This window comes from Veillonella sp. CAG:933 (assembly GCF_000431435.1).
In the GTDB taxonomy this organism is placed as follows: Bacteria; Bacillota; Negativicutes; order Veillonellales; family Veillonellaceae; genus Veillonella_A.
The window spans coordinates 54,349-99,682 of record NZ_HF986217.1 but is presented as its reverse complement, the minus strand read 5'-3'; the positions used below and the strand labels follow the sequence as shown (position 1 = coordinate 99,682).

The following is a 45,334-nucleotide window of genomic DNA, read 5'->3' as shown; positions in this document are numbered from 1 at the left end:
TAAAAAACTCAATTTCGTTACAGCCCCTTTTTCATACAAAAATAGGCGCTTATAGGGTAAATAGGGTCTTATAGAGCTCAGTGGGTGAGGACCTATAGGACAAAAAAAGAGTGCCGAGCCAATGCTCGACACTCTATGTGAGTTAATTAAGTTAATCCTTAGATTAATTTTTTAACAGCATCAACAGCTGCGTCAAAGTTAACGGAGCTTGTTACTTCCGGAACATATTCAACATAAGCAACTTTGTCGTCTTTACCGATAACAACGATACCGCGAGTTAACAAACGAAGTTCTTCAATCAAGAAACCGTATGCTTCACCGAAGCTTGCATCTTTGTGGTCGGAAAGGGTGATTACGTTATCAACGCCGGCAGCACCGCACCAACGTTTCTGAGCGAATGGAAGGTCCATGGAGATAGTCAAGATAACTACGTCGTCGGAAAGTTCAGTAGCTTCTTTGTTGAACCAACGAGTCTGTGCGTCACAAACGCCGGTATCAAGGGAAGGAACTACGGAAATAATTTTTACTTTGCCTTCGTAGTCTTTCAAAGTTTTAGCGCCTAAGCCGTTATCTAAAACAGTAAAGTTAGGAGCTGCGTCGCCAACTTTTACTTCTTTACCTAATAATGTCATTGGATTGCCTGCGAATGTAATTACACCGGTACGTTTTTCCATAATGAATAACCTCCTAAGATTAATTCAAAATTTAATGTTTAATTTATCTGACAGAGAACAATTTTCACTGCCTCGTAAAGTGGAGACGGTTATTTTTATAAATGCCGTACAACTCCGCTTACCATATTAAGTATAGCATGATAGAATTTATAAGTAAAATAAAAATTGATGATTTTCGATGTGATATAAACTATGTTACAATATAGAAGTAAAATATATCATTTTATTTTTATAGATAAAATAAAAAATCTAACTATTCTTGGAGACGATAATGAAAAAACTGACTATTTTTTCACAATTTTTTAAAGGTTATGGGCCCGTCTATTTGCTGGGCGTTTTGATTCTGATTACGATTAACATTCTGTTTTTATATGTTCCGCGCCTCATCGGGGAAGCCATTAACACCTTATATTACGGTAAGGAAGGCCTTACTACATATATAGGGTACTTTTTTATGTTAGCTATTGTTATCACTGTGCTAAAATTTTCATCCCGACATTTGCTGTTGGGGTCCATTCGTCGCTTTGAATTTTTACTGCGTCGTCGTTTATTTGATCACGCATTATATATTCCTACTGCCTATTATGAAAAAAACGGCCCCGGTAAGGTTATGGCCTTAATGACCAATGACGTAACATCCTTGCGCGTTTCCTTAGGCCTGGGGGTAATGATTTTAGTAGATGCCATCTTTTTCGGTATTTTTTCATTCTTCTTGATGGCTAAAGAAATCAGCGTTTCCTTGACGGTACTTACCTTACTACCGATGCCGTTTATTCTGACCGGTATGCTCACCGTGAGTCGCCGCATGCGTAAGCGTCAAAAAGAAGCGCAGAATACGTATAGCGACTTAACGGAGTTCGCTCAAGAGCTATTCCTCGGCATGCCGGTGATTCGTGCCTTTAACCGTGAAATGCGCAGTTTATGGCGTTTTAATAACATTAACAAGGTGAATTATGACAAGAACATGCGTGTTGCCTTCCTTGATTCAATCTTGGCACCGCTCACTTTCGTAGCTCCTTTTATGTGTCACGCCATCGCCATTTTTATCTGCGGTCGCTTAATCATTGCCAATGAAATTACCGTAGGCGATTTCGTAGCAGTCAACGGCTATTTGAGCTTAATTATCGGCCCAATTATGGGTATTGGCTCCTTGTTATCGGTTCTTCAAAAAGGGTTGGCCTCTTTGGATCGTATTTACGATTTCCTCATGATTGAAGAAGAAAAACCAACCGACGAGGAACGGGAGTTACCATTGACCACACTTACCGTTAAAGATTTAACCTTTACCTATCCGGAAACAAAAGTACCTATGCTTCACGACGTAAACTTAACGATTAAACCGGGTGAATTTATCGGCATCGTCGGTGGACCGGGGTCCGGTAAATCTACGCTATTTAAATTGCTATTGCGCTTACACGATACGCCGCAAGGCAGTATTTATGTGGGGGACGAAGATATTACGTCCATGCCGCTTCAAGTGCTGCGTCGCAGCATTGCCTATGTACCGCCGGAACCATATTTGTTAGGCACTACTATCGGTGAAAATATCGCCTTTGGGGAAGCGTCAGATCATACGCTGGAACTTTCCCAAGCGGCTGAACGAGCGGCTTTAACTCGTGATTTAAGCGAGCGCCTGGCGCCGGCGGCTAAACGTCTAAAAGAAGGGGGCACCGATTTATCGGGCGGTCAAAAACAGCGTGTTAATATTGCTCGCGGTCTTTATAAAAATGCACCGTACTTGCTCCTGGATGATAGTTTTTCCGCTTTGGATACCATCAGTGCCGGTACGATTATAAACACCTTACGCCAAGGTCGTAATCAAAGTTTATTATTCATTTCCCAACGTTTGGAAGCACTCCGCGAAGCGGATCGCATTATTGTTTTTAAAGAAGGTACCATTGTCGAAGAAGGTACTCATGAAGCGCTTATGGCCAAAGAAGGCGAGTATTATCGCTTATATGCCCAGCAGCTTGATGAACCGCTTATCGGTGTAGCTGAGGAAGGAGGGGCCCAATGAGCAAGCAACATACCAGTTCCTATACGGTACAGGAAGAAGCGCAGTTAACGAAGCATCAAGATATCTTGCTACTAAGCCGTTTAGGACAATATATAAAACCGCATTCCTTCCTGCTTTTGTGGGCAGCGCTGTTTTTATTGATTGCCATGGGCCTCGACTTACTGCGCCCGCTTTTGATGAAAACCGTAATCGATACGGCTTTTCCGCAACGAGACATCGGCATTATTACAGAGTATGCCGGTATCTACTTTATGACGATATGCTTCAGTATTATTGCTTTGTTTGTACAAAATTATACATTACAAAAATTCGGTCAAAGCATTATTTTTGAAATTCGAAATATAGTATTTTCCAAGATTTTAGCGCGCACACCGGCTCATTTCGGGCAATTGCCAATCGGTAACTTGGTTACCCGGGTAACCAATGATACGGAATCACTGCGCACTTTGTATACCGACGTAGTGTTAAAATTGGGCAGCAGTGTGCTCATGATTATCGGTATTTTAATATCCATGTTTGCCATCGACGTAAAATTGGCGTCCTTAGTCTCCTTACTGGTGCCGATTATGGCGGTTATTATTTTTATTTATCAAAAATACAGCCGTAAAGCGTTCCGCGGTGTCCGTACCAAATTGGCGGCTTCCAATACGTCGGTGCAGGAGATGCTCAACTTCATCGTCATTATTAAATCCTATGTGGGTGAAAAGATTATGGCGAAGCAGTATGACCGCATCAGTCGTGAATTTTTAGAAGCCGGTTTATTCGAGGTTAAAACCTTCGCCATCTTCCGTCCGATTGTGGACGGCTTACTGTTCGTCATTTTTATCGCTATTTTCAGTTTTACCAATTGGTTCGATTCGGTGACGGAAGCAGGTACAGTATTTGCCTTCATCCAATATATGGATAAATTTTTCCAGCCGATTAAAGAAATCGCCGAAAAATATAATAACTTGCAAAGTGCCTTAGCCGGTGCGGAGCGTTTGGTGCCGATTATTAATGAAGAGTCCGACACGACCATTGAAGCAGTGTCGATTCCGGAAGAGTTTAAAACGATTAACACCATTGAATTTGACCATGTGTGGTTTTCCTATGATGATTCCGATAATTATGCCTTAAAAGATATTTCCATTGCCATCGACGGTGGGCAATTTGTAGGCATCGTAGGACCGTCCGGGGGCGGTAAATCTACCTTGATGAGCTTATTAATGGGCTTTTACCGTCCTACTAAAGGTACGATTCGCATCAACGGCTATGATACAGCCGATTATGCACCGGCTGTCTTGCGAGAAGTCATGGGCTATGTATTCCAAGACAGTCATTTGTTCAAAGGGACTATTCGTGAAAATCTCTCCCTCTACGATGACACAATTCCGGAAGAGAATCTCATAAAAGCGGCTAAAAAGGCCCATTTGCACGCTATGATTGAACGATTGCCGCAAGGCTATAATACGCCGGTTGGTTATTTAGGTTCTTTATTATCCACCGGTCAGAAGCAGTTGTTAGCGTTAGCTCGCGTCTTGGTGCGCGATCGCAAGGTTCTTATCTTTGACGAAGCAACCGCTCATATTGACAGTCATACGGAACAATTGATTCAAGAATCCATTGAAACGATTCGCGGTGAAAAAACGATTATCAGCATTGCCCATCGTTTATCGACTATTCGTTCGGCTAATTGTATTTATATGATTAAGCACGGACAAATTGTAGAGCAGGGGGATTATGAATCATTAATTGCACAAAAGGGTGAATTCTTTGCACTTTGGGAGGCGAAATAAGGTTGGAGCTCATTACGTCAAAAGATAATAAAACATTAAAATATGCACAATCTTTGCAGCGCAAAAAATACCGCAAATTACATGGTGAATATTTAGCGGAAGGTCTTCGTACCGTAAGTGATATGATGGCCACGGGATTGGTAACTACGATTTTTGTAAAAGAAGACAGTAACTGTGAATCAATAATATCGGAGGCGGAACAACGAGGTATCAAGTTATGGTCGGTGAGCAGTGATTTGATGCATACCATCGAATCTACCGTTAACGGCCAAGGCATCGTTGCCATTGTGAAGAAGCAACATCATGATATTAACGATTTAGTTATTACCGATGGTTTATATGTATTACTTGATGAAGTGCAAGATCCCGGTAATTTGGGGACTATTATTCGTACTGCATTAGCGGCCGGTGCGAAGGGGCTTTTTTTAACCAAAGGCAGTGTAGACCCTTATAATGAAAAGACCGTTCGCAGCACCATGAGTGCCATCACTAAAATACCGATTTTTGAGAATGTTACCATGGAAAATGTGGTGGGTCTAATGAAAAACAGTCAGTTAACGGCCTATGCCACCGCCTTAGATAATGCTGAGGCTATTCAAGATGTAACATTTGCGAAGCAAACCTTATTACTTTTAGGCAATGAAGCGAATGGGCTCAGTGAAGCGTGGTTCAACATGGCCGATAATCGGATAACTATACCTATGTACGGACCTATTGAGTCCCTTAATTTATCGGTAGCGGCCGCTTTATGCATGTATGCAGTGAGAGAGAGTTGGTTATAATGAATGAACAGGACATCAGCCAAATTTTAAAAGCTTATAAAAATGGTTCCCTTGAGTTAGAAGAATGTAAGTCATCGATTACTGAATTGATTAGTCAAGCGGTTCAAAAAGAAGAACGGTCGCGCAATTTACAAGATGCCGTACTCGATTTGGATCGTGACAAACGACAGGGGTTTCCCGAAGTGGTCTATTGTGAAGGTAAAACCGATGAACAGTGTATTACGATTCTAAAAGAACTGAATTTACACTACAGTACGTATATGGGCACCAGAGCGAGACAGAGCATTTATGATGCGTTAAAAACTGTGATTCCTGAAATTGAATACGATGAAACGAGTCGCATTATTTATCGTCATAGTGATAAAGTCATACACAATGAGGGTCGTACTATTGCGGTAGTAACAGCGGGGACAAGTGATATTCCAATCGCCGAAGAAGCAGCGGTAACCGCAGAGCTTATGGGGAATGAAGTGACTCGCATTTATGACGTTGGCGTAGCAGGGATTCATCGTCTGTTTCACCGTTTAGATGATATTACATCCGCCAATGTCGTTATTGTAGTAGCAGGCATGGAAGGTGCTCTGGCCAGTGTAATCGGTGGGCTTGTGACGAAACCGATTATAGCCGTGCCCACCAGTGTTGGTTATGGCGCTAATTTTAAAGGTTTAGCCGCCTTGTTATCCATGTTAAATTCTTGTGCCGCCGGAGTCGGTGTAGTGAACATCGATAACGGATTCGGCGCCGGCCGTTTGGCTCATATGATTAACAGTCAGAGGTGAATGTATGAACTCACAATTAATTCAAATTGAAGCCAATATCGATAACATGAATCCGGAACTATATGGTCCTTTACTGGATACCTTGCTGAAGGGCGGCGCCAATGATGCGTGGTTAACCCCTATTATTATGAAAAAGGGAAGACCGGCTATTATGCTCAGTGTGTTGGCACCGAAAGAGCAATTAAAGGATATCAGTGAATTGATTTTTGAAAATACCACCACTATCGGTTTTCGATATTTTGAGGTAGACCGTGTAATCTGTGAACGAGAGTTTGAAGAGATTTTTTACAAAAATCAAAAGATACATGTAAAAAAGGCATTTCACGACGGAAAACTGGTGAATATTTCCCTTGAATACGAAGATTTAGCTAACGCGGCACTTGCATTAAATATTCCTATAAAAATTTTAGAAAAAGAAGTGTGGGCCACCTTAACAAGTCCCGTATTTTAGTGTAAAATATAGTCTCTCGCACTAATTATTTAAAATTCAAGATGAAAAGTATCATCTGTCGTGATTTGAGACATCATGACGGTAAATTTTACAGTCATATTATCAGCAGTTCATTAATTGATTATATTTTTTTCCTAAAATTAGTGTGTAATAGTAAAATTCCACTATACACTACCAATAGACATATGTTAAAATAACATATATCCTCTTTAAATGATTAAGTATTAAAAAAGTAGAAGGTGCATATGATACGATTAATTGTTAATGCCGACGATTTCGGCTTACATCAAGCCGTTAACGAAGGTATCATTAAAGGGCACAAAGAGGGGATTATCACAAGCACATCGTTATTGGCCAATGGCGATGCTTTTGACGAAGCAGTTGCTATGGCCAAGGAAAATCCTCGTTTGGGGATTGGCGTCCACACAGCCCTTGTGGGTGGTCTTAAACCACTAAGCGGTGCCGACAAAGTACCGAGCCTCGTTGACGAGCACGGTCGATTTTTTACCTCCTATCCGCAATTCATTAAGAAAGCGGTATCGGGAGATATTAATTTTGAAGAAGTATATCAAGAATTGGATTTACAATTCGAAAAAGTGGTATCCTCCGGACTTGCCATTACACATGCGGACGGACATCAGCACTTGCATGTATTGCCGCAAATTACACCGATTATGACTTCCTTATTGAAAAAATACGGCATTAAAAAGATGCGCATTCCTGCGGAAGATCGTTTTTTCCGCAACGGAATTAATCAATGGGGACGTTTTGCCGGTAAGGTAGGTTTGGCGGAAGTGGCCGATAAAGCATACACCTTTTCAAGTCGTATGGGTATTTGGTCACCACGTTATTTCTGGGGTATGATGAGTGGCGGCCAGCTTACGGAAGAACGATTAATGGAAATTCTTCATCGTGTAGCCGGTACTCGTGGCAGTCATGAAATTATGACTCATCCCGGTAATAATGATCGGGTTCTCAACGCTTTATTCCCTTGGGATTATCACTGGGAAAGTGAGTTAGCCGCTATGTGCGCGGAACCGGTAAAAGAGTTTATCAAGTTCCATCAGATTCAGCTTCTCAATTATGGTGAATGTGAATGAATAAGATGCTCAAGCGAGGCCTATTGTTAGGGCTTTTGCTACTGGTTATTTCAGGGCTCACTATTTATTTCACCATTGATTTAAAAGCGTTACAAACTCTGGAAACCTTTAATATTACATCCCTGTTGTTGGCTTTGATTGCATTGGCTGTGGGTATGTATTTTGACGGTTTACGTTTACAGCGGTTAGTACAAATGGGCGGCTATAAATTACCGATTAAAGCTATTTTACGCGTTATATTCGGTAACTATTTTATGGCCATGCTGACACCTGGTGCCAGCGGCGGCGCGGTGGCTCAGGTTTTAATCCTTAAGAGTTACGGTGTACCCGTTATGAAAGGGGCGCCGATTGTACTGATTCGAACCGTATTTTCTATTTTGTTCTTAATTGCTATGTTACCGGTTATATTTTTACACGGCTCCATAACAATTCCTTACATCAGCAACGAAGCTTTGATTCAGGTATCATTTATTATGGTACTTTGTACAATTTTTGGCTTATATCTGTTGCAGACCAATTTAATGAAACGATTTGTTTACATTGTAGCCGAACGGTTACAAAGTGGTCATCCTAAAAGTTGGTTAGCCAAATTAGCTGAGTTAAATGAAGGGTTTAGCTTAATCTATGCCAGACCATTTCAGTCCATAGTGGTTTTCATTGAGTCCGGTTTAAGTCTTATCGCTTTATATACGATAGCACCGGCACTTATGATGGCCTTTACATGGGATATACCGATTGTGGAAGTCCTCAATCGCATGATTTTATTAAATCTTATTTTGTATTTTGCCCCTACACCGGGTGGTACAGGTGTAGCCGAAGGTTTGTTCGTTTATTTGTTTGAGTCATTTTTGCCGTTAGGGACTGTCGGAATTGTCGCAGTTGGCTGGCGTGTAGTGGCTGAGTATTTGCCGTTTTTCATTGGCATGTATTCCGTATTTACCCTCTACGGTCGTCAATTTGTAGCCGGCGCGGCAATGACTGATGAACAGGAAAAAGATGGAGGTAATAACATTGGCTAAGTTAAAGAAAGACAAATTTTATTTGGTTCAAGAAGACATTCTTCCTGAAGCCATTAAAAAGACGATTAAAGTAAAAGAAATTTTAAAATTAGGCGAAGCTAAAACGATTAACGAAGCTGTTGAACGCATGGATTTAAGTCGTTCCGCCTACTATAAATATAAGGACTATGTATTCCCGTTTTACGAAATTGCCCAAGGTAAAATCGTATCTATTACGGTTTCCATGTCTAATGATCCGGGCATGTTATCCAGCATCTTACGGGCTATTGCCAAAAGTAACGGCAGTATTTTGACAATTAACCAGGATATTCCGCTTCAAGGCATTGCTAACGTAACGATTGCCTTTGAAACCAAGGATTTGTCCACTACATTAGAAGAATGTTTGGATAATATCCGTAGTATCCGCGGTATCTTAAAAGTTGAAATTTTAGGTCAGGCTTAATCGAAACAGATTGATCACTCATTTCAACATTAAAGAATATGGCTAATAAAAAAGAAAAATAGGCTTAGCCCCGACTTATTTAATAGGCCGGGGCACTCTTATAAGAGAGAGGGAGAAGAAGATGGAACAAGTTAAGGTCGCTTTACTGGGATTTGGGACCGTAGGGCAAGGAACATTTGAATTATTAGTTAAAAACCGTGATTTAATCACTAATCGCACCGGTGTATCGATTCAAGTCAGCAAAATTTTCGTGCGTAATGCTGAAAAATACAGCCACATTACGTTGCCGGAAGGTACACAGTTTACGAATGATGTAGACTCGATTTTTGAAGATTCGTCCATTCAAATTATTGTGGAAGTTATGGGCGGTGTGACTTTCGCCCGGGATTGTGTTGAAAAAGCTCTAAAAGCTAAGAAAAGTGTAGTTACAGCCAATAAGGATTTACTGGCTGAAGCAGGTCCTTATTTATTGGATTTAGCCGGTAAAAACGGCGTTGATTTGCGTTACGAAGCCAGCGTATTAGGCGGTATTCCGATTATCCGCACCCTCTATGAATCCTTAGGGGGGAATAAAATTACGGAAATCGTTGGTATTTTGAACGGTACAACTAACTTTATTTTGTCCAACATGACTGAAAAAGGCGCCGGCTATGCCGAAGTATTGGCGGAAGCACAGGCTTTAGGCTACGCCGAAGCAGATCCGACAGCCGACGTGGAAGGGCTCGACGCGGCTCGTAAATTGGCTATTTTATCATCTATTGCCTTTAACCGTCGTATATTCTTTGAAGACGTATCCGTAGAAGGGATTACTAAAATCGACGCTACGGATATTGCCTTTGGTAAAGAATTCGGTTACACCATTAAATTGTTGGGTATTGCCAAAGAAACGAAAAAAGGTTTGTCGCTTAATGTGCATCCGTCCTTTATTTCCAGCAATCATCCGCTCGCGTCGGTACGCGGTTCCTATAATGCATTATATGTTAAGGGCAACGGCATCGATGACGCCATGTTCTATGGCCGCGGCGCCGGCAGCTTGCCAACGGGCAGCTCCGTCGTAAGTGACATCATGGAAATTGCCAAAAATATCCAAACTAACCACCTTGGTCAGTTAAAACCATTCTATTTCTCCGAAAAGAATCTATATGCGTCCGGTAAGATTGAATCGTCCTACTACATTCGCATCTTAGTAGACAACTCCACCGGTGTTTTGGCAAAAGTAGCATCAAAACTGGCGGAGCAGCGTATTTCCGTACAAGCCGTAACGCAGCGTAATGAAAGTGAAACGACCTCTACGTTAGCTATTGTTACATCGTCCTGCCCTCGTTCGTATATTTCAAATGTAATCGATGCGTTCAATAATCTTCGCGTCGTTCGTGAAATCGGCAGCGTTATTCCTATTATGACTGATTAGGAGGCAATGCAGATGGATACAATTACAGTTAAAGTACCGGCTACCAGTGCCAATTGCGGCCCCGGATTTGACTCTCTGGGGCTCGCCTTGGAGCTTTATAATACATTTACCTTCACGCCCGATAAAACGGCCAGCGCCAACACATATACCTTTTCCGGCTTTGATGCCGATACGTTGGCCAAAGAAGATCAAACTTATAATTTAGTGGGGCAGGCCATGCAAGCTGTATTTCAACAAGCAAGCTCCGAACCTATATATGGTAACGTTCACAGTGAAACGGTAATTCCACCGTCCCGTGGGCTCGGTAGCAGCTCCACGGCCATCGTAGCGGGTTTACTCTTAGCGAATCGCTTGTTGGCAAAACCACTTACAACGCATGAACTCTTAGTCTTAGCCAACGACATCGAAGGACATCCGGATAATGTGGCGCCTGCTTTATTGGGTAATCTTGTGTGTGCCGTCAATGATCCGAAAGAACTTTTATATACAACCGTGGCCTTACCGGAAGAGTTACTTTTCGCCGTAGTGGTACCGGAAGTGTCTGTTTCAACGGAATATGCCCGGAGCGTTTTGCCAAAGACTATTGCTCATAAAGAAGCGGTGGCTAATGTAAGTCATGCCACTTTATTTGTTACGGCCTTATTGCAACATAAACTGGATTACTTGCGCATCGCTTTGGAAGATTATCTTCATGTGCCATACCGCAAAACGCTCATTCCTCATTGTGAGGACGTGTTTGAGGCCTCTCGCAAAGCAGGTGCCTATGGCGCCACTATCAGCGGCTCCGGCTCTACCTTAATTGCCTATTGCCCGCGCTCAACAGCACAAACCGTAGCCACGCGTATGGGTGATGTGTTTAATAACAATAATATTCCATGCCGTACTTATGTGCTGAAAGCCGATACGGTAGGGGCTCGATACATATGATAAATGTTTATAAAATTGCCAAATGAAAGCAATTACTATATAATTATACTGTGAATAGAATGTTACTAAAATCAGGAAACAAGTCTATTCATCAGGACGTAGCTTACTGAGTAGCAAGCTACACATTTATCTTAAGAAAGAGGCAAAACAAATATGAATAATGTTAAGACTGCTGTTTTACTGGCATTGATGACGGGGTTATTGATGGTGATCGGACAGTTGGTCGCCGGACGGGCCGGTCTCATGACAATGTTCCTTATCTCCATGGCTATGAACTTCTTCAGCTATTGGAATAGCGATAAGATTGTACTTAAAATGTACAATGCACAGCAAGTTTCGGGCACGGACAATCCGGAATTATACAATATGGTAGCCGGTTTGGCCAAACGCGGTAATTTGCCGATGCCAAAGGTGTATATCATCAACTCCGATGTGCCGAATGCATTTGCCACAGGTCGTAATCCTGAGCATGCAGCGGTAGCAGTTACGACAGGGATTATGAATCTCTTGACGGATGATGAAATCGAAGGTGTACTGGGTCACGAATTAACTCACGTTAAACATCGCGATACCTTAATCAGTACTGTGGCTGCCAGTCTGGCCGGTGTAATTACAATGATTGCCAATATGATGCAAATGTTTGCTATCTTCGGTAGCAGTGATGACCGTGAAAGAGGCAATCCAATCGCAATGTTGGCTACCATTATTTTGGCACCGATTGCGGCTGCCTTAATTCAGATGGCGATTTCACGTTCCCGTGAATACCTCGCCGATGAAGGGGGCGCCGAAATGAGCGGCAAACCATTAGCTTTAGCTTCGGCCTTAGCTAAAATCGATTATTACGCTAAACATGGCATGTTGCCGGGCGGCGAAGCTCAGCTTGGGCCAACAGCTCACATGTTCATCATTAACCCGTTGGGAAGTGTGAAAGATTTAGCAAGCTCACTTTTCAGCACACATCCAAGTACAGCATCTCGTATTGAAAAATTAAAAGAATTAGCAAGTCGTATGCGTTAGGAGGCAGTCTTATGGAACACACGTTAGTACTCGTAAAACCGGACGGAGTGAAAAAGAAAATTTGCGGTGAAATCTTGGCTCGTTATGAGCGCAAAGGTTTGACAATCAGCGCTTTAAAATTATTGCAAGTACCGCGTGAGTTAGCCGCTGCCCATTACGACGAACATAAAGATAAGCCGTTCTTCCAAGAATTGATTGATTTTATTACGTCCGGCCCGGTTTTGGCTATGGTACTTAGCGGTGATAATGCAGTTGCTGCCGTTCGCCAGTTAAATGGCGCCACAGATCCGTTAAAAGCTAATGCCGGTACTATTCGCGGCGATTACGGTTTGGCTATTAATGAAAATGTTGTTCACGCATCGGATGCGGTAGCAACGGCAGAACGTGAAGTTGCCCTTTGGTTCCCTGAATTCAAAGCGTAATATATCTTTCTTTTTACAAATGAGGTGATTAGTATGAGTGGTAAAGTATATACTAAGACTGGCGATAAAGGTTCTACATCTCTTTACACGGGTGAGCGTCTTTCCAAAGCATCCCTTCGCGTAGAAGCGTATGGTACGGTTGATGAACTTCAATCTGTATTAGGTGTTGCGCGTGCTTTTTCTGAACATGAAGATATTCAGCAGGTTATCTATGATATTGAAAAGGAATTGTGGCAGCTTATGGCGGATGTGGCCAGTCTCGGCCAAGAACCGAATATCACGGATGCTCATATTGAAAATTTAGAAAAGATTATTGACAGCTATGATGCTAAAATGGAACCGCTCACTAAATTTATCGTACCGGGCGACAAAAAAAGTTCCGCCTTATTGCATCAATGCCGTACGGTAACTCGTCGTGCCGAACGCGCTTTATGGCGTCTTGCCGAGTCCGGTGAAACCGTTCACGATGTGGATATTCGCTATTTAAATCGTTTGTCCGATTGCTGCTATATGTTAGCACGTGCCGAATTTGAACTATAAGTTGGTGGCAGTAACTTCATAAAATTTGACACGTGAATACGGTCACCAATATAAAAAAGCTATGTTACCGAATTATTCGCGTAACATAGCTTTTTCTTTTGTTATATAGATAGTTTTAAACTAAGCGATTTAGTAATAACTGACTATTGCTGGTCTATGGTGCCTTTATTGAGCACATCTTCGGGACTTGGATAGTAGAAGAAGACCGTCATGATTTCATAATTAAATTTTTCACGAACTTTCGCCGCTAAAATAGTTTCGAATTCGATGAGATTATTGGGATCGAGAGCGCCGTCTTCAACAAGTACCAATAACTGTGGGTCCACTTCGGGGGCGTTATCCGGCAGTACTTCACGACTTAAGGGAATATTAACGATAACGCGAGCCGTTGCTACGTACTGATCATTTTGATCGGTAACCACGGCACGATATGTATTTTCCCATAAAGTGGCCATTAATTTTACAAACAAGTTTTTCATTTCCATAGGTATACACTCCTTATCAGTCTTTGATTTATTGTATACTTATTCTAGAAATAATTTCAAGGGTTTATGATATACAAAATCCTTTAAATTTAAATGTAAGGGAGAGGATATTTCTCATGTCGATAGTAGAGAGTCGAATTATATTGTGCACCGGCGGGGCACGCAGCGGTAAAAGTGAATTTGCGGAGCGACTCGTTTTATCCTTGCCCGGTCAAAAAGGCTACGTTGCAACGGGTCAGATTTTTGACGATGAAATGGAAGATCGCGTCAGAAAACATAAAGCACGGCGCGGTAATATATGGCATAATTTTGAGATTCCTTATGACATAACCGCTTCATGGTCAAAGATTTTAGACAGCTGCGACGTTATTCTTATTGATTGTTTGACTATGTATGCCACTAATGCTATGCTAAAAAAAGAGCCTCAAAATCAAGCTGAGTGCAATGAGTTGGCAGATTCATTAGTAGCTGAGTTCAAAGAACTCATAGATGCAACGCATAAAGCCGATAAAACAGTAGTTTTTGTAACGAATGAATTGGGTCTCGGAATTGTTCCGGAAAACAGAATGGCTCGATTCTTCCGTGATATTGCAGGCTTATTAAATCAAACTGTGGCCCAAGCGGCCGATGAAGTATATTTAACAATCAGTGGCATTACCACAGAGCTAAAGGCTAAGGAGGTTCATATATAATGGCAAAAAAACTCATGTTCCAAGGAACCAGCTCAAATGTAGGTAAAAGTATTTTAACGACGGCGCTTTGCCGTATTTTTTATCGTCGCGGCTTAAAAACAGTACCGTTCAAAGCCCAGAATATGGCTTTAAATTCCTATGTAACACGCTGGGGCGATGAAATCGGCCGGGCTCAAGTGGCACAGGCGGAAGCCGCCGGCATTGACCCGATAGTACAGATGAATCCCGTATTGTTAAAACCTACAGGCAACCAGTCCTCCCAAGTGGTTCTCATGGGGAAACCGGTTGGTGTATACAGTGCCAAAGAATACCACACCCATTACTCCTTAACAGCTCTCGATAAAGTAAAAGAAAGTTTGGACTTTTTAGATAAAAATTTTGACATGATTGTCATCGAAGGTGCCGGCAGCCCTGCGGAAGTTAATTTAAAGGCTAACGATATCGTAAACATGCGCGTAGCTAAAATGACAAATTGTCCGGTTATGCTCATAGCCGATATTGACCGTGGTGGTGCTATTGCGTCCATCGTGGGAACTTTAGAACTATTGGAACCGGAAGAACGGGATTTGGTAAAGGGCATTGTAATTAACAAGTTCCGCGGTGACATTAATTTATTAAAACCGGCTCTTGATTTTATCGAAGAACGTACGGGTCGCAAGGTAGTGGGGGTAATTCCGGCCATTGACAATTTGGATATTGACGAAGAGGACTCCGTAGCCCTTGAAAGCAAACACACCACCATTAACCGTGAAATTACCATTGCGGTTATGCAAACACCTAAAATTTCCAATTTTACCGATTTTGATGCGTTAGCTTATGAGCCGGATGTAGCAGTACGCTTTGTAAAACCCGGTGACGCTATCGGCGAACCGGATATGGTCATTTTACCGGGTTCCAAAAACACCATGGCCGATTTAAAATATCTCGAAGATCGAGGCTATGCCGAAGATATTAAAGCTCTTGCCAAAAAGGGCGTACCTGTATTCGGTGTGTGCGGCGGCTATCAAATGCTCGGCGAAAAACTCCATGATCCGGACGGTGTGGAAGGAGATATTCCGGAACTTAACGGCCTTGGTTTATTACCGACGGAAACAACTATGACGGGCACGAAGATGACCCATCAAGTTTCGTTTAACACTACTAAATTGCCATTCCTGGGCATCGATTATAGCGGTGAAAATTTACGCGGCTATGAAATTCATATGGGGGACACCCACGGTGTGGGTACTGTGGCTGATTGTTTTGCCATAACGTCTCGCAGCGAAAAACCGGTAGCTGTTATGGATGGTTTCGTCAATGAATCAGGTCTTGTTATGGGGACCTACATTCACGGCATTTTGGATAATGACAGCTTACGTCGCCAAATCTTGAACGCCTTACGCAAGCGTAAAGGGCTCGAACCGCTGGACGAAGTGTTCCATTACTTTGAACATAAAGATGCGGCCTATAATCGCTTAGCTGATATTGTGGAAAAACATCTTGATATGGATTATATCGACAAATTATTAGAGGAACAGGCATAATGGACTGGTTTCTACATAATGCATATTATTTCATTCCTTTGTGGGCCTTTTTACTGGATTGTATTGTGGGTGACCCAAGAAGCCGATTCCATCCGGTGGTCCTCATTGGCGATGTTATTTCTTTCTATGAAAAATTTCTCTACGGCGAGCGTGACAGTTATGGGAAAAAGTTGTTATACGGCGGTTTAACTGTACTTTTAACATTGTTAACAGTGACTGTTATAGGCTTTCTACTGATTTTAATTGCCGGCACAATCAATCCGTGGGTTGGCTATGCCATGCAGGTCATTATCGTATATATTACAATCAGTCCGCGCTCATTGGCGGAAGCAGGGCTTGAACTGGCTCAATTGTTGCGTAAAGGCGATTTACAAGAAGCCCGTCGTAAGGTAGGCTGGATTGTAGGTCGTGATACAACCGAGCTTGATGAAAGTGAAATTACTCGTGCTACCATTGAAACGGTGGCGGAAAATACGGTGGATGGCATTATTTCACCTTTATTGTTCTTTGCTGTTTTCGGTCCTTTAGGTGCCTTATTTTATCGAACAGCCAACACCATGGACTCCATGTTGGGCTATAAGAACGATAAATATATGTACTTCGGCCGTATAGCGGCACGTTTTGACGACGTTTTAAATTGGCTGCCCGCTCGCATAACATTTCTCTTATATACGTTAACTGCCTTTATTTTACGTCATGATTGGCGTAACGCGTGGCGCATTGGTTTACGTGATGCCAAGAAGCATCCGAGTCCGAATGGTGGCTATGCGGAAGCGCCGGTAGCCGGGGCACTTCATATTCGTCTCGGTGGTTATAATAAATACGGCGACACCATGACATTCCGTGCCTATATGGGAGATCCGGACATGAAAATGCGAGGTGTTCATATTCAAAAAACGATTGGCATGATGTATGTTTGTTCTTTACTAGGCGTTGTTATCAGTGCCGTATTAACTAGGATTTTGGTGATATTATGAAGTCATTTTTTATTGGCTTACAGTTTTTAACACGTTTAAAATTGGTCAATCAGACGGAATGGGACATTTACGACTTTGGTAAAAGCGTCGTAACCTTTCCGCTGGTAGGCCTTGTTATCGGTGCCTTCATGGCTCTTATTTATTGGCTGTTGGTACCCTATATACCGATTACGTTATTAGCTTTATTATTGGTTGTGTTCGAGTTTCTTTTTACCGGCGGCTTACATGCGGACGGGTTCATGGACACCTGTGACGGTCTTTTTTCAGGTCGCGATCGTGAACGTAAGTTGGAAATTATGAAAGACAGCCGCGTCGGCTCAAATGGTGTCGTTGGCTTTGTTTTTCTTACTTTATTGAAATGGCAATTAATCGCCCATGTCAATCCAACCATACTTTTACAATTTTTATTCTTTATGCCGATTATCAGTCGCTATTCCTTAGTGCTGAGTATTCGACTCTTTCACTATGCTCGTCCCGAAGGGATGGGGAAGGCCTTTGCCGTATATTCACCAAAGCAAACCCTTCTTTGGACAACACTCATTGCCTTATTACCGGCTGTATATTTCCATTGGCTCTACGCCATCTTCCTCGGTTTAGGAATTTTGATCAATTTAGTGTTAAATTCCTATATTTCCAAACACCTTGGTGGCGTAACCGGCGATACGTACGGCTTTGTCATTGAGTCATCGGAATTATTATTGGTATTGGCCGCTGTTGCTGTTGGTATTACTTTATAGTTATCATTTATAAGTAATATTTTTAGTATCAAAGAATTCTTTGTATTGTAACACGGCCTCAAACAAAACTTTTACAATGTATTTACATTGATTTGTGTTATTTTGTGTATATTAGTATGGAGGAACGACAGGTGTCATATTATGTACGAGCACCAGGGACATGCGGTGAGTTTTTGCAAGGGTCCATTGATGGTCAACCGTTTTTGGTTACCTGTCCTATTAATCGCTATTCCTATGCGTTAAGCGGAGTAAAGCAACCGCTTAGACCTTATTATTGTTCGCTGCAACCAAAAGCAGCTTTAGCAGCCCAAAAAGTTATCAATTCTTTTGTAGCTGAAGGCACCCTGCCCAATAGTCCGGCTGTACAGCGTGCTTGGCGTAGTTCTGTTTATGTGCGTTCCGATATTGCCCAGGGAAAGGGTATGGCATCCAGCAGTGCCGATATTAGCGTAGCCGCCATGGCTACGGCTTTGGCTTACGGACGAGCGCTAACCTTGGAAGAACTAAAAGAGATTTCTTTAAGTATCGAGCCCAGTGATGCTTCTTTTTATCCCGGGGTAGTTCAGTTTGACTATATCAAGGGAAAAATAACCGAGCCCCTTGGCAAGTGTCCGCCTATGAAAATCATGATTTTTGACGAAGGCGGCGAAATTGATACAGTCAGTTTCAATGCGCAGCACGGGCTTCATGACCTGATTGCCGAAAAAGAACCGTACATCAAAGAATCATTGGCTCTTTTTAAAGAAGGGATTGCCACCCATAATGTATCTTTAATCGGCCAGGCCGCCACCTTAAGTGCGTTTGCTAATCAGCGTATTTTACATAAACCATTATTGTATGCGTTGCATGAAATCGGTAATCATTTTAACAGTGTAGGCACGATTATTGCCCATAGCGGCACAATTATGGGACTTTTATTCCCCACCGACGGGGCACCGCTGGCTGATTGTCGCGCCGCTGTCCATCAGGAATTACCGGATTTATTATATTTAGATACCGTCGAAACAACCAACGAAGGTATCACCTTTATGAAGCGTTAGGAGGTGCTCAGCCATGAAAAATACCCACGGTGGTAACATCTATAAAGTGGCGGCCGCTCATAACGTAGCACCACAGGATATTACTGATTTTAGCGCTAATATTAATCCTTTAGGCATGAGCCCCAAAGGGCAAGCCGCTTTGACGGCTCACTTAAATGAAATCATTCACTATCCGGATCCGGAATACACAGAATTTCGCCGGACAGTAAGTCAGGTTATGGATGTACCTGATGAGAACATTCTGGTGGGGAATGGAGCGGCCGAATTATTGTATGCCCTCATGACCCTACCCGGTATCGAGGAAGTATTGGTACCGGCACCGGGCTTTTCCGAATATGCCTTAGCCGCACAGGCTCAAGGTCTTTCGGTCTTAGCCTATTCTATGATTCCGATGGCCGCCGATGGTGAAGTAGAATCGGTAAATGAATCCCATCATTTATTTGGGAGTACTACACCGCATCAACCGATTACCCATTTTGCCGTTCCTTATGAAGATTTAAAAGCCCATCTCAAACGCTGTGCAGAAGAACAAGTGCGAACAATAATCTGTCTCGGTAACCCGAACAATCCGGACGGCAGTTTGCAAACGCTGACGGAAGTATTCGAAATGGCTGCGTTAGCCCAAGCATCAAACAGCTTACTGCTTATTGATGAATCATTTATTGAGTTCACCAATGAATCTCATAGCCTCCGGCCTTATTTGGCGGAATATCCGGCCATTGTTATATTGCATTCACTGACCAAATTCTATGCAATTCCGGGTTTACGCTTAGGCTTATTATTGGGGGACACGAATATATTAAAGAGTATTGCCGTTCATGTACCGACGTGGTCGGTTAATCATTTGGCCCAACAATATGGGATAGAAGCCCTTCAAGACGAAGTGTATCGTCAAAAAACGCGGGCCGTCGTGGCACGTGAAAAAGAGTGGCTCTATGGCGCCATTAATGCATTCGACTTTATAACAGCTTTACCGCCGACGGTTAACTTTATGCTTTTACATTGGCAACCGCAACATCCGAGTCTTGCCGATTTTATGGAATTTTTAGAAAATAAACAGCTTCTGATTCGCAGTTGCGAAGCCTATGACGGGCTTGGGCAAGGGTGGTTTCGGATTGCTGTTAAAGATAGAAACCGTAATGAATTATTGATTTCATATGTAAAGGAGTTCGCCCATGCACACAATTTACTTAGTTCGCCACGGCCAGACGGAATGGAATAGCAGTGGCTTTTATCAGGGATTTACGAATGTTCAACTCAATCAGACGGGCATTATTCAAGCTGAAGCGGTGGCCAAGGAATTAACATCCGTACATTTTGACTCCATTATTGCCAGTGACTTAGATCGTGCCCGTATTACAGCGGAAACAATTTTAGGAAATCGTCAAATTCCGTTTAAAACCGATGAACGGTTGCGTGAAATTAATTTTGGCGACTGGGAAGGCCTCACCTATGACCAGATTGAAGCTAAATGGCCTCATTCCATTTACACCATGTATCGCAGTCCCGATAAAGTTAAAATTTCAAACGGGGAATCTTTCCAAGAAGTGCAGGAGCGCGCTTGGCAAGCCTTGACCGATGAAATGACAGCTATCGGTGAAGATAAAACCATTCTTATTGTGGCTCACGGCGGTACCAATCGTACCTTGATTTGTAAAATGCTCAGCTTACCGCTTCATTTTGCTTGGAATTTCAGCCAAGGTAATACGGCCATCAGCCGTGTGGAATTCTACGGCCTGACAGAAGATGATCATAATACTTTGAGTCTTTTGAACTACACGAAACATTTGGAAACGATTCAGTTATAATAGTTCGGATTATATTATGAGATTACGTTTAGATAAATTTTTAGCCAATAAAGCTTTGGGCAGCCGTAAAGAAGTCCATGCACTCATAAAGCAGGGACTTGTTACGGTGGATGGTGTAGTGGCTAAGAAAAAAGATATGCCCATTGATATTCCGGAACAAACGATTGCGGTAAATGGTGAAATCATCGACAGCCGCCAGATTTATTATGTAAAGTTTAATAAACCGGCCGGTTATGTATGTGCCATGGAGGATGCTCGTCATCCCACGGTTATGGATATTTTGCCGCCCGAGTTTCGCACTATGGGCGTAGGCCCGGTGGGACGCCTCGATAAAGATACGGAAGGCCTTTTATTACTGTCCAATGACGGCGCCTGGGCCCACCGCATTATCAACGGCAAAAAACATGTGCCCAAACGGTATTATTTTGAATATAGCGGTACCCTTAGCGCAGAAGGCTTAGAACGCATTCGCACCGGTATCGTCCTAGGTGACGGTACGGAATGTAAACCGGCTGAAATCATCTTAACCGGTGCAGTGGCCGAAAAATCAGAAGATACGGGCGTCGGTGATGCCGTTTTACTTAAGAGTGCCGAAATTATAATCGAAGAAGGTAAATATCATCAGGTTAAACGCATGATAGGGGCGGCCGGCGGTGAAATCACCTATTTAAAGCGCCTCACAGTGGGACATCTTGATTTAACAGACATCCCGACCCCCGGTGATTTTATGTATCTTGAAGCGTCAGACTACGAAAAACTATAGTCAAAACGCTCATTTTGTGGTATCATGAAATGAAAAAACTTATAGCAAGGGAGTCTTATCATGAACGGCTTATTACGCCTACAGGATTATTTGACTGCGCACCAGTATGATGGCATACTCTTGCTTAGCCAGACCAATCTGAGATATTTTGCCGGTTTTACAGGGACTACAGCCATAGGCTTTGTAACACCGAATACAGCGTTTATAGTAACTGACAGTCGTTATACGGAACAAGCAGAGAACCAATGTGAAGGGTATGAAGTCATCCAATACACCGGTTCTAATTGGGAAACTATAGCGGATATTGTCAAAAATCATAATATTACATTATCTGTCTGTGCGTTCGAAGGCAATTATGTGCCGGTTGACACGTATATGACATTTTCCGATATTTTGGTAGGCAGTAAGTTTAAATCCGTTGATTTAACACCTTTACGGGCTGTTAAACGGCCGGATGAACTTACGCTTATGAAAGAAGCTGCCCGCATTGCCGATGAAGCGTTTGCCGCTTTGTTACCGCAATTAAAACCGGGTATGACGGAACGGGAAGCATGCGTCACTTTAGAAATTGAAATGTTAAAACGCGGCTCTGAAGAACCGTCTTTCGATACCATCGTGGCCTCCGGGCATCGCTCCAGTATGCCACACGGTGTAGCGTCTGATAAAGTCATTGAAACCGGTGATTTTGTTACCTTTGACTTTGGCGCCGTATACCAAGGGTATCATTCGGATATGACCCGCACCATTGTGATGGGGCACGCATCCGATTTACAACGCAAGCTCTATAAAGTTGTGCTTGATGCGCAGCTGAAGGGCCTAGCCGCTGTAAAAGCCGGTACTACAGGTAAAATTGTAGACGCCGCTTGCCGCGACAGTATTGCGGCCGACGGTTATGGCGATTATTTCAATCACGGCACCGGTCACGGTGTAGGGCTCGATATTCACGAAGAACCGGTAGCATCACCGCGTTCCAATACTGTATTAGAGCCTAATATGATAGTTACAGTGGAACCGGGCGTATATCTTCCCGGGGAAATAGGTCTTCGCATTGAAGACAGTGTTATAGTTACTGACGATGGCTATGAGCTACTCACTCATACCTCGAAGGAATTAATAGAAGTAAAAGGTTAAACGGAGGGATTTAAATGATTTCTAGTAATGATTTTCGTCCGGGCGTAACAATTGAGCTCGATGGCAACGTGTGGCAGGTTGTAGACTTCCAACACGTAAAACCGGGTAAAGGTGCTGCATTCGTACGTTGTAAATTAAAAAATTTACAGACCGGTTCTGTAGTTGAACGTACTTTCAATGCCGGTGAAAAAGTGCCTAAAGCACATGTTGATCGTCGTCGTATGCAATACTTATACGAAGCTGACGGCGCTTATACGTTCATGGACAATGAAACGTATGACCAAGTAGAATTGAATCTTGAACAATTGGGCGAAGCTAAAAACTTCTTGCTTGAAAACATGGAAGTTAGCATCGTATTTTTCCAAGGCATCGTAATCGGTATCGATTTACCGGTAGCTGTAGAACTTCGCGTTGTTGAAACTGACCCTGGTATCCGTGGCGATACCGCAACAGGTGGTAACAAACCGGCTACATTGGAAACCGGCTATGTTGTTAAAGTGCCATTGTTTATCGAAGTGGGCGATGTTCTTCGCGTCGATACACGCACCGGCCAATACATTGAACGTGCGTAATATCAATTAATTTTAAAAGCATTTGTCTTTAACGTACGTTGTTCAAGGCAAATGCTTTTTATGCTATTAAAGAAAGGCAGGGTACTATGAGTGATAAGAATGCATTCTTTGAAGGAGTGACTAAAATAAGCGATAATGTGTATGGCACTATTGCTTCCTTGAAAGCGTTGGAAGTGAAGGGTGTCGCTTCTATGAGTACCACTGCAGGCGATGATTTTGCCAATTTAATCGGCATGAAAAGCCAATGGGAAGGCGTTAGTTTACAACGAACATCGGATAATAGTATTACCATCGACTTATATCTTGTTGCTCGTTACGGCTATCGTATTCCCGATGTGGCTTTGCGCGTTCAGGAACATGTAAAAACCGGCATCGAAACATTGACCGGCACACATGTAGAGGGTGTTAATATCTTTATTCAGGATATTGCCTTTGAAAATACAGGCGTTAAGTACATTTAATCGGGAAAGGAGCGATACCAAGTGGACGTAAAATCAAATAATCCGCAATTACAGGTAGATGTGTCCGATGAAGTTCTATTGCAGATAGCTCATCATGCATTAACCTTAATTCCGGGCTATCATTCACTAAACAGTAATTTTTACACCGGTATGGTTGACGGCATTGCGCGCAATTTTGGTCAAAAACGCTTGCCCGGCATTAATGTAAAACATCGCAAAGAAGGCCTTGAGATCAATATATATATTAATGTCCTTTACGGCTATCCCTTGATGACAATGGCTACCCAAATTCGCCAACAAATCAACAAAGATTTAAAAGAATCCTTAGACCTGGATTCAGTGCGAATCGATGTGCATTTTGAAAATATAATCGATCCTAATCAAGTAACAGAGGAGTTAAATAATGAAGCAAAATCGTAATCGCCGCCAAGCGCGGCTGTATGCTTTCCAATCTTTATATGCCAAGGAATTTCATAAGCCTGAAGATTCCGTAATTATGCCGGAAGAAGAATCCGGCAGTACCGGTGCCATGGATATTGCCTATGCAGAAGCGATTATTAACGGTGTAACGGCTAATCAGGAGATTTTAGATAATCTGTTACAGGCCCACTCGCCAAAACGCAAAATAGGGCAATTAGGAGCGGTTGAGCGAAACGTATTGCGCTTAGCAGCTTGGGAACTTACCGTTTCTACCGAAGCCATCGATCCTCGCATTATTATTAATGAAGCCGTACAATTGGCTAAAGATTTCGGTTCCGATAAAGGCTATAAATTTGTAAATGCCGTATTGGATGCCATTGCCAAAGAAAAAGGCTCTTCAAAAGCGTCTCCTACATCCGGGGCGACTGAGTCTAGCGATGCTAAAACCACGGAAGCTAAAACATCCGATAATGCTTCAGACCTTAAGTCCTAAACGAGGCATATCATGAAAGTTTATTTAGGATTAGATACAAGTTGTTATAGTACATCCTGTGCGTTGGTCAATGAATCGGGTGAATTAATTGGCCAAGCCAGAAAACTATTAGACGTAAAATCGGGCGAGCGTGGGCTGCAACAATCACAAATGGTGTTTCAGCATACCCGTGCTTTACCCGATTTAATTGAACAATTGCCGTCAGGTGTCCAACTAGCGGGCATTGGAGTCAGTGCGTTTCCGCGCCGTGAAAAGGATTCCTATATGCCTGCTTTTTTGGTGGGCCGAGGCATGGCAAAAAGCTTAGGTCATCTAAATGACGTTCCCGTCTATGAGTTTTCACACCAGGAAAACCATATTCTGGCCGCTTTACGTGTTTTAAACTGTGTGCCGGACGAATCGTTTTATGCGCTCCATGTATCGGGCGGCACGACGGAGCTATTATATTGTGAACCGGCTGAAGAAACATTTTTTACGGCCCAATTAATAAGCGGGGCTTTAGATTTACATGGCGGTCAATTTGTCGATCGCATCGGCGTAGCTCTAGACCTACCGTTTCCGGCGGGGCCCCATATGGAACGAATCACCAAAACACTATGCGATGATCCTAAAGCATTAAAAAAGACAGTTAATCGCTTAGAATCTGAATCAAATGGTGATTTTAAAATGCTACCCGTATCGGTAAAAAACGGCGCCATCAGCTTTGGCGGCCCTTGCAGTGAAGCCATGCGCCGTATTGAACGAGCTAACAACGGACATAAGCTTTCCGATGATTACAAGGCGCAAACGGCTTTAACCGTATTCCACTGCATGACTCGTTCACTGCAAAAAATGTTGACCTATCATTGGGAACAGCGCCCGGCCGGTACTTTAATTGCCGTAGGCGGCGTCATGGCTAACAGTTATTTACGCCAAGCTCTGTTTGATTTCGGTCAATCCCGCAAAGTTAAGGTCCTCTTTGCACCGCCTGAATACAGTTCCGATAATGCCACCGGTGTAGCTTACGGAGCCGCTTTACTGGACGCTGAAAACAAATAGAAAATAAATAGTATTGAAGGTTTTTACCATAAGAAATACAAGGTTCACAGGAGGAATTATATGGATGTTTTCTCCATTACCAAATTAAACAATCTAATAAAACGGGTGTTGGAGCGGGAGTATGTACTGAAAAACTGTTATGTAGCCGGTACGATTGCCAATTTAAAACGCCACAGCACCGGCCATTACTATTTTTCACTAAAAGACGATGATGCCTCCGTCGATGTAGCCCTTTGGGCGGGCACGGCGCAGAAAAAAGGCCTCGTCGGTCAATTGGAAAACGGCCTCTTTGTAACCATGCGGGCTACTATTAATTTCTATGAAAAAACCGGCCGCTTAAGTCTCATCTGTAATGATATGGAAATCGGCCAGAAGAGCCCGTATCAACTTGCCTTCGAAGCGCTAAAGAAAGAATTGACGGCTCTCGGCTATTTTGACGAAAGCCATAAACAGCCATTGCCGGTTATGCCTGCTACGATTGGCCTCGTTACATCCGAGTCAGGTGCTGTGCTCCATGATATTTTGCATGTAGCTCGGCAACGTAATCCGTTCGTACAGTTTAAACTCTTTGCCGTACCGGTACAGGGTGATAAAGCCGGTCCCATTATTGCTAAAGGGATTGAACGAGCTGATGCGGATACCGAGGTAGAACTCGTTATTGTAGGACGCGGCGGGGGCTCTATGGAGGATTTATGGTGCTTCAACGATAGAACCGTAGTAGAGGCTGTGTATAACTGTAAGACGCCTATTGTATCAGCTGTAGGTCACGAAACGGACTATACCCTTTGTGACTTTGCCGCCGACGTACGTGGTGCCACGCCCAGTCATGCAGCAGAACTTACGGTCTATCCCGTAAGTTATCTCTTAGAACAATTAGAAGCGAAAGAAACATACTTGCATCAATACATGAAACAAACGATAGAAACAAAGAAACAAGAATTGCAGGCTATTTTTAATCGCAAATTAGGCATTCCCGCTTTAACCTTAATCCACCAAGAAAGTTCTAAACTCAGTGAGTTACAACATCGTTTAAGCGGTGCCGTGCAACAGGCTGTCGGCAAAAAGCAAAACGATTTGTTACTCCTGGGACAGCAACTGGAATTATTGAATCCGTTGCATTTACTGTTAAAAGGATATACTAAAATTGAACATGGCGGTTCACCGATTCACTCCGTCACCGCTGTAAATGTAGGGGATAGCGTGAATATTACTATGAACGACGGCTCATTAACAGCCAAGGTAGAGGAGATTATAACAAATGGCTAACACACTTAAGAATTACGAAAAAAAATATGCAGCCTTGGAAGAAATTGTACGCACCTTGGATGCTAATGAATTATCCGTTAACGACTTATTAACACAATATAAAAAAGGCCTTACACTCGTGAAAGAGTGCTCCGACATGCTGCAAAGCGTGGAAGGGGAAGTACGCCAAATTATTGAAGAAGTCCGTATCGGCAGTGAAGGTCAGAAATAATTTTTCTAAAATATGCAAAATATTTGCTTATTTACTCAATAATCTATGTATAAAATCTATAAAATGATGTATAATAACTATATTCAAACGAGTCAGTAAAACTGACTTTACAGGCCGTTCAGAGGCAGGAGGATATATGTTAAAAGAGTATTTAAAGGCGAGCAAAACATGGGTGGAAGATTATCTCAAAGAAGTGTTAAACTCGCCCAATACAGAATATGAGAAACTTTATGAATCCATGCGCTATAGTTTACTCATGGGCGGTAAACGGATTCGCCCGATTTTAACGAAAGCGGTTATGGAATCCTTCGGTGTTTCACCGGAACCGTATAAGGAAATTGTGTGTGCCATCGAATTAATTCACACCTATTCCTTAATTCATGACGATTTACCGGCCATGGACAATGACGATTACCGCCGCGGCAATCTGACAAACCATAAAGTATATGGTGACGGGCTCGCTGTTTTGGCAGGTGACGGCTTATTAACATATGCCTTTCAGCTAATCTGTCAAAATAAAGCAGCCACACCGGAACAGCATCTTAAATGCGTGTTAGCCTTAGCCAAGGCAGCCGGACCGGAAGGTATGGTAGGGGGGCAGGCCTTCGATTTATTGTCGGAAGGACGTCACATTCCACTGTCGGAACTGCAAGTGCTCCATCGCGGTAAAACAGGGGCCTTATTCTTGGCGGCTATCGAAATCGGTCTGATTCTCAGCCACGCTTCAGCAGATGTCCATAAAGCCTATATGACTTATGGCGATCAGCTAGGCTTATTGTTCCAAATTACCGATGATATTCTCGATGTAACGGGCACCATTGAGGATTTAGGGAAAATGCCCGGTAGTGATGAAAAACAAGATAAATCCACCTATGTATCCGAATTAGGTGAAGACGGGGCTCGCGCTAAAGCGGATGAAACCGCAGCAGCCGCTAAAAGTGCTTTGGCTTCGGTACCAAACGATACAACCATCTTGGAAGCATTAGTAGACTACCTTGTACATAGGACGAATTGATATGCAATTTTTAAATGAATTATTCGATAATTACATTGCGCTGAGTGCCTTTCTGGGATGGTTTTCAGCACAAGCTTTAAAATTTGTCATCGTGTTACTGCAGTATAGACGCTTCCAATGGGAACGCCTCATCGGATCCGGCGGATTTCCCAGTTCTCATTCGTCGCTCGTAGTCGCTTTATCAACGGCTACCGCTTATATTCATGGCATAACGTCAGACTTATCGGTAATCTGTATTACCTTTTCACTTATCGTCATGTATGACGCGTCCGGCGTACGCCGTGAAGCAGGGCGACAGGCACAAATTTTAAACCAATTAATGGAACATTTCAAAAAGCGTAATATTCCGGTCTATCTGGATGACGGTCATGTGCTCAAAGAGCTCTTGGGGCATACGCCTTTTGAAGTTTTCGGCGGTGCCTTTTTAGGCTATGCCGTGGCCTCCATTATTTACTATAACTTTCTATAACTTTTATAACTAAGAAGCTTACAGGGGCAATCTAAAAGCTTCCCGAGTTGAAACTAAGGAGTTTTATGAGTACTAAAGAACGGTTAGACGTCTTATTGGTGAATCGCGGTCTTTTTGAAAGTCGTGAAAAAGCCAAAACAGCCATCATGGCCGGCCAAATTTTTATGGGCACTGTCTGTGTCGACAAAGCGGGTACTAAGGTGCCGATTGATGCGGATTTGAGCGTTAAAGGCAATACGTTACCTTATGTTAGTCGCGGCGGGTTAAAGCTGGAAAAAGCGTTACAATTGTATCCAATCGATTTAACTGATGCGGTTATGGTTGATATTGGCGCTTCTACTGGTGGTTTTACCGACTGTGCTCTTCAAAATGGGGCCGCCAAAGTCTTTGCCATTGACGTGGGCTATAACCAACTGGCTTGGTCACTGCGCCAAGATAAGCGCGTCATCAACATGGAAAAGCAGAATATACGAACCGTTACGGCGGAACAACTGGGTGAACTGGTTGATTTCATTTCCATTGATGTGGCGTTTATTTCACTGGATAAAGTACTTCCTGTAGCCGTAACGCTCCTTAAGGACACAGGCTCTTTAGTAGCTCTTATTAAACCGCAATTTGAAGCGGGGCGTGAAAAAGTGGGCAAGGGTGGTATTGTCCGTGACCCGGCTACGCACGCCGAAGTGCTGACACGCATTTTAAATGTAGCCGAAGAAGTGGGCTTACATCTTCATGGCGTAACCTATTCACCCATCAAGGGGACTGAAGGTAATATAGAGTTTTTGGGATATTTTAAAAAGACGACGGACGGTGCCTTACCGATTACGCCTGAATTGGTTGAATCAGTGGTAGCCGCCGCGCACGAACTGTAGGTGATGATATGCGAGTAGGGTTTATTCCTAACATGGGGAAAGAGAATATTATTCCTATTTTGCAAGAGGCGAAGAGCCTTTGTGAAAAAAACGGCTTGGACGTATGGCTACCGGCCGATTTGGAGGAGTTTAATTTACCTGAACTATTAGGTGTTCCGACTAAGCACGTATTGCCTAGGCCTGAATTTTTTAAGCATCTTGATATGGCCTTCAGTTTCGGCGGTGACGGTACCTTAATTCACTTAGCCCGTCAAATTTATGAATATGATGTTCCCATTTGCGGTATTAATTTAGGGGAATTAGGCTTCTTAAATCAAATCGAATTAGCCGATATGGAAGACCGCATCAAGAAATTCGCCAACGGTGATTATCGCGTGGAAAATCGTATCCATTTGGCTGCGGAAATCCGCACACCTCATGGTGTAAAAAAATTAACACCGGTCATTAATGAAGTGGTTATTACTCATGAAAAACCCGGCCGTATGGCACGTATAAATTTAGCCATCAACGAAGGGTATACGCAGATGTACCCTGCCGACGGTTTAATCGTAGCTTGTTCTACAGGATCTACGGGCTATAACTTATCGGCCGGCGGTCCGATTATGGCACCTGATAATCATTCCATCATCGTTACACCGGTAGCGCCGCATTTGTTGCAAAGTGTATCCTTGGTGTTAAAAGAGAGTGCCCGCATCGATTTAACCATGCCGAAGCGTCAGGAAAAGCTTCATATTTGCATCGATGGGACGTTCGATTATCAGTTTAGCAGTGAAGACAGTCTTCACATCGAAGCCAGCGCGCTTTACAGCCGCTATGTGCGCTTCTATGACGTAAAATTCTTCGCTACCTTATTCCGCAAATTATCGGCACGAAGAGATGAGCTTTTATGATCAACTATAATCATGTTGTACAGTTCCAACACATTTTTTGGGATGAGCAACTAAAAAGTGCCAAAACAGTCGTAGATGCTACGGCCGGTAATGGCCATGATTTGGTGTATCTGGCCCAACATTGTTTGCCCGGCAGCACGCTGTGGGGCATCGATAAACAGGCAAAGGCCATCGAAGCTTCCACTAAGCGCCTGCATACCGAATGCGGCCGCACAGATATTACGTATCACTTGGTACATGGTACCCATGAAGATATATTGGCAACAGGCAATGCGGCAGCAGCCCATAACGATGGATCTGCGGCGAATACTAAATTTAATACGACCATTACTAATATTGACTTACTAATTTTTAATTTAGGGTATTTACCGGGTAGTGATCATACCATGATGACAAAACCCGATTCAACTATACAAGCCATCAAAGGAGGCTTAGATTTATTAAATCCTAAAGGGCTCATTACTATCGTTACCTATCCGGGTACACCGGAAGGTGAGCGGGAAGACGAAGCAGTATGTGAATTTATAAGTACTTTGCCGCAAAAGTCATATGATGTAGCCAATTGGAAATTAATAAACCAAGCAAACAAACCTCCTATTTTATATATTATTAAAGGACGGTGACCTATGAAACGTTACAGATATAATAAAATCAAAGAAATCGTACAATCTCGCTCTATTGAAACACAGGAAGAATTGGCAGCCGCTTTAGCCGCGGAAGGTATTGAAGTTACGCAAGCTACGGTATCCCGCGATATTAAAGAATTAATGCTCATTAAAATTCCTACCGGTGACGGTCATTATCGTTACGCTTTATCGCCGGAAGAGAATGTACTCCTTATCGGTAATCGCATTAGTCGCCTGTTCCAAGAATCCATTACGCGCGTAGACTTTACCATGAATCAGATTGTATTGCATACCTTACCGGGTTCCGCTCAATCTGTGGCATTTGCCATTGACCATGCTAAATGGGCTGAGTTAATCGGCACCTTGGCCGGTGATGATACGATTTTATTAATTGCACGCTCCGTTGAAGACGTACAGCCGATTTTAAAACGTATTTCCGATCTTATGAAAGATTAATATGTAACTATTAAGCCTATGCGCCCTTATGCGTATAGGCTTAGTGATTATTAACGGCATCATTTATGTTTGCCTCGTATAATTACTATTTATATTTGCCCAGTATACTTATTATTTATATTGGTATCGTATAATTTATTTATGTGTTATTACCTGTAAAGGGATTAAGGACTTGTAATCTATGCTCACACAAATGGGAATTCGTAATTTTGCCTTAATTGAACAGATGAATTTACAATTTTCGGACGGCATTACCATCTTTACCGGTGAAACCGGTGCCGGTAAATCCATCCTTATGGATGCTTTCAGCATTCTGTTGGGCGAGCGGGCCAGCAGTGATTTTATCCGCCATGGCAAGGATGCCTTTGTTATTGAAGGGGTATTCGATGTAACCGATGATACGGAACTGTTAGATCTTTTAACAGCTAAAAATATTCTCGTGGAAGAAAATCAGCTCATTTTATCGCGCTCTTTTAACCGTCAAGGAAAGTCTACTATTTTGGCTAATGACCAGGCTATCCCACTTAAAGCACTGCGCGAAATCGGCCTTTATTTAGCGGATATTCACGGCCAATATAGCAATCAGCTCTTGTTGAATCCTGATGTGCATCACAAATATTTAGATGAATACACCAAAGAAGGGCAAACGGCCTTTGATACTTATGTAAAGGCCTATAAGAGCTATAAAACAGCAAAATCTCAATTAAACGGTCTGGAAGCCATGGCTGCGGAACGAGCCAGAGAACTGGATATGCTTCGCTTTCAAATTGATGAAATTGAAGAAGCGCAACTGAAACCGGGTGAAGACGAAGCGTTAGCGGCAGAACTTAAACGATTAGACAGCTTTGAACATCTGGATAAAGTATTAGGTGCTTGTTACAATGCCTTCTACAGTGATCGACATGCCATCTTGGAAGCAGTCAACAGCATTAAATCGGAAGTACAGGATTTGGTTCGTTATGACGAGGAGCTCAAAGACTTATCCGAATTGATCAATTCCGCCTATTTTCAATTAGAAGAAGCGGCGCAAGGGCTTGATCGCTATCGTGATTCCATTTCTTATGATGAAGAACGGTACGCCTATTGTCAGGAACGGGATTCCTTAATTTACGGTTTAAAACGCAAATATGGGGAAACCATTGAAGCCGTTTTAGAATTTGAAAACAAAGCGCAAGCCCGATTGGAAGAGTTAGAAGCACAGAGCTATGCTAAAGAAGATTTAGAAAAAGCCGTCCAACAAGCCGAAGCCGATGCAAGAACTAAATTAGCTGAGCTTACTGCGATTCGCGATACAAACAGTGCCATAATTGCCGAACAATTGCAAAAGCAGTTAAAAGACTTAGGGATGAGTAAAGCCAAACTTCAATTTGTCATTGAAAAAAGTGACGAACTATTGCCGTTAGGGGCTAAACGCATTGAACTCTTATTCAATGCCAATGCAGGGGAGGACTTATTGCCGCTCCACAAAGTGGCCTCCGGCGGTGAAATCTCGCGTATCGCTTTGGCCTTTAAAACGGTATTTAATACCAAAACATTTAAGACTTTGGTATTCGATGAAATCGACGTTGGTATTAGTGGCGATATTGCCTTGCAGGTAGCAGCTAAAATCCAACAACTCAGCAACAGCACACAGGTATTTTGTATAACTCATTTGCCTCAAACCGCAAGTATTGCCAAACATCATTATCACCTGTCCAAGCAGGAAGTGGATGGACGCACCGTATCAAGCCTTACCGAGCTTAGCGAGGAAGAACATGTGGAACAAATCGCCCGCATGATGTCCGGTCAAAACTTCTCCCATACGGCTCTAGCTACGGCGAAAGAAATGATTCAGCATTTTAAAAATAAGCATTAATAGCTTTACCTCGGTTATAGTTATAACTATGTATACAGAATACGATTTGACGCCATCAGAAAATAAATGTATACTATTGGTAATCACTTTTGAATTTTGAATTAAATATGCGGAGATAGAGGCGCGATGCTTAAGAGTACTTGTAAGGAGCCCGGCAAGGCTGTGAGATATGAAGAAAGGGAGAATCGTCGAAGCTTGTTTGTGCCGACAAACATAGCTGGTTGTGCATTGAATAAGTGTATGACTGTCATCATTTGATGGAGTGCTAGCTCATTGTTCTGACTATCATAGTTTTGTTATATTCATATGATAAAGCGCATAGTCGTTCAGGTAACCATACCAAGATCAGTGGCAGCTATCCGCTGGTCTTTTTTTTGGGAGGAATGAACATGATTACAGTAATGGTATGTGGTGCGACCGGCAAAATGGGTCGCGAAGTCGTAAAAGCTGTTCATAATGATCCGGACTTACAGTTTATCGGCGGTATCGATCCTAAACAGGCCGGAGAAGATGCCGGTACAGCTGCCGGTATCGAATCATTGGGGCTGCCTTTATACGAAAGCTTAACAGCCGCCTTAAGCGCTAAAAAGCCGGATGTTATCGTTGATTTTACCAGTCCCGCCATTATTTTTGAAAACGCTAAAACTGTTTTAGGCGCCGGCGTTCACATGGTAATCGGAACTACCGGTCTTACCGCTGAACAGCGTGATGAATTAGCGGCCATCGGTAAAGCCAATAATGCCAATTGCTTAGTGGCACCTAACTTTTCACTGGGCGCTGTTATGATGATGAAAACAGCAGCCGATTTGGCACCCTATTTCCCGAATGTAGAAATTATCGAATTGCATCACAATCACAAATATGATGCTCCATCGGGAACGGCCGTATTAACAGCCAAGCTTATTAATGAAACTAAACAGGCAGCCGGTGCGGTAGGGGCTGAAGATTTAACTCGTGAAAGTTTACCCGGTGCTCGCGGTGCCAAGGTAGATGATGTAACGATTCACAGCGTTCGCTTGCCGGGTTATGTGGCTCATCAGGAAGTTTTATTTGGGGGTTATGATGAAACACTGACAATTCGCCACGATTCACTCAGCCGTTTATCCTTCATGCCGGGCGTAGTTTTAGCTTGTAAGAAGATTGCTGAAAAACCGGGCCTTACTTACGGTTTGGAACATTACTTATAATTTTAAAGATAGGATATGATAGGGTATTTAAAAACCCTTTGTCATACTATTGCTACAATATTTATTTTTATTAAATTGGGAGAGATACACATGAGAAAACCAAATGTTGCTATTTTAGGTGCTACCGGCGCGGTAGGGCAAGAATTTATTAAATTAATCGAAGATCGCCAATTTCCGTTTAAAAATCTTAAATTATTGGCATCCGCTCGTTCAGCCGGCACGGAATTAACAGTATGCGGTAAAACTTATGTGGTAGAAGAAGCTACCGCCGATTCTTTTGAAAATGTTGACATTGCTTTATTTGCGGGTGGCTCCATATCCAAAACTTTGGCACCGGAAGCGGTGAAACGCGGTGCTATTGTTATCGATAACTCCAGCACCTTCCGAATGGATCCGAACGTACCGCTCGTAGTACCCGAAGTAAATCCGGAAGATATCGATACTCATCAAGGCATTATCGCCAATCCAAACTGCTCTACCATTATTATGGCTTTAGGGCTTAAACCGCTCCACGATTTATCGCCGATTAAACGTGTTGTCGTAAGTACCTACCAGGCCGTATCCGGAGCCGGTAAGGAAGGCATTGACGAATTGGATAACCAAGTAAGTGCTCACATTCAAGGGAAACCGATGGAAGCCCATATCTTACCTAGTGCTTCCGCGCCTAAACATTATCCGATTGCTTTTAATGTAATTCCGCAAATTGATGTTTTATTGGACAACGATTATACTAAAGAAGAAATGAAAATGGTCAATGAAACGCAGAAGATTTTGCATGATGATTCCATTCAAGTCGTTCCGACCACGGTTCGTATCCCCGTATATCGTTCCCATTCCGAGTCTGTTTTGGTAGAAACCGAAGCACCGGTAAGTGTTGCTGATTTTAAAGCTGCCTGTGAAAAATTCCCGGGCCTTGTGGTCAATGATAATCCACAAGAACAAGCGTATCCGATGCCGCTTTACACATCCGGTAAGGATGATTGTGAAATCGGCCGTATTCGCAAAGATTTATACAACGATAAAGGCATGAATTTCTGGATTGCCGGCGATCAAATCCGCAAAGGGGCTGCCTTGAATGCCTTGCAGATTGCCGAGTATTTGGTGGAACACCAATCATTTTAAAGAATAGTTTTAGAGGAGGTTATTATGAAAACCTTAGGTCGCGTATTAACAGCTATGATTACACCGTTTAACGCGGATGGTTCAGTAGATTTTGAAGGAGCGCTCACATTAGCCAAGCATTTACTAAACAATGGATCTGATGGTCTTATTGTATGTGGCACTACGGGAGAAAGTCCCACAATTGACAATGAGGACAAACTTAAGCTATTTGAATTAATCGCGCGCGAGTGTGGTCATTTAGGTTCCATCGTGGCCAATACAGGTTCCAATAATACCCAACGTACAATAGAATTGACCAAGGCGGCTTCTAAAACAGGCGTAAATGCCGTAATGGGCGTAGTACCTTATTACAATAAACCAAATCAACGCGGATTATTTGAACATTTCAAAGCCATGGCTGAAGCTACTGATTTACCGGTCATCGTATACAATGTTCCGGGCCGTACAGGCGGCAAAATTATGCCCGCTACTATAGCTAAATTGCGTGAAGCTTGCCCAAATATTGCTGCTGTTAAAGAAGCGAGCGGTGATATTAATGTAGCGGCTGAAATTTATTATTTATTGCCGGATGATTTCATGATTTACAGTGGTGATGATGGGTTAACTCTACCGATGCTCGCTGTAGGCGGATGCGGAGTTATTTCTGTAGCGGCTCATGTAGTGGGCAAAGAAATGAATGAAATGATTCAGGCTTATGAAGCAGGGGATGTGGCTAAAGCCAAACGAATCAATAAAGACTTATTCCCTATATTCAAAGCCATGTTTGTAACAACTAATCCGATTCCTGTAAAATACGCAGTACGTCAATTAGGTTTGCCGGCCGGTCCGTTCCACTTGCCGTTATGTGAACCGCCGGACGAAGAAGAAGCCGTAATTAATGCAGCTATTAAACCATACATTAAATAAGCCAGCACTGCATTACAACAACAATAATAAAGAAGAAAATTATAAAAATAAAAAACGAACACTTGTTTCTTAAGCCAAAATTCCGGCAGACAAACAAGTGTTCGTTTTATTTTATTTAATTGAAAATATAAATGACAGACTGACTATTAAATGTGATCGCGAATTAAACCGATAACTTTACCCTCGATAGTACAGGAATCTGTATAAATAGGTTCAAATTCACTATTTTCAGGCTGTAAACGAATTCGATTGGCTTCACGATAGAAGCGTTTAACCGTTGCTTCGTCATCAATACGGGCTACTACAATATCACCGTTATTAGCGGTTTGTTGATTACGAACGATTAGTAAGTCACCTTCATACATGCCGATATCACGCATCGACTCACCGCGTACACGAAGGAGGAAACATTCGGAATTACCAATTAAGGATAAAGGAAGCGGAATAGTAGCTTCCTGGTTTTGAATAGCCGTTACCGGTGTACCGGCTTGAACCGTACCGATTAAAGGAACATTACGTAAACGAGCCTGGAGCATTTCAAATGTTTCGGAAGAGGTAACCTGTTTATCAGCAGACACCTCTACTTTAGGCGCCATTTTAGGCTTAAGGCCAACAACTGTAATAGAGCGGTTCTTATTTACATCACGGGTAATATAGCCAAAACGTTCTAAAGTATTAAGATGACTCTGAACCGTAGAAGTAGAGCTCAATCCCATATACTCACAAATTTCACGAACACTGGGGCAGCGAAATTTAGTTTCTAAACACATGGTAATATAATCCAAAATTTTCTTTTGTTTTGAGTTAATATCGGTAGCAGGTCGTCTCACGGCTATAACCTCACAATCTAAAATACTTAAAATCTGTCATTAACTAAATAGTCATATATTATGAAATGTAATTTATAAAAATTGGCGTACATAAACTATCTCAATGTTATTATAGAACGTATTTACAAATATTGTCAAATAAAAGTTCGATTTTAACCTTGACCGAACATTTATTCGTGTGATATACTAAGCGTGTAAACAAACATATATACCATTAGTAATGTTCGTTTAAATACTATTTAGAAAGCATAGTTCAATGGGGTGATTGTTATGAAACGCGATTTTTTAATTGTTTTCAGTATGTTCTTAACCTTAACCGTAGGTTATTTTATGAATACGCCAAGCATTGAGTTAGATACGCATAATGTACGCACCGTAACCGTAAAAGCCGGTGATACTGTTTGGGGCATTGCTTCCCAATATGCCAATGATCATATAGATATCCGTGAAATGGTTCACGCTGTAAGCACGTTAAATAAATTAGATGAAACTGCCAGTTTAGAACCGGGTCGTACACTCAAAATACCTACTGTTAAAACACAGAACGATAAAGTATTCAGTGAATACGTAGCTCAGAATGAATAATCTGTTCGATTGTTAATTTCGAACAAATCATTCAAAGTTACTAATTATGTTGACAATTTAATATACATATAAAAAAGAGCTTCCCAGCGGCTGGGAGGCTCTTTTTGTTCGAGTTAACTTAATATCCTCCACACAAAATAGGATAAATTCATCCTATTTTTGTGTTATAATATAGCTATAAGATAAAAACCAACTATTTCAGAACGAGGTGAATTACAATGATTACGGATACAAATAATTTAATTTCTATTACAGAGGCCAATCAAAACTTCTCTAAAGTAACTAAACATGTTGATGAAAACGGACCTGTAATAATTTTAAAAAATAATAAACCAAAATATGCAATCATTCCAATTCAAATGTTACTTAAGGAATCATCAGCCGACTACAATGTTAATCCTCATCGTGATATACTCGAAGCTTCTAAAAAACTATTACAAAAAAATAAGGAAGCTTATAAGGTATTAGCTAATGAAGAAAATTAATTTAGATGAAATTTTATTAATCCATGAACAAATGATTGATACATTTGGAGGCACAAATGGGATTAGAGATAAAAGATTACTTGAATCTGCAATTCAAAGCCCATATCACACTTACAGTGGAATCGATATCTTTAATTCTATAGAAGAAAAGGCTGCTCGTTTAGGTTTTGGAATTATTTAAAATCATCCTTTTATAGATGGTAATAAACGAACTGGAATACACTGTATGCTATTGTTACTATTAATCAATGATATCAACTTAGATTATAGTCAAAAGGAGTTATGGGAAATAGCTTTAAAAATAGCAAATAATGGAACATATGATGATTTGTTAAAATGGATTAAAAATCATAAAATTATATAATTATAATTTTCTTCTACTATTAAATATCGTGCTAATCGGATTATCCACAAATTTATTGGCTTCATTGATATAACGACGTACCATATTAACACTGTGGTGACGTGTTTGCCTCATAATATTACGTTCTTCAACGCCAAAGGACGCTGCCGTTGTTGCAAAACCGTGGCGTAAACTATGAGCACCATACATAGACGGGTCTAATCCGATAAGCTCGACATATTTTTTTACAATCTCCGCAATACTTTTATCACTCAAAGCCGTCTTGCGAATGTCCATTTTCTTCGTAAAACCTCTGAAAATTGGACCGGTTTTAATACCAGTATACCGGAGCCATGCCTTAACGGCCCTTACAGCGCAAAATTCGGCGTTTTCGATATAAGGGATAGCTACAACAGCACCTTGACCTTCTTGGTCGGCCTTAGAGGAGCGCACAAAGATTTCGAGCCCTTGTGGTGAAAACGTTAAGTCTTCAACCATTAAAGCGCTGATTTCACTGCGACGAAAAGCACCCATAAAACCGATTAAGAGGATTGCTTTATCACGAAGCAGCTGAATTTCCGGTAAATTAAGCGATTCCATTTCCTTAAAGATATCTTCCAAATCTTCTAAAAGGATAGGGGTTTTACCTTGCTGATACGTTCCTTTAAGTCGACGAATACCACGCAAGGCGGAACTCACCAAAGAAGACTTACAAGGATTGTCGGCTAAACCGGCAGCATTAAAATTTTCAGAAATAGCACTGATACGTCTGGATATAGTATTAGCCTTAGCATGATCGGCTAAGTCGTTAATATAGTTAACGACAGTTTCCGGAGAAGCCGGAAAATAATCGACATGACGGGATTCACACCAATAGACGAAATCGTCCCAGTCGGATTCATAAGCATCAACAGTATTATCTGATTTAGAAGACAAAATGCTTAATTTAGCTTTATCAGAGAGTTTGCTGCTGGCCATGAGTATTTCATTGTCACGCAGATAAAAATGTTTGTTAGACGGCATATAGAAGACTCCTTTAAGTGCCTAAAACTGGCTAAAACACTGATTAGGGCTGAATTAGGCCTATTTTTATATAAAAAATTACTTCCGATAATATATCGTTATCGGAAGTAATTATATCATATCACTCTATTTAGTTCAATAGCCGTTAATCAGATGGTCTTTTACAAACTAACAATGCTTGTGTATGAGTTACATATACACCCATACACAAGCACCATTATTTACAAATGCTATTTACAGATAGTATTTGCGAGTAATTATTTTCTTGTGGAACAACGATCCAACAAGTATGCAATACTTACAAACGGAATGCCGCCGCTTTCGCCAAGACCGATTTCACAAGTAGAACTGGAACTTACGCCTAAAGTTACACCTAAGTTTTTAATTTCTGCAGCTAAATCTTTAGTGGATGATTTATTAAGTTCCGGTGTGAAGAAACCTTTTTGACCGGCAAAACCGCAACATGCGAAAGATTTAATATTAAATACTTTGTCGGTACATGCACGCGCTAAGTTTTCAATATAATCGCCTTTATTCAAGGTCTTAATCTTACACTGTTTATGAACGATAACAGATTCATTACATTTTGTTACATTCAAGTTTGGTAAAATTGTGTACAAGAATTCGGAAATATCAAGAATCTTCAAACCTTTAATATGTTTGAATGCATGATTGAAGCAAGCGGAATGGTCGATAACAATCGGATAAACCCCACCTTCACTGGCTTTAGTAAGCGCTTCAGTCAAATCAGCCAAAGCTTGTTTATCGATTTCTTCATAATTTTCAAAACTTAAGCCACAGCATAAGTTTTCAATATGCGGCGGATAAATTACATTGTACCCTGCCTTATCGCACAAGCTTTCAAATACTTGTTGTAAGCTGCGAGTATCATCATAACCTTGGTTTTGACGGAATGCACGATTAGCACAAGTACTGAAGTATACTACATTTTTCTGATAAGCCGGATTGCGTTTATTTGTCAATTTGTACGTATTAGCTTTCGGCATTGTTTCCGGTACATATGGTGTTAAACCGGTAATCTGATGTGCATCTTCGGAAATTTTTGCCAATAAAGACTTAGTAGCTACTTTACCGGCTACACCACCCAAAGTAGCCCCTACTTTAGCGGCTTTTAAGGTATTGCTAAAGTTGTTATAAATAGCATGGGCAATGCCACGGCCCTTCGGATTGATTTTACGCATGGAAATAGCAATTTGCGCTGTATCGATGCCTAAAGGACAAAGCATGGAACACATGGAACAAGCAGCACAGGTATCAACACCATAGTAATCATAGCCTTTTTTAAGTTCTTCAGCCATAGCTGTATTACCTTCTTTAAGTAAGCGCTGTTCTTCACGAAGTAAGGAAATACGTTGACGAGGTGTTAAGGTTAAGTTACGGCTTGGACAATTACGTTCACAGAAACCGCATTCCATACACATGTTATATAATGGATCGATATCGCTCATAGCTTTTAAATTCTTTTTGTAGACATCAGGATTATCAGTAATCATAACATCCGGATTTAATAAGCGTTGAGGGTCAAAAATTTCTTTAATACGACGGTTAACGGCATAGGCTTTTTTACCCCATTCCAATTCAACAAATGGAGCAACCATGCGGCCTGTACCATGTTCGGCTTTGATGGAACCTTCTACACCGGCTACGCGTTCCGCCATTTCTTTTACAAGGCCGGCAAAATTATCCATTTCACGCTGTTCATTGAAGTTTGGTGTAATGATAAAGTGAACATTACCGCTCAAGGCATGACCGAAGATAATGCCGCTGTCTTCGAAATCATACTTTTTGAACAATTCCGTAATCATTTCGATACCATCGGTGAAGTCTTCAATTTTGAAGCAAACGTCTTCGGTGATAACCGTAGTGCCCGGACGGCGAAGACCGGCAGCAATCGGTAATAAACCTTTACGAATTACCCACCATGCATCATATTCCTTAGCATCTTTGGAATATAAGCTTGGAATAACTGTCGGAATGTCTTTCAACTGATCTTTAATGTATTCTAAGTTAGCATCCAAAGTAGCTTCATCATTGCTTTCCGATTGGAATAAAATACAGCTGGTCCCTTCCGGTACATTATGTACGAAGGATGGAACTTCCGGTAACTGCTGTACGCTCTTAAGACTTAAGTAGTCCATCATTTCAGCGGCTACTACTTTATCGCGCGACATATTGGCTAAGGCTACTACGGCACGAGATGCATCGTTGAGTTTAGCAAAGAACAAGAGGCCGCAACCTTTGTATTTAGCGTCATCTACACAATTATAAACAACTTCGCTTACAAAACCGAGGGTCCCTTCACTGCCGATGAAAATATGGTTTAAAATATCTACAATGTCTTCAAAATCAACTAGGGAGTTAATACCATAACCGGTTGTATTCTTAATTTTGTATTTACGACGAATTAAGTCTACTAATTCACTGTCAGCCATGATTTCACTGCGCAAATTAAGTACATCATCAATCAATTTGCTGTGCGTTGCCATGAACTCTTTAACACTTTGCGGATTACCGGTATCTAGAATTGTGCCGTCTGCCAATACAGCACGCATAGAGCGAACCGTTTTATAAGAGTTTTCAACTGTGCCGCAACACATACCGCTGGAGTTATTATTAAAAATACCACCTACCAATGCTGTTGTAATGGTAGCGGGATCCGGACCGATTTTCTTGCCGTACGGTTTTAACGCTTCGTTCGCATCAGCCCCGATTACACCGCAAGCCAAACGAATGGCATTGCCGTTTTCAAGAACTTGTACAAATTTAAAACCATCATTGGCAACAATTAATACATCTTCAGAAGATGCCTGACCGGATAAGGAACTGCCTGCAGCACGGAATGTAACCGGCGTACCGCAACGATTGGCCAATAATACTAATTGCACTACTTCTGCTTCCGTATTAGCTTTTACAACTACTTTCGGCAAATAGCTGTAGCAAGATGCGTCAATACCATAGGCATAACGCAATAGAAAATCAGTGAATACCCTGTCCGGTGAAATTTTCTTTGCTTCTAATACAAAAGTGTCATAATCTCTCTTCAACTGTAAGCTCATATTAGGACCTCCCACATCGTATTGTGCCACTCAGCACTACTGTACGACTTCATATAGATTTAGGATAGCATACCGAACTTATCATGTAAATCAACCATATAGGTATAACCAATACTCATATGTGAATAGACCTTGTAAAAACCTACAAATTACAGAAAAGTCAAAATTCGCAATGTAACTCAGATTCCACGAAATGAATAATTTTTTTATTTTACAGGTTAATAATTCATAAAACTCATTTTAAAGTTAATTAATAGTAATTCTCATAATATGACGTGTTTTATCCCTCTTTTTATTATTTTGTACACAATGTACTTGATTTATCGTTTACCATTTTACAATTAGCCCTGTTTCAAGGTATAATAAAACGATATAAGAATACATAAAAGTCATAAAATAATTGTACTTACGCTCATACTAAATAGGATATTACGATCCCGGGCGTTAAGTTCCACATCTGTATAACAAGAGATTAAATAATAAAAGAAAAGGAAATTAAATTTATCTAATATACGACGATACTCAATAAGGAAGGTGTAAGTATGTCTAACGCAATAGGAACTCATTTATTAATAGATTTATATACTTGTTTGGAAGACGTAGTCAATTCCCCGCTAATCATTCAGGAAAGCGTGACCAATGCTTTGGAAGCAGCACAACAGCCGATTGATGAAATCAGCTGCCAAGTTCTTGATGACGAAGTGGTGTTATTTGCTGTGTCCCCACACTGCCACATTGCCGTTCATGCCTATCCGGACATGGGCTATGTAGCCGTAGATATTTATACCTTTGATTTGCCGCTCCAAGCAACCTTAATCATGCGTGTTTTAAAACAATCTTTTGGTGCCGAACGCGTTAAAGCGACCAGCATCAACCGTGGTGACTTCGGCTCTATTCGCGATATGAAGCCGCGTAAGAAAACATCTTTATCTGCTATGGCTCGCGTTACCCGCACTCGTATGAGCCTAAAACAAACCGGTTCTAAGTTAAAAAACACCGGAAAAAAGGTATTTAACGTTATCGCCAAAAAACGCGATCCCCAACCTCGCGATTAACAGCTAACCGGCTTACTAAGATAAAACCTAATAAGCTATGAAAGCCGATAAAATTAAGATATCAGCAACAAAAAAGCTATTCTCTCTATTATAAATATCACAATAATAGGAGAATAGCTTTTATTCGTTATGTAATTATATATTACAGTAAGGTATCTACCGCAATATTTAAAATAACATCAGACGGTGTATCACATAGATAATCGGCGCCGGAGTTTTCCAACTCTTCACGCGAACCATAGCCGTAAGTCACCGCTACGGCACGACAGCCTAATTTTTTTGCAGCTTCCATATCATACTTACGGTCGCCTACCATATACCAACCGGTAATGTCTTTTTTGGTACGATTGGAAGAAATTTCTTGCATGGCAGCTAACGCTTCTTTCAAAACATCGTCTTTATGAGTGATACCACGGGCTGCATCAGCTCCTTTGATAATTTCAAAGTATTTGGTAAGGCCGAAGTGTTCGATTACTTCATTGGCCAAATGCTGTGGTTTAGCCGTTGCTACCGCTACATAGGTATTCGTTTGACGCAGCGTAACCAACATGCGTTCTACATCTTCGTATACACGATTTTCAAACTTTCCGATAGTTTCATAACGTTCTTTAAAATAACCGTACGTTTCCGCTGCTTCCGCATCGTTCATGCCGCAATGCTCACGCAAAGAATCAACGATAGGCGGTCCGATAAAGAGTGTTAAGATATCATCACCGGGTACCGGTACCCCTTTCTTTTCCAATGCATAGACAACGGATTTTTTAATGCCTTCCGCAGAGTCTGTAAGCGTGCCATCTAAATCGAATAAAACGCAAATCATAGGTTCTTCCTTTCTTTATTAACTCGTTCATTCTTATTAACATAGAATTTGCAATCTATGATACAATAAGGTTACAGATAGATTTAACTAATGAGTTTTGAATCAGATTTTATGTATAAGTATATGTACAGAAAGCTATACTGAGTAGTATAGGAGGTAAAGCTATGGATTTTGAAGAACAAAAAGTTCCCGACAGTATTTTGGACAAGTATACCAAAGTTTGTACCTGTCGCAGCATTTCCCGCAAAACGATAAAAGAAGCTATTAACGACGGTTGTGATACCATCCCTAAAATCAGAGAACGCACGGGTGCCGGTACCGGTTCCTGCGGTGGTAAAAACTGTGGTGTTCGTATCGTTAAGCTGTTGCAGGATATGGGCAAATTACCAAAACCGGGTGCAAAAAAAGATGAGTAATTCATTATGAAAAACCCTGACGCATAATTTAATATGAGTCCTTTCCGGGGACTGTTAAAAAGGAGTTAACGCATAGCAACAAGGTTGTTATAGGTTAACTCCTTTTCTGTATCTCAGCAATCACACATTGCTTAATTTGCTTCTTTTTTTAATGCTTCTTTAAGCGTATGCCATGCCAATACGGCACATTTAACACGAGCCGGCATATTGGAAATATTTTGAAGTGCCATGGCATCTTCCAACTCTTCCAATTCAGCTTCATCCGTTACTTCCTTTTTAATCATGCCAAGAAAAAGATCGACTAAGCGAAATGCTTCTTCAACGCTCTTCCC

At 41.7% G+C, this 45,334-nt stretch carries 51 protein-coding genes, 1 pseudogene and 1 riboswitch; of the genes and pseudogenes, 45 read left to right on the top strand and 7 right to left on the bottom strand.

What is annotated here, in order from left to right; translation table 11 throughout:
- Positions 1-158: 158 nt before the first annotated feature.
- A complete protein-coding gene (gene tpx / locus QZL64_RS10070; protein ID WP_021841871.1) occupies positions 159-674 on the bottom strand; it encodes a thiol peroxidase in 516 nt (171 codons plus the stop codon).
- A gap of 271 nt (positions 675-945) precedes the next feature.
- Between tpx and QZL64_RS10065 the strand changes: the two genes are divergently transcribed.
- From QZL64_RS10065 to QZL64_RS10005, 13 genes are all read left to right on the top strand, one after another.
- Complete coding sequence (locus QZL64_RS10065) at positions 946-2,691, top strand: ABC transporter ATP-binding protein (RefSeq protein WP_021841870.1); 1,746 nt, start codon at positions 946-948, stop codon at positions 2,689-2,691.
- Positions 2,688-4,466 (top strand): ABC transporter ATP-binding protein, encoded by a 1,779-nt coding sequence (locus QZL64_RS10060; RefSeq protein ID WP_021841869.1) that lies wholly within the window; start codon positions 2,688-2,690, stop codon positions 4,464-4,466. Before QZL64_RS10065 ends, QZL64_RS10060 begins: the two co-directional genes overlap by 4 nt.
- A 2-nt stretch (positions 4,467-4,468) precedes the next feature.
- Positions 4,469-5,248 (top strand): TrmH family RNA methyltransferase, encoded by a 780-nt coding sequence (locus QZL64_RS10055; protein ID WP_021841868.1) that lies wholly within the window; start codon positions 4,469-4,471, stop codon positions 5,246-5,248.
- Positions 5,248-6,027 (top strand): nickel pincer cofactor biosynthesis protein LarB, encoded by a 780-nt coding sequence (gene larB, locus QZL64_RS10050; protein ID WP_021841867.1) that lies wholly within the window; start codon positions 5,248-5,250, stop codon positions 6,025-6,027. The genes QZL64_RS10055 and larB overlap by 1 nt, the downstream gene beginning before the upstream one ends.
- A 4-nt stretch (positions 6,028-6,031) precedes the next feature.
- Positions 6,032-6,478, top strand: coding sequence for a nickel insertion protein (larC, locus tag QZL64_RS10045; RefSeq protein WP_021841866.1), 447 nt, complete (start codon positions 6,032-6,034; stop codon positions 6,476-6,478).
- Between the two features lie 245 nt (positions 6,479-6,723).
- Positions 6,724-7,578, top strand: a complete 855-nt coding sequence (locus QZL64_RS10040) for a ChbG/HpnK family deacetylase (protein WP_021841865.1) — start codon at positions 6,724-6,726, stop codon at positions 7,576-7,578.
- The gene (locus QZL64_RS10035; protein WP_021841864.1) at positions 7,575-8,597 is read left to right on the top strand and encodes a lysylphosphatidylglycerol synthase transmembrane domain-containing protein; all 1,023 of its coding nucleotides are present in this window, start codon (positions 7,575-7,577) and stop codon (positions 8,595-8,597) included. The genes QZL64_RS10040 and QZL64_RS10035 overlap by 4 nt, the downstream gene beginning before the upstream one ends.
- Positions 8,590-9,039: an ACT domain-containing protein gene (locus QZL64_RS10030; protein ID WP_296309530.1), complete on the top strand. Its 450-nt coding sequence runs from the start codon at positions 8,590-8,592 to the stop codon at positions 9,037-9,039. Before QZL64_RS10035 ends, QZL64_RS10030 begins: the two co-directional genes overlap by 8 nt.
- A 121-nt stretch (positions 9,040-9,160) precedes the next feature.
- Positions 9,161-10,450 carry a homoserine dehydrogenase gene (locus QZL64_RS10025; protein ID WP_021841862.1) on the top strand — a complete coding sequence of 430 codons (1,290 nt, stop codon included), beginning with the start codon at positions 9,161-9,163 and terminating at the stop codon, positions 10,448-10,450.
- Positions 10,451-10,462: 12 nt separating this feature from the next.
- Positions 10,463-11,377 (top strand): homoserine kinase, encoded by a 915-nt coding sequence (gene thrB / locus QZL64_RS10020; protein WP_021841861.1) that lies wholly within the window; start codon positions 10,463-10,465, stop codon positions 11,375-11,377.
- A 153-nt stretch (positions 11,378-11,530) separates the two neighbouring features.
- Complete coding sequence (gene htpX, locus QZL64_RS10015) at positions 11,531-12,394, top strand: zinc metalloprotease HtpX (RefSeq protein WP_021841860.1); 864 nt, start codon at positions 11,531-11,533, stop codon at positions 12,392-12,394.
- A gap of 11 nt (positions 12,395-12,405) precedes the next feature.
- Positions 12,406-12,816, top strand: a complete 411-nt coding sequence (ndk, locus tag QZL64_RS10010; RefSeq protein WP_021841859.1) for a nucleoside-diphosphate kinase — start codon at positions 12,406-12,408, stop codon at positions 12,814-12,816.
- Positions 12,817-12,849: 33 nt separating this feature from the next.
- On the top strand, positions 12,850-13,356 hold the full coding sequence (locus QZL64_RS10005) for a cob(I)yrinic acid a,c-diamide adenosyltransferase (protein WP_021841858.1): 507 nt from the start codon (positions 12,850-12,852) through the stop codon (positions 13,354-13,356).
- A gap of 143 nt (positions 13,357-13,499) precedes the next feature.
- Here QZL64_RS10005 and QZL64_RS10000 read toward each other — a convergent pair whose 3' ends face one another.
- Positions 13,500-13,841, bottom strand: coding sequence for a hypothetical protein (locus QZL64_RS10000; RefSeq protein WP_021841857.1), 342 nt, complete (start codon positions 13,839-13,841; stop codon positions 13,500-13,502).
- A gap of 116 nt (positions 13,842-13,957) precedes the next feature.
- Here QZL64_RS10000 and cobU point away from each other — a divergent pair, with 116 nt between their 5' ends.
- The 26 genes from cobU (at position 13,958) to dapA (ending at position 36,368) form a co-directional block, all read left to right on the top strand.
- Positions 13,958-14,533 carry a bifunctional adenosylcobinamide kinase/adenosylcobinamide-phosphate guanylyltransferase gene (cobU, locus tag QZL64_RS09995; protein WP_021841856.1) on the top strand — a complete coding sequence of 192 codons (576 nt, stop codon included), beginning with the start codon at positions 13,958-13,960 and terminating at the stop codon, positions 14,531-14,533.
- Complete coding sequence (locus QZL64_RS09990) at positions 14,533-16,056, top strand: cobyric acid synthase (protein WP_021841855.1); 1,524 nt, start codon at positions 14,533-14,535, stop codon at positions 16,054-16,056. The genes cobU and QZL64_RS09990 overlap by 1 nt, the downstream gene beginning before the upstream one ends.
- Positions 16,056-17,033 (top strand): adenosylcobinamide-phosphate synthase CbiB, encoded by a 978-nt coding sequence (gene cbiB / locus QZL64_RS09985; protein ID WP_021841854.1) that lies wholly within the window; start codon positions 16,056-16,058, stop codon positions 17,031-17,033. Before QZL64_RS09990 ends, cbiB begins: the two co-directional genes overlap by 1 nt.
- Positions 17,030-17,770 carry an adenosylcobinamide-GDP ribazoletransferase gene (gene cobS, locus QZL64_RS09980; protein ID WP_021841853.1) on the top strand — a complete coding sequence of 247 codons (741 nt, stop codon included), beginning with the start codon at positions 17,030-17,032 and terminating at the stop codon, positions 17,768-17,770. The genes cbiB and cobS overlap by 4 nt, the downstream gene beginning before the upstream one ends.
- A gap of 131 nt (positions 17,771-17,901) precedes the next feature.
- Complete coding sequence (locus tag QZL64_RS09975; RefSeq protein ID WP_021841852.1) at positions 17,902-18,810, top strand: GHMP family kinase ATP-binding protein; 909 nt, start codon at positions 17,902-17,904, stop codon at positions 18,808-18,810.
- Between the two features lie 13 nt (positions 18,811-18,823).
- Positions 18,824-20,032 carry an aminotransferase class I/II-fold pyridoxal phosphate-dependent enzyme gene (locus QZL64_RS09970; protein WP_021841851.1) on the top strand — a complete coding sequence of 403 codons (1,209 nt, stop codon included), beginning with the start codon at positions 18,824-18,826 and terminating at the stop codon, positions 20,030-20,032.
- The gene (cobC, locus tag QZL64_RS09965; protein WP_021841850.1) at positions 19,986-20,618 is read left to right on the top strand and encodes an alpha-ribazole phosphatase; all 633 of its coding nucleotides are present in this window, start codon (positions 19,986-19,988) and stop codon (positions 20,616-20,618) included. The genes QZL64_RS09970 and cobC overlap by 47 nt, the downstream gene beginning before the upstream one ends.
- 16 nt (positions 20,619-20,634) lie before the next feature.
- Positions 20,635-21,381, top strand: a complete 747-nt coding sequence (locus QZL64_RS09960; RefSeq protein WP_021841849.1) for a pseudouridine synthase — start codon at positions 20,635-20,637, stop codon at positions 21,379-21,381.
- Between the two features lie 60 nt (positions 21,382-21,441).
- Positions 21,442-22,512: a M24 family metallopeptidase gene (locus QZL64_RS09955; protein WP_021841848.1), complete on the top strand. Its 1,071-nt coding sequence runs from the start codon at positions 21,442-21,444 to the stop codon at positions 22,510-22,512.
- A gap of 14 nt (positions 22,513-22,526) precedes the next feature.
- Positions 22,527-23,084 carry an elongation factor P gene (gene efp, locus QZL64_RS09950; protein ID WP_006556749.1) on the top strand — a complete coding sequence of 186 codons (558 nt, stop codon included), beginning with the start codon at positions 22,527-22,529 and terminating at the stop codon, positions 23,082-23,084.
- A gap of 86 nt (positions 23,085-23,170) precedes the next feature.
- Complete coding sequence (locus QZL64_RS09945; RefSeq protein WP_021841847.1) at positions 23,171-23,545, top strand: Asp23/Gls24 family envelope stress response protein; 375 nt, start codon at positions 23,171-23,173, stop codon at positions 23,543-23,545.
- A gap of 21 nt (positions 23,546-23,566) precedes the next feature.
- Complete coding sequence (locus QZL64_RS09940; protein ID WP_021841846.1) at positions 23,567-23,965, top strand: Asp23/Gls24 family envelope stress response protein; 399 nt, start codon at positions 23,567-23,569, stop codon at positions 23,963-23,965.
- Positions 23,949-24,458, top strand: a complete 510-nt coding sequence (nusB, locus tag QZL64_RS09935; protein WP_021841845.1) for a transcription antitermination factor NusB — start codon at positions 23,949-23,951, stop codon at positions 24,456-24,458. The genes QZL64_RS09940 and nusB overlap by 17 nt, the downstream gene beginning before the upstream one ends.
- A 12-nt stretch (positions 24,459-24,470) precedes the next feature.
- Complete coding sequence (locus QZL64_RS09930; RefSeq protein ID WP_021841844.1) at positions 24,471-25,496, top strand: hypothetical protein; 1,026 nt, start codon at positions 24,471-24,473, stop codon at positions 25,494-25,496.
- A gap of 60 nt (positions 25,497-25,556) precedes the next feature.
- Positions 25,557-26,762, top strand: a complete 1,206-nt coding sequence (gene xseA / locus QZL64_RS09925) for an exodeoxyribonuclease VII large subunit (protein ID WP_021841843.1) — start codon at positions 25,557-25,559, stop codon at positions 26,760-26,762.
- A complete protein-coding gene (xseB, locus tag QZL64_RS09920) occupies positions 26,755-26,973 on the top strand; it encodes an exodeoxyribonuclease VII small subunit (RefSeq protein ID WP_021841842.1) in 219 nt (72 codons plus the stop codon). The genes xseA and xseB overlap by 8 nt, the downstream gene beginning before the upstream one ends.
- A gap of 136 nt (positions 26,974-27,109) precedes the next feature.
- Entirely contained in the window at positions 27,110-27,988 is an 879-nt protein-coding gene (locus tag QZL64_RS09915; RefSeq protein ID WP_021841841.1) for a polyprenyl synthetase family protein, read from the top strand.
- Position 27,989: 1 nt separating this feature from the next.
- Entirely contained in the window at positions 27,990-28,457 is a 468-nt protein-coding gene (locus QZL64_RS09910) for a divergent PAP2 family protein (RefSeq protein WP_021841840.1), read from the top strand.
- A gap of 65 nt (positions 28,458-28,522) precedes the next feature.
- Positions 28,523-29,326, top strand: coding sequence for a TlyA family RNA methyltransferase (locus QZL64_RS09905; RefSeq protein ID WP_021841839.1), 804 nt, complete (start codon positions 28,523-28,525; stop codon positions 29,324-29,326).
- 8 nt (positions 29,327-29,334) lie between these two features.
- Positions 29,335-30,216: an NAD(+)/NADH kinase gene (locus tag QZL64_RS09900; protein WP_021841838.1), complete on the top strand. Its 882-nt coding sequence runs from the start codon at positions 29,335-29,337 to the stop codon at positions 30,214-30,216.
- On the top strand, positions 30,213-30,839 hold the full coding sequence (locus tag QZL64_RS09895) for a class I SAM-dependent methyltransferase (protein ID WP_021841837.1): 627 nt from the start codon (positions 30,213-30,215) through the stop codon (positions 30,837-30,839). The genes QZL64_RS09900 and QZL64_RS09895 overlap by 4 nt, the downstream gene beginning before the upstream one ends.
- Positions 30,840-30,842: 3 nt before the next feature.
- Positions 30,843-31,298, top strand: a complete 456-nt coding sequence (argR, locus tag QZL64_RS09890) for an arginine repressor (RefSeq protein WP_021841836.1) — start codon at positions 30,843-30,845, stop codon at positions 31,296-31,298.
- A 181-nt stretch (positions 31,299-31,479) separates the two neighbouring features.
- Entirely contained in the window at positions 31,480-33,153 is a 1,674-nt protein-coding gene (gene recN / locus QZL64_RS09885; protein ID WP_021841835.1) for a DNA repair protein RecN, read from the top strand.
- Between the two features lie 108 nt (positions 33,154-33,261).
- Positions 33,262-33,429, top strand: a riboswitch (Lysine riboswitch).
- Positions 33,430-33,542: 113 nt separating this feature from the next.
- Complete coding sequence (gene dapB, locus QZL64_RS09880) at positions 33,543-34,340, top strand: 4-hydroxy-tetrahydrodipicolinate reductase (protein ID WP_021841834.1); 798 nt, start codon at positions 33,543-33,545, stop codon at positions 34,338-34,340.
- A gap of 90 nt (positions 34,341-34,430) precedes the next feature.
- Positions 34,431-35,462, top strand: coding sequence for an aspartate-semialdehyde dehydrogenase (locus QZL64_RS09875; RefSeq protein ID WP_021841833.1), 1,032 nt, complete (start codon positions 34,431-34,433; stop codon positions 35,460-35,462).
- Between the two features lie 24 nt (positions 35,463-35,486).
- On the top strand, positions 35,487-36,368 hold the full coding sequence (gene dapA / locus QZL64_RS09870; protein WP_021841832.1) for a 4-hydroxy-tetrahydrodipicolinate synthase: 882 nt from the start codon (positions 35,487-35,489) through the stop codon (positions 36,366-36,368).
- Positions 36,369-36,514: 146 nt separating this feature from the next.
- Here dapA and lexA read toward each other — a convergent pair whose 3' ends face one another.
- Complete coding sequence (gene lexA / locus QZL64_RS09865; protein ID WP_021841831.1) at positions 36,515-37,198, bottom strand: transcriptional repressor LexA; 684 nt, start codon at positions 37,196-37,198, stop codon at positions 36,515-36,517.
- A gap of 270 nt (positions 37,199-37,468) precedes the next feature.
- Here lexA and QZL64_RS09860 point away from each other — a divergent pair, with 270 nt between their 5' ends.
- From QZL64_RS09860 to QZL64_RS14575, 4 genes are all read left to right on the top strand, one after another.
- Entirely contained in the window at positions 37,469-37,783 is a 315-nt protein-coding gene (locus QZL64_RS09860; protein ID WP_021841830.1) for a LysM peptidoglycan-binding domain-containing protein, read from the top strand.
- Positions 37,784-38,001: 218 nt separating this feature from the next.
- Positions 38,002-38,268 carry a type II toxin-antitoxin system Phd/YefM family antitoxin gene (locus tag QZL64_RS09855; protein ID WP_021841829.1) on the top strand — a complete coding sequence of 89 codons (267 nt, stop codon included), beginning with the start codon at positions 38,002-38,004 and terminating at the stop codon, positions 38,266-38,268.
- A complete protein-coding gene (locus QZL64_RS09850; RefSeq protein WP_021841828.1) occupies positions 38,255-38,449 on the top strand; it encodes a Fic family protein in 195 nt (64 codons plus the stop codon). The genes QZL64_RS09855 and QZL64_RS09850 overlap by 14 nt, the downstream gene beginning before the upstream one ends.
- A gap of 12 nt (positions 38,450-38,461) precedes the next feature.
- A complete protein-coding gene (locus QZL64_RS14575; protein ID WP_226974398.1) occupies positions 38,462-38,632 on the top strand; it encodes a hypothetical protein in 171 nt (56 codons plus the stop codon).
- On the opposite strand, the gene QZL64_RS09845 is transcribed toward QZL64_RS14575, so the two are convergent.
- Positions 38,633-39,634 (bottom strand): site-specific integrase, encoded by a 1,002-nt coding sequence (locus tag QZL64_RS09845; protein ID WP_021841826.1) that lies wholly within the window; start codon positions 39,632-39,634, stop codon positions 38,633-38,635.
- 257 nt (positions 39,635-39,891) lie between these two features.
- Positions 39,892-42,711, bottom strand: coding sequence for an FAD-binding and (Fe-S)-binding domain-containing protein (locus tag QZL64_RS09840; protein ID WP_021841825.1), 2,820 nt, complete (start codon positions 42,709-42,711; stop codon positions 39,892-39,894).
- 542 nt (positions 42,712-43,253) lie between these two features.
- Here QZL64_RS09840 and QZL64_RS09835 point away from each other — a divergent pair.
- Positions 43,254-43,766: an S-adenosylmethionine decarboxylase family protein gene (locus tag QZL64_RS09835; RefSeq protein ID WP_021841824.1), complete on the top strand. Its 513-nt coding sequence runs from the start codon at positions 43,254-43,256 to the stop codon at positions 43,764-43,766.
- A gap of 142 nt (positions 43,767-43,908) precedes the next feature.
- Here QZL64_RS09835 and QZL64_RS09830 read toward each other — a convergent pair whose 3' ends face one another.
- The gene (locus QZL64_RS09830) at positions 43,909-44,586 is read right to left on the bottom strand and encodes an HAD hydrolase-like protein (protein WP_021841823.1); all 678 of its coding nucleotides are present in this window, start codon (positions 44,584-44,586) and stop codon (positions 43,909-43,911) included.
- 164 nt (positions 44,587-44,750) lie between these two features.
- Between QZL64_RS09830 and QZL64_RS09825 the strand changes: the two genes are divergently transcribed.
- Positions 44,751-45,002 (top strand): (2Fe-2S)-binding protein, encoded by a 252-nt coding sequence (locus QZL64_RS09825; protein WP_021841822.1) that lies wholly within the window; start codon positions 44,751-44,753, stop codon positions 45,000-45,002.
- A gap of 131 nt (positions 45,003-45,133) precedes the next feature.
- On the opposite strand, the pseudogene QZL64_RS09820 reads toward QZL64_RS09825, so the two are convergent.
- Positions 45,134-45,334 (bottom strand): annotated as a pseudogene (locus QZL64_RS09820) (Fe-S cluster assembly sulfur transfer protein SufU); the annotation flags it as partial.

What these genes read in the sequence shown, in the direction of transcription:
- tpx (WP_021841871.1), bottom strand. Translation starts at nt 674, where the DNA reads ATGGAAAAACGTACCGGTGTAATTACATTCGCAGGCAATCCAATGACA.
- QZL64_RS10065 (WP_021841870.1), top strand. Translation starts at nt 946, where the DNA reads ATGAAAAAACTGACTATTTTTTCACAATTTTTTAAAGGTTATGGGCCC.
- QZL64_RS10060 (WP_021841869.1), top strand. Translation starts at nt 2,688, where the DNA reads ATGAGCAAGCAACATACCAGTTCCTATACGGTACAGGAAGAAGCGCAG.
- larB (WP_021841867.1), top strand. Translation starts at nt 5,248, where the DNA reads ATGAATGAACAGGACATCAGCCAAATTTTAAAAGCTTATAAAAATGGT.
- larC (WP_021841866.1), top strand. Translation starts at nt 6,032, where the DNA reads ATGAACTCACAATTAATTCAAATTGAAGCCAATATCGATAACATGAAT.
- QZL64_RS10040 (WP_021841865.1), top strand. Translation starts at nt 6,724, where the DNA reads ATGATACGATTAATTGTTAATGCCGACGATTTCGGCTTACATCAAGCC.
- QZL64_RS10035 (WP_021841864.1), top strand. Translation starts at nt 7,575, where the DNA reads ATGAATAAGATGCTCAAGCGAGGCCTATTGTTAGGGCTTTTGCTACTG.
- QZL64_RS10025 (WP_021841862.1), top strand. Translation starts at nt 9,161, where the DNA reads ATGGAACAAGTTAAGGTCGCTTTACTGGGATTTGGGACCGTAGGGCAA.
- thrB (WP_021841861.1), top strand. Translation starts at nt 10,463, where the DNA reads ATGGATACAATTACAGTTAAAGTACCGGCTACCAGTGCCAATTGCGGC.
- htpX (WP_021841860.1), top strand. Translation starts at nt 11,531, where the DNA reads ATGAATAATGTTAAGACTGCTGTTTTACTGGCATTGATGACGGGGTTA.
- ndk (WP_021841859.1), top strand. Translation starts at nt 12,406, where the DNA reads ATGGAACACACGTTAGTACTCGTAAAACCGGACGGAGTGAAAAAGAAA.
- QZL64_RS10005 (WP_021841858.1), top strand. Translation starts at nt 12,850, where the DNA reads ATGAGTGGTAAAGTATATACTAAGACTGGCGATAAAGGTTCTACATCT.
- QZL64_RS10000 (WP_021841857.1), bottom strand. Translation starts at nt 13,841, where the DNA reads ATGGAAATGAAAAACTTGTTTGTAAAATTAATGGCCACTTTATGGGAA.
- cobU (WP_021841856.1), top strand. Translation starts at nt 13,958, where the DNA reads ATGTCGATAGTAGAGAGTCGAATTATATTGTGCACCGGCGGGGCACGC.
- QZL64_RS09990 (WP_021841855.1), top strand. Translation starts at nt 14,533, where the DNA reads ATGGCAAAAAAACTCATGTTCCAAGGAACCAGCTCAAATGTAGGTAAA.
- cbiB (WP_021841854.1), top strand. Translation starts at nt 16,056, where the DNA reads ATGGACTGGTTTCTACATAATGCATATTATTTCATTCCTTTGTGGGCC.
- cobS (WP_021841853.1), top strand. Translation starts at nt 17,030, where the DNA reads ATGAAGTCATTTTTTATTGGCTTACAGTTTTTAACACGTTTAAAATTG.
- QZL64_RS09970 (WP_021841851.1), top strand. Translation starts at nt 18,824, where the DNA reads ATGAAAAATACCCACGGTGGTAACATCTATAAAGTGGCGGCCGCTCAT.
- cobC (WP_021841850.1), top strand. Translation starts at nt 19,986, where the DNA reads ATGCACACAATTTACTTAGTTCGCCACGGCCAGACGGAATGGAATAGC.
- QZL64_RS09960 (WP_021841849.1), top strand. Translation starts at nt 20,635, where the DNA reads ATGAGATTACGTTTAGATAAATTTTTAGCCAATAAAGCTTTGGGCAGC.
- QZL64_RS09955 (WP_021841848.1), top strand. Translation starts at nt 21,442, where the DNA reads ATGAACGGCTTATTACGCCTACAGGATTATTTGACTGCGCACCAGTAT.
- efp (WP_006556749.1), top strand. Translation starts at nt 22,527, where the DNA reads ATGATTTCTAGTAATGATTTTCGTCCGGGCGTAACAATTGAGCTCGAT.
- QZL64_RS09945 (WP_021841847.1), top strand. Translation starts at nt 23,171, where the DNA reads ATGAGTGATAAGAATGCATTCTTTGAAGGAGTGACTAAAATAAGCGAT.
- nusB (WP_021841845.1), top strand. Translation starts at nt 23,949, where the DNA reads ATGAAGCAAAATCGTAATCGCCGCCAAGCGCGGCTGTATGCTTTCCAA.
- QZL64_RS09930 (WP_021841844.1), top strand. Translation starts at nt 24,471, where the DNA reads ATGAAAGTTTATTTAGGATTAGATACAAGTTGTTATAGTACATCCTGT.
- xseA (WP_021841843.1), top strand. Translation starts at nt 25,557, where the DNA reads ATGGATGTTTTCTCCATTACCAAATTAAACAATCTAATAAAACGGGTG.
- xseB (WP_021841842.1), top strand. Translation starts at nt 26,755, where the DNA reads ATGGCTAACACACTTAAGAATTACGAAAAAAAATATGCAGCCTTGGAA.
- QZL64_RS09915 (WP_021841841.1), top strand. Translation starts at nt 27,110, where the DNA reads ATGTTAAAAGAGTATTTAAAGGCGAGCAAAACATGGGTGGAAGATTAT.
- QZL64_RS09910 (WP_021841840.1), top strand. Translation starts at nt 27,990, where the DNA reads ATGCAATTTTTAAATGAATTATTCGATAATTACATTGCGCTGAGTGCC.
- QZL64_RS09905 (WP_021841839.1), top strand. Translation starts at nt 28,523, where the DNA reads ATGAGTACTAAAGAACGGTTAGACGTCTTATTGGTGAATCGCGGTCTT.
- QZL64_RS09900 (WP_021841838.1), top strand. Translation starts at nt 29,335, where the DNA reads ATGCGAGTAGGGTTTATTCCTAACATGGGGAAAGAGAATATTATTCCT.
- QZL64_RS09895 (WP_021841837.1), top strand. Translation starts at nt 30,213, where the DNA reads ATGATCAACTATAATCATGTTGTACAGTTCCAACACATTTTTTGGGAT.
- argR (WP_021841836.1), top strand. Translation starts at nt 30,843, where the DNA reads ATGAAACGTTACAGATATAATAAAATCAAAGAAATCGTACAATCTCGC.
- recN (WP_021841835.1), top strand. Translation starts at nt 31,480, where the DNA reads ATGCTCACACAAATGGGAATTCGTAATTTTGCCTTAATTGAACAGATG.
- dapB (WP_021841834.1), top strand. Translation starts at nt 33,543, where the DNA reads ATGATTACAGTAATGGTATGTGGTGCGACCGGCAAAATGGGTCGCGAA.
- QZL64_RS09875 (WP_021841833.1), top strand. Translation starts at nt 34,431, where the DNA reads ATGAGAAAACCAAATGTTGCTATTTTAGGTGCTACCGGCGCGGTAGGG.
- dapA (WP_021841832.1), top strand. Translation starts at nt 35,487, where the DNA reads ATGAAAACCTTAGGTCGCGTATTAACAGCTATGATTACACCGTTTAAC.
- QZL64_RS09860 (WP_021841830.1), top strand. Translation starts at nt 37,469, where the DNA reads ATGAAACGCGATTTTTTAATTGTTTTCAGTATGTTCTTAACCTTAACC.
- QZL64_RS09855 (WP_021841829.1), top strand. Translation starts at nt 38,002, where the DNA reads ATGATTACGGATACAAATAATTTAATTTCTATTACAGAGGCCAATCAA.
- QZL64_RS09850 (WP_021841828.1), top strand. Translation starts at nt 38,255, where the DNA reads ATGAAGAAAATTAATTTAGATGAAATTTTATTAATCCATGAACAAATG.
- QZL64_RS09845 (WP_021841826.1), bottom strand. Translation starts at nt 39,634, where the DNA reads ATGCCGTCTAACAAACATTTTTATCTGCGTGACAATGAAATACTCATG.
- QZL64_RS09840 (WP_021841825.1), bottom strand. Translation starts at nt 42,711, where the DNA reads ATGAGCTTACAGTTGAAGAGAGATTATGACACTTTTGTATTAGAAGCA.
- QZL64_RS09835 (WP_021841824.1), top strand. Translation starts at nt 43,254, where the DNA reads ATGTCTAACGCAATAGGAACTCATTTATTAATAGATTTATATACTTGT.
- QZL64_RS09830 (WP_021841823.1), bottom strand. Translation starts at nt 44,586, where the DNA reads ATGATTTGCGTTTTATTCGATTTAGATGGCACGCTTACAGACTCTGCG.
- QZL64_RS09825 (WP_021841822.1), top strand. Translation starts at nt 44,751, where the DNA reads ATGGATTTTGAAGAACAAAAAGTTCCCGACAGTATTTTGGACAAGTAT.